The sequence below is a fragment of the Psychrobacillus sp. FSL K6-4046 genome, assembly GCF_038624605.1.
GTDB lineage: Bacteria > Bacillota > Bacilli > Bacillales_A > Planococcaceae > Psychrobacillus.
In genome coordinates this window covers 3,747,161-3,804,831 of the sequence record NZ_CP152020.1, presented here as the reverse complement: position 1 = coordinate 3,804,831, position 57,671 = coordinate 3,747,161, and the positions used below count along the sequence as shown (strand labels likewise).

Annotated in this window: 55 protein-coding genes and 1 other annotated feature (2 of these 56 running past the window's edge); of the genes, 44 read left to right on the top strand and 11 right to left on the bottom strand. The window is 39.0% G+C overall.

The annotated features are described in order from the left end of the window. Positions 1-975, bottom strand: the 5' portion of a protein-coding gene (locus MKY09_RS18805; protein ID WP_342567308.1) for an FAD-binding dehydrogenase. Its footprint begins 684 nt before the window's first position; 975 of the gene's 1,659 nt are visible here — the first part of the coding sequence; the start codon lies at positions 973-975; the stop codon falls past the left edge of the window. 152 nt (positions 976-1,127) lie between these two features. On the opposite strand from MKY09_RS18805, the gene MKY09_RS18800 reads away from it, so the two are divergent. From MKY09_RS18800 to MKY09_RS18790, 3 genes are all read left to right on the top strand, one after another. Next, positions 1,128-2,087: an RNA methyltransferase gene (locus MKY09_RS18800; protein ID WP_342567307.1), complete on the top strand. Its 960-nt coding sequence runs from the start codon at positions 1,128-1,130 to the stop codon at positions 2,085-2,087. An 18-nt stretch (positions 2,088-2,105) separates the two neighbouring features. After that, a complete protein-coding gene (locus tag MKY09_RS18795) occupies positions 2,106-2,750 on the top strand; it encodes a LytTR family DNA-binding domain-containing protein (RefSeq protein WP_169361267.1) in 645 nt (214 codons plus the stop codon). 223 nt (positions 2,751-2,973) lie between these two features. Then, positions 2,974-4,491, top strand: a complete 1,518-nt coding sequence (locus MKY09_RS18790) for an acetyl-CoA hydrolase/transferase family protein (RefSeq protein ID WP_169361266.1) — start codon at positions 2,974-2,976, stop codon at positions 4,489-4,491. A gap of 219 nt (positions 4,492-4,710) precedes the next feature. On the opposite strand, the gene MKY09_RS18785 is transcribed toward MKY09_RS18790, so the two are convergent. Continuing rightward, positions 4,711-5,529: a YitT family protein gene (locus MKY09_RS18785; protein WP_169359436.1), complete on the bottom strand. Its 819-nt coding sequence runs from the start codon at positions 5,527-5,529 to the stop codon at positions 4,711-4,713. Between the two features lie 490 nt (positions 5,530-6,019). Here MKY09_RS18785 and adh point away from each other — a divergent pair, with 490 nt between their 5' ends. The 3 genes from adh (at position 6,020) to MKY09_RS18770 (ending at position 8,850) form a co-directional block, all read left to right on the top strand. Further along, positions 6,020-7,540 carry an aldehyde dehydrogenase gene (adh, locus tag MKY09_RS18780; RefSeq protein ID WP_169359428.1) on the top strand — a complete coding sequence of 507 codons (1,521 nt, stop codon included), beginning with the start codon at positions 6,020-6,022 and terminating at the stop codon, positions 7,538-7,540. Positions 7,541-7,562: 22 nt separating this feature from the next. Further along, positions 7,563-7,925, top strand: coding sequence for a DUF779 domain-containing protein (locus MKY09_RS18775; RefSeq protein ID WP_342560079.1), 363 nt, complete (start codon positions 7,563-7,565; stop codon positions 7,923-7,925). A 193-nt stretch (positions 7,926-8,118) separates the two neighbouring features. Continuing rightward, positions 8,119-8,850 carry an NADPH-dependent oxidoreductase gene (locus MKY09_RS18770; protein ID WP_298474014.1) on the top strand — a complete coding sequence of 244 codons (732 nt, stop codon included), beginning with the start codon at positions 8,119-8,121 and terminating at the stop codon, positions 8,848-8,850. 54 nt (positions 8,851-8,904) lie between these two features. On the opposite strand, the gene MKY09_RS18765 is transcribed toward MKY09_RS18770, so the two are convergent. From MKY09_RS18765 to MKY09_RS18750, 4 genes are all read right to left on the bottom strand, one after another. After that, on the bottom strand, positions 8,905-9,987 hold the full coding sequence (locus MKY09_RS18765) for a CAP-associated domain-containing protein (RefSeq protein ID WP_342567306.1): 1,083 nt from the start codon (positions 9,985-9,987) through the stop codon (positions 8,905-8,907). A 17-nt stretch (positions 9,988-10,004) separates the two neighbouring features. Further along, positions 10,005-10,541, bottom strand: coding sequence for a superoxide dismutase family protein (locus MKY09_RS18760; RefSeq protein ID WP_251555631.1), 537 nt, complete (start codon positions 10,539-10,541; stop codon positions 10,005-10,007). Positions 10,542-10,714: 173 nt separating this feature from the next. Next, the gene (locus MKY09_RS18755) at positions 10,715-11,890 is read right to left on the bottom strand and encodes an MFS transporter (RefSeq protein WP_169359425.1); all 1,176 of its coding nucleotides are present in this window, start codon (positions 11,888-11,890) and stop codon (positions 10,715-10,717) included. A 6-nt stretch (positions 11,891-11,896) separates the two neighbouring features. Further along, positions 11,897-12,301 carry a MarR family transcriptional regulator gene (locus tag MKY09_RS18750; RefSeq protein ID WP_340881313.1) on the bottom strand — a complete coding sequence of 135 codons (405 nt, stop codon included), beginning with the start codon at positions 12,299-12,301 and terminating at the stop codon, positions 11,897-11,899. 381 nt (positions 12,302-12,682) lie between these two features. On the opposite strand from MKY09_RS18750, the gene MKY09_RS18745 reads away from it, so the two are divergent. Continuing rightward, positions 12,683-12,934 carry a hypothetical protein gene (locus MKY09_RS18745; protein WP_340881315.1) on the top strand — a complete coding sequence of 84 codons (252 nt, stop codon included), beginning with the start codon at positions 12,683-12,685 and terminating at the stop codon, positions 12,932-12,934. Between the two features lie 74 nt (positions 12,935-13,008). Here the strand turns inward: MKY09_RS18745 and MKY09_RS18740 are convergent, their stop codons facing one another. Continuing rightward, entirely contained in the window at positions 13,009-14,181 is a 1,173-nt protein-coding gene (locus tag MKY09_RS18740) for a DHHA1 domain-containing protein (RefSeq protein WP_342567305.1), read from the bottom strand. 226 nt (positions 14,182-14,407) lie between these two features. Here MKY09_RS18740 and MKY09_RS18735 point away from each other — a divergent pair, with 226 nt between their 5' ends. The 6 genes from MKY09_RS18735 to murE all read left to right on the top strand — a co-directional run bounded on the left by MKY09_RS18735 (position 14,408) and on the right by murE (position 21,782). Continuing rightward, on the top strand, positions 14,408-14,851 hold the full coding sequence (locus MKY09_RS18735; RefSeq protein ID WP_342567304.1) for an ASCH domain-containing protein: 444 nt from the start codon (positions 14,408-14,410) through the stop codon (positions 14,849-14,851). A gap of 14 nt (positions 14,852-14,865) precedes the next feature. Continuing rightward, the gene (locus tag MKY09_RS18730) at positions 14,866-15,528 is read left to right on the top strand and encodes a glyoxalase (RefSeq protein WP_342567303.1); all 663 of its coding nucleotides are present in this window, start codon (positions 14,866-14,868) and stop codon (positions 15,526-15,528) included. Positions 15,529-15,666: 138 nt separating this feature from the next. Next, the gene (locus MKY09_RS18725) at positions 15,667-18,282 is read left to right on the top strand and encodes a calcium-translocating P-type ATPase, PMCA-type (protein WP_342567302.1); all 2,616 of its coding nucleotides are present in this window, start codon (positions 15,667-15,669) and stop codon (positions 18,280-18,282) included. 33 nt (positions 18,283-18,315) lie between these two features. Continuing rightward, a complete protein-coding gene (locus MKY09_RS18720) occupies positions 18,316-19,326 on the top strand; it encodes a serine hydrolase (RefSeq protein ID WP_342568269.1) in 1,011 nt (336 codons plus the stop codon). Between the two features lie 284 nt (positions 19,327-19,610). Next, entirely contained in the window at positions 19,611-19,904 is a 294-nt protein-coding gene (locus tag MKY09_RS18715) for a DUF6509 family protein (protein ID WP_342567301.1), read from the top strand. 339 nt (positions 19,905-20,243) lie between these two features. Continuing rightward, the gene (gene murE, locus MKY09_RS18710) at positions 20,244-21,782 is read left to right on the top strand and encodes a UDP-N-acetylmuramyl-tripeptide synthetase (RefSeq protein WP_342567300.1); all 1,539 of its coding nucleotides are present in this window, start codon (positions 20,244-20,246) and stop codon (positions 21,780-21,782) included. A gap of 47 nt (positions 21,783-21,829) precedes the next feature. Here murE and rluF read toward each other — a convergent pair whose 3' ends face one another. Beyond that, positions 21,830-22,534 carry a 23S rRNA pseudouridine(2604) synthase RluF gene (rluF, locus tag MKY09_RS18705; protein ID WP_342568268.1) on the bottom strand — a complete coding sequence of 235 codons (705 nt, stop codon included), beginning with the start codon at positions 22,532-22,534 and terminating at the stop codon, positions 21,830-21,832. A gap of 94 nt (positions 22,535-22,628) precedes the next feature. Between rluF and MKY09_RS18700 the strand changes: the two genes are divergently transcribed. The 4 genes from MKY09_RS18700 to MKY09_RS18685 all read left to right on the top strand — a co-directional run bounded on the left by MKY09_RS18700 (position 22,629) and on the right by MKY09_RS18685 (position 25,435). Next, entirely contained in the window at positions 22,629-23,591 is a 963-nt protein-coding gene (locus MKY09_RS18700) for a DUF4003 family protein (protein ID WP_342567299.1), read from the top strand. Positions 23,592-23,684: 93 nt separating this feature from the next. Further along, entirely contained in the window at positions 23,685-24,143 is a 459-nt protein-coding gene (locus tag MKY09_RS18695) for an acyl-CoA thioesterase (protein ID WP_342568267.1), read from the top strand. Positions 24,144-24,159: 16 nt separating this feature from the next. Then, positions 24,160-24,534 (top strand): hypothetical protein, encoded by a 375-nt coding sequence (locus MKY09_RS18690; RefSeq protein ID WP_342560066.1) that lies wholly within the window; start codon positions 24,160-24,162, stop codon positions 24,532-24,534. 91 nt (positions 24,535-24,625) lie between these two features. Beyond that, on the top strand, positions 24,626-25,435 hold the full coding sequence (locus MKY09_RS18685; protein WP_342567298.1) for a hypothetical protein: 810 nt from the start codon (positions 24,626-24,628) through the stop codon (positions 25,433-25,435). A gap of 60 nt (positions 25,436-25,495) precedes the next feature. Here the strand turns inward: MKY09_RS18685 and MKY09_RS18680 are convergent, their stop codons facing one another. The 3 genes from MKY09_RS18680 to MKY09_RS18670 form a co-directional block, all read right to left on the bottom strand. Continuing rightward, positions 25,496-26,590: an RtcB family protein gene (locus MKY09_RS18680; protein ID WP_342567297.1), complete on the bottom strand. Its 1,095-nt coding sequence runs from the start codon at positions 26,588-26,590 to the stop codon at positions 25,496-25,498. A gap of 20 nt (positions 26,591-26,610) precedes the next feature. Next, on the bottom strand, positions 26,611-27,573 hold the full coding sequence (gene corA / locus MKY09_RS18675) for a magnesium/cobalt transporter CorA (protein ID WP_169359412.1): 963 nt from the start codon (positions 27,571-27,573) through the stop codon (positions 26,611-26,613). 102 nt (positions 27,574-27,675) lie between these two features. Next, the gene (locus MKY09_RS18670; protein WP_169359411.1) at positions 27,676-29,166 is read right to left on the bottom strand and encodes a BCCT family transporter; all 1,491 of its coding nucleotides are present in this window, start codon (positions 29,164-29,166) and stop codon (positions 27,676-27,678) included. 469 nt (positions 29,167-29,635) lie between these two features. On the opposite strand from MKY09_RS18670, the gene MKY09_RS18665 reads away from it, so the two are divergent. The 27 genes from MKY09_RS18665 to rlmB all read left to right on the top strand — a co-directional run. Next, complete coding sequence (locus MKY09_RS18665) at positions 29,636-29,956, top strand: hypothetical protein (RefSeq protein WP_169359337.1); 321 nt, start codon at positions 29,636-29,638, stop codon at positions 29,954-29,956. A 240-nt stretch (positions 29,957-30,196) separates the two neighbouring features. Beyond that, complete coding sequence (locus MKY09_RS18660; protein WP_169359410.1) at positions 30,197-31,021, top strand: M55 family metallopeptidase; 825 nt, start codon at positions 30,197-30,199, stop codon at positions 31,019-31,021. Between the two features lie 13 nt (positions 31,022-31,034). After that, positions 31,035-31,970, top strand: a complete 936-nt coding sequence (locus MKY09_RS18655; protein WP_169359409.1) for an ABC transporter permease — start codon at positions 31,035-31,037, stop codon at positions 31,968-31,970. Beyond that, the gene (locus MKY09_RS18650; RefSeq protein ID WP_169359408.1) at positions 31,970-32,917 is read left to right on the top strand and encodes an ABC transporter permease; all 948 of its coding nucleotides are present in this window, start codon (positions 31,970-31,972) and stop codon (positions 32,915-32,917) included. Before MKY09_RS18655 ends, MKY09_RS18650 begins: the two co-directional genes overlap by 1 nt. Positions 32,918-32,923: 6 nt before the next feature. After that, positions 32,924-34,048: an ABC transporter ATP-binding protein gene (locus tag MKY09_RS18645; RefSeq protein WP_169359407.1), complete on the top strand. Its 1,125-nt coding sequence runs from the start codon at positions 32,924-32,926 to the stop codon at positions 34,046-34,048. Between the two features lie 56 nt (positions 34,049-34,104). After that, positions 34,105-35,763 (top strand): peptide ABC transporter substrate-binding protein, encoded by a 1,659-nt coding sequence (locus tag MKY09_RS18640; RefSeq protein ID WP_169359406.1) that lies wholly within the window; start codon positions 34,105-34,107, stop codon positions 35,761-35,763. Between the two features lie 79 nt (positions 35,764-35,842). After that, a complete protein-coding gene (locus MKY09_RS18635; RefSeq protein WP_169359405.1) occupies positions 35,843-36,766 on the top strand; it encodes an LD-carboxypeptidase in 924 nt (307 codons plus the stop codon). Between the two features lie 12 nt (positions 36,767-36,778). Beyond that, positions 36,779-37,873 (top strand): dipeptide epimerase, encoded by a 1,095-nt coding sequence (locus MKY09_RS18630; RefSeq protein WP_342567296.1) that lies wholly within the window; start codon positions 36,779-36,781, stop codon positions 37,871-37,873. Further along, entirely contained in the window at positions 37,870-38,793 is a 924-nt protein-coding gene (locus tag MKY09_RS18625; RefSeq protein ID WP_342567295.1) for a C40 family peptidase, read from the top strand. The genes MKY09_RS18630 and MKY09_RS18625 overlap by 4 nt, the downstream gene beginning before the upstream one ends. An 11-nt stretch (positions 38,794-38,804) precedes the next feature. Further along, positions 38,805-39,767, top strand: a complete 963-nt coding sequence (locus MKY09_RS18620; RefSeq protein WP_342567294.1) for an oligopeptide/dipeptide ABC transporter ATP-binding protein — start codon at positions 38,805-38,807, stop codon at positions 39,765-39,767. 163 nt (positions 39,768-39,930) lie between these two features. Continuing rightward, positions 39,931-40,854 carry an ABC transporter ATP-binding protein gene (locus MKY09_RS18615; RefSeq protein ID WP_342567293.1) on the top strand — a complete coding sequence of 308 codons (924 nt, stop codon included), beginning with the start codon at positions 39,931-39,933 and terminating at the stop codon, positions 40,852-40,854. Then, complete coding sequence (locus MKY09_RS18610; protein WP_342567292.1) at positions 40,832-41,734, top strand: ABC transporter permease; 903 nt, start codon at positions 40,832-40,834, stop codon at positions 41,732-41,734. The genes MKY09_RS18615 and MKY09_RS18610 overlap by 23 nt, the downstream gene beginning before the upstream one ends. A 327-nt stretch (positions 41,735-42,061) precedes the next feature. Then, a complete protein-coding gene (gene rsgA / locus MKY09_RS18605; protein ID WP_342567291.1) occupies positions 42,062-43,123 on the top strand; it encodes a ribosome small subunit-dependent GTPase A in 1,062 nt (353 codons plus the stop codon). Positions 43,124-43,134: 11 nt separating this feature from the next. Further along, positions 43,135-43,593 (top strand): GNAT family N-acetyltransferase, encoded by a 459-nt coding sequence (locus tag MKY09_RS18600; RefSeq protein WP_342567290.1) that lies wholly within the window; start codon positions 43,135-43,137, stop codon positions 43,591-43,593. A 166-nt stretch (positions 43,594-43,759) separates the two neighbouring features. Next, the gene (locus MKY09_RS18595; RefSeq protein WP_169359399.1) at positions 43,760-44,233 is read left to right on the top strand and encodes a CtsR family transcriptional regulator; all 474 of its coding nucleotides are present in this window, start codon (positions 43,760-43,762) and stop codon (positions 44,231-44,233) included. A gap of 16 nt (positions 44,234-44,249) precedes the next feature. Beyond that, positions 44,250-44,789: a UvrB/UvrC motif-containing protein gene (locus MKY09_RS18590; protein ID WP_169359398.1), complete on the top strand. Its 540-nt coding sequence runs from the start codon at positions 44,250-44,252 to the stop codon at positions 44,787-44,789. Then, positions 44,779-45,873: a protein arginine kinase gene (locus MKY09_RS18585; protein ID WP_298474074.1), complete on the top strand. Its 1,095-nt coding sequence runs from the start codon at positions 44,779-44,781 to the stop codon at positions 45,871-45,873. The genes MKY09_RS18590 and MKY09_RS18585 overlap by 11 nt, the downstream gene beginning before the upstream one ends. Then, positions 45,870-48,320, top strand: a complete 2,451-nt coding sequence (locus tag MKY09_RS18580) for an ATP-dependent Clp protease ATP-binding subunit (protein ID WP_169359396.1) — start codon at positions 45,870-45,872, stop codon at positions 48,318-48,320. Before MKY09_RS18585 ends, MKY09_RS18580 begins: the two co-directional genes overlap by 4 nt. A 153-nt stretch (positions 48,321-48,473) precedes the next feature. Continuing rightward, a complete protein-coding gene (gene radA, locus MKY09_RS18575; RefSeq protein WP_169359395.1) occupies positions 48,474-49,844 on the top strand; it encodes a DNA repair protein RadA in 1,371 nt (456 codons plus the stop codon). A 229-nt stretch (positions 49,845-50,073) separates the two neighbouring features. After that, positions 50,074-51,165: a PIN/TRAM domain-containing protein gene (locus tag MKY09_RS18570; RefSeq protein WP_342567289.1), complete on the top strand. Its 1,092-nt coding sequence runs from the start codon at positions 50,074-50,076 to the stop codon at positions 51,163-51,165. Positions 51,166-51,231: 66 nt separating this feature from the next. Beyond that, entirely contained in the window at positions 51,232-51,924 is a 693-nt protein-coding gene (ispD, locus tag MKY09_RS18565) for a 2-C-methyl-D-erythritol 4-phosphate cytidylyltransferase (RefSeq protein ID WP_342567288.1), read from the top strand. A gap of 1 nt (position 51,925) precedes the next feature. Then, positions 51,926-52,405: a 2-C-methyl-D-erythritol 2,4-cyclodiphosphate synthase gene (gene ispF, locus MKY09_RS18560; protein ID WP_342560053.1), complete on the top strand. Its 480-nt coding sequence runs from the start codon at positions 51,926-51,928 to the stop codon at positions 52,403-52,405. Between the two features lie 146 nt (positions 52,406-52,551). Beyond that, positions 52,552-54,015, top strand: coding sequence for a glutamate--tRNA ligase (gene gltX, locus MKY09_RS18555; protein ID WP_169359391.1), 1,464 nt, complete (start codon positions 52,552-52,554; stop codon positions 54,013-54,015). Between the two features lie 54 nt (positions 54,016-54,069). Then, positions 54,070-54,287: a binding site (T-box leader), on the top strand. Positions 54,288-54,502: 215 nt separating this feature from the next. Then, complete coding sequence (gene cysE, locus MKY09_RS18550; RefSeq protein ID WP_169359390.1) at positions 54,503-55,177, top strand: serine O-acetyltransferase; 675 nt, start codon at positions 54,503-54,505, stop codon at positions 55,175-55,177. Further along, positions 55,158-56,558, top strand: coding sequence for a cysteine--tRNA ligase (gene cysS / locus MKY09_RS18545; RefSeq protein ID WP_342567287.1), 1,401 nt, complete (start codon positions 55,158-55,160; stop codon positions 56,556-56,558). Before cysE ends, cysS begins: the two co-directional genes overlap by 20 nt. Next, complete coding sequence (locus MKY09_RS18540) at positions 56,543-56,980, top strand: Mini-ribonuclease 3 (RefSeq protein WP_342567286.1); 438 nt, start codon at positions 56,543-56,545, stop codon at positions 56,978-56,980. Before cysS ends, MKY09_RS18540 begins: the two co-directional genes overlap by 16 nt. Continuing rightward, a protein-coding gene (gene rlmB, locus MKY09_RS18535; RefSeq protein WP_342567285.1) for a 23S rRNA (guanosine(2251)-2'-O)-methyltransferase RlmB crosses the window boundary here: on the top strand, positions 56,980-57,671 show its 5' portion. Its footprint extends 70 nt past the window's final position; only the first 692 of its 762 coding nucleotides appear in the window; it begins with the start codon at positions 56,980-56,982; its stop codon lies off the right edge, out of view. The genes MKY09_RS18540 and rlmB overlap by 1 nt, the downstream gene beginning before the upstream one ends.

The window sequence follows — 57,671 nt, the reverse complement described above, 5'->3', positions numbered from 1 at the left end:
CAATGTATCGAAGCCTGGGAAGTTTGGAGCGGGAAAACGATTACCCTCTGCATCTAGCCAAATGGATGATGGACCAGGCAAGATACGAATTCCGTGTTCCTTCCATATTGGATTCCAATTCTTAATACCTTCAGTATAGTGCCACATTCGGTCCTTATTGACTATACGGCCACCTGCTTTTTCAGTGATTCCCATCATTCTTCCGTCTACATACTCTGGAACCCCGGAAATCATGTTTTTAGGAGGGGAGCCGAGACGTGCTGGCCAATTTTGACGTACTAGTTCAAGGTTAGCTCCAATGCCTCCACTTGTGACTACTACCGATTTGGAGACATATTCGAACTTTTCCATAACCTCTCTAGAACTTGGTTGTCCGCGTTCAACGTCACTTTCTACTAAAATGGATCCGGCAACACCTGTCACACGACCATTATTAGTTAACAATCGGTCCACTTGATGACGTGGCTTATAAGTAACCAATCCCTCGGATACTGCTCCTTGTACCTGTTTTTTAAACGGGGTAACAATTGCTGGGCCTGTACCCCATACAATATGGAAGCGAGGAACTGAATTGCCATGTCCTTGTGCTAAATATCCACCACGTTCTGCCCATCCAACTACAGGAAAGAAACGAATACCTTTTTCATGCAGCCAGTCTCTTTTTTCTTCATGGGCAAACTGTACATAAGCCTCTGCCCATTTTTTTGCCCAGTATTCTTCCTCGTTATCTCCATCAAACCCCGCTGTCCCTAGCCAGTCCTGCCATGCAAGTTCGTAGGAGTCCTTAATACCCATCCTTCTTTGCTCCGGAGAATCTACAAGAAATAACCCTCCAAACGACCACCAGGCTTGCCCACCTAGGGAACTTTCCGGTTCTTGATCCAATAACAAAACTCGCTTTCTAGCATCTACTAACTCAGCTGTTGCCACGAGCCCTGCTAAGCCGGCTCCTACAACGATTACATCAAATTCCATTCGCTTATCCCCTTTTTAAATATCTAATAGTTCTGAAAATTACTGTCAATCCTTATTATACTTCCTTTTTATGCTAATTAACTATTGGGTTATGATAACGGACTTTAAAAAGTACCACATGTTATAATGAAAATATTATTGGAGGTAATACGTTGAAAAATTTAAACGATCATCCGTCATTTATTTATACATTTGCTTATAACGATGCAGAACGCTCTCTTTGTCATCTAGAGATGCGCTCTTTTTTTGGGTACGATACAGACATGAAAATACTTAAAAGTGATACAAAGATAGATCCTAGTAGAAGCCCATTCATGAAGGGAAGAATGGATATCTTAGCGGAGGGGGACACTGTAGAAGAAATTATTGCTGCTGCCCATTTATTTGGTGAAGAAGGAGAGACCAACAAAGTGATCTTTCTTAAAATAAATGATAGGCAAGGTGAGGATAAGATTGAAAACAAGGAGCGTCTCCACATTGAACGAGCTATTGGATCAGAGATGAAGGGAGATTTTGACCTTCATAATCCAGAACAATTCTTTGCAATAGCTCCATACCAACAGCGATGGTATTTTGGTACTTATACAAAGAGTGAACCTATTTGGTTTAATCATATAAAAAAACCAAAAGAATATTCTACTGCCCTAAGTACGAGAGTAGCTAGAGCTGTAGCTAATATAGCCGTTCCTCATCCTTCCGGCGTACGAGCAATCGACCCGTGCTGTGGAATTGGAACTGTCCTAGTAGAAGCGAGATCTATGGATATCGATATTGTAGGAAGAGATATTAATCCCTTAGTTTGTATAGGATCTAGAGAAAATCTGGCTTATTTTGGGCTAACTGGACAGGTAGAGAAGGGGGCTATTCAAGACATAGAGGAAGCCTATGACGTAGCAATTATCGATTTACCTTATAATTTATATACTCATGCCTCATGGGAGGAGCAACTGACCATATTAAAGCATGCGAAAAGAATTGCTAGGCGGGTAATCATTGTCACAATCGAATCTATGGATGATCGGTTAGAATCGATTGGTCTTCATATAAAGGATCGCTGTATTACAACGAAACAACAGTTTGAGCGAGAGATTTTAGTTTGTGAATCAAAGTAGTGAAAGGGGGAGAAAAGGGTGCATGAGCTCTCTTTAGGTGGACTTTTAGATGTAGTTGGCCAGTTATTTTCGGACGAAATATCCATAGCCGTTTCAGACAAAGAAAAGTATATATACTATAGACCAAGCACACGCATTGATTTAAAGATAAAACCAGGGGACCCTATAAAGGAAGGAACTTTAGCGTATAAAGCGCTGCATAGTAACCAAAAGGTCTCTGAGTTTATCAATCGAGAAATGTTTGGGATTCCTTATCATGGGATGGCTGTACCCTTGCAGCACAACGGTGAGGTAGAAGGAACTGTTTTAGCCATCTATCCTGCTCTGACAGATGGAAAATCAGTTATTACAGTCAAAACACTAGACGGCTGGATGCCTGTTCCTTTTTCAGATGTTATCTATTTAGAAGCAAGAGATCGAAAAACGAGAATCGTGACTAAAAATTTTACTGGTACACATGCTGGTTCACTCCAGGATTTTGAATATAGACTACCAAGAGAATCCTTTATACGGTGTCACCGTTCTTTTATCGTCAATGTGCATCAGATTAAAGAAATATACCCGGATACACATTCTACCTTTGTATTAGCTATGCAAACCGGAGAAAAGGTATCTGTTAGCCAGTCGTATTCTAGCTATTTTAGGAAATTATTAGGTTTTTAAAAAGAAGGCATGGATAAGGGGTTAATCTCTTTTTATTCAAGCTTTTTTTATTTATTCCTTTTTTTGATATAGCAAAATATGAATTTTTTTAAAATCCATTCTGTTTTAGTCATTATTTTTTCTGCTTCATTCATTTTATAAGTGTCTTTGACTGTTTTTATCAAATTTGTGACGATACGAAGTAAAATAATTAGACAAGGCAACTAATGAGGGGGATGTCTGTATGTTAAAAGAACTTAATCGTATAAAAAATACTAAATTACATAGCTTAATAGTAAGCGCAGAAGAAGCGGCTTCCTGGATTCAAGACGGAATGACTTTAGGATTAAGCGGATTTACACGTGCGGGTGATGCGAAAGCGGTGCCATTAGCATTAGTAGATAGAGCTAAGAAAGATACTTTTAAAGTTAACGTATTTACAGGAGCTTCAGTAGGCTCTGACATAGATAAGCTTCTATCAGAAGCAGGAATCATTAATAAACGTTTACCATTCCAGGCGGATGCAACTATGAGAAAGCATATTAATGCAGGTGATCATCTATTTGTTGACCAACACTTATCTCATACATCCGAATTAATTCGTAACGGGGTTTTACCTACAATTGACTTCGCTATTGTGGAAGCGGTTTCAATCACAGAGGATGGAATGATTATACCAACTACTTCAGTTGGTAACTCTGCAACCTTTGTTACTCATGCAAATAACATTATTATTGAAATAAACTTAGCGCAACTTGAGGAGTTCGAAGGCTTACATGATGTTTATGAGCCAGTCGCACAAGGAGACAATAGACAACCAATCCCTGTAACCTCCGTAGGTGAACGAATTGGTACCATTGGTATCCCTTTTGATGCATCTAAGGTTAAAGGAATCGTTTTTACTAAGTATTTGGATTCTCCATCTACAATTGTTCCTCCGGATGAGGAAACAAAGGAAATGGCAGATCACTTAATCACTTTCCTTCGTGAGGAAGTAAAGGCTGGAAGATTAACAGAGAAGCTAGCGCCTATTCAAGCTGGTATAGGCTCTGTCGCTAATGCCGTATTACACGGAATGATTGATTCGGAATTTGAGAACCTTGAGGTTTACTCCGAAGTATTGCAAGACTCTGTTTTTGATTTGATCGATGCAGGAAAGGTCGACTTTGCTTCTGGATGTTCGGTTACACTATCAGAAGAAAAGATGAACCAGGTATTCGGTAGCTTCGATCAATATCGTGAAAAGCTTGTGCTAAGACCACAGGAGATTACAAATCATCCAGAAATAATCCGTCGTCTTGGACTAATCTCTATTAATACAGCGTTAGAGTTTGATATATACGGAAATGTAAACTCTACACACGTATGTGGTACAAAGATGATGAATGGTATCGGAGGTTCCGGAGACTTTGCACGCAATGCCAAACTGGCTATATTTGTAACCAAATCTATTGCTAAGGGTGGAAATATCTCTAGTATCGTTCCATTTGTATCTCATGTCGATCATACCGAGCATGACGTAGATGTAGTAGTGACAGAGCAAGGCTATGCTGATTTACGCGGTTTAGCTCCTCGAGAGCGTGCATCTTTAATTATTAATAATTGTGTGCATCCAATGTATAGAGACCAGTTAAGCAGTTATTTCGTGGAGGCCCTAACTAGAGGCGGACAAACTCCTCATGTATTAGAGAAAGCATTCTCTTTCCACACGAAATTTGCTGAAACTGGAACTATGTTAGATAAAGAAGAATCATTAGCTTAAAACCAATAAAACCCCGTATCCTTCTACAAGGTACGGGGTTTTAAATATGCAAAATAAAAAGTAGTGGTAAAAACAGGCGGTTGCGCTTTTCTCGATGTCTAGCTCCACCGCCTTGCCCCTCGGGGTCAAATGGAGAAAAGCTCCGGTGGCTGAGGAACTGCCTCCTCGCATTTCCCCATTTGCCTGTCGGGGCAGACATAGGCGGTTGCGCTTTTCTTGTTAATGAATGTCTTTTTTCTTAAATCTGCCGCCTTGTACCTCGGCTATGTTGCCTACTGCTAAAAAGGCATGGGAATCTATTTCTTCCACAATAGATTTTAACTTGGCTTCCTCTAATCGAGTAACTACTGTAAAGATTACCTTCTTACTATCCCCTGTATAGGCACCTTCCCCATGAAGATATGTTACTCCCCGACCAAGACGGTCCATGACAGTGTCTCCAATAATCTCTACTTTCTCACTAATAATAAAGACGGATTTAGATTCATCTAAACCTTGAATAACGATATCAATAGTTTTAAATGCTACAAAGTAGGCTAAAAAGGAATACATGGCTTGCTCCCAAGTGAAGACGAAACCGGCAACAGAGAATATGACTAGATTTATTATCATAATAATCTCGCCAACTGAAAAAGGTAATGCTTTATTAAAAAGAATAGCTAAAATTTCAGAGCCATCCAAGGAACCTCCATGACGAATAACTAATCCTACTCCGACTCCAAGAACGATGCCTCCAAATACAGTTGATAGCAGTAAATCTTTTGTAAAAGCATCAATATGGTGTAAATAAGATGTACAGAGTGACAGTATAGTAATACCAAAAAGAGTGGATAGTGCAAAGGTTTTTCCGATTTGCTTGTATCCTAAGAAAAAGAATGGAATGTTTAGTATGAAGATAAAAACTCCTAATCTTACTCCCGTTAAATGTGAAATAATGATAGAAACTCCTACTACTCCACCATCGAGAATTTGATTGGGAACTAAGAAAAGTTCTAGACCGACCGCCATCAGGATAGCTCCAATTGCTATCATGATCATGCGCCCAGCAACAACTTTTTTGGGGGTTTTTCTGTGAGGTATTTTAACTTTTGCCAGCTCAATCGCTATATCACTCAATTTAATCTCCTCTTTTCTAAAAAATAGCCATTCTTCTATTTTATAAAAAATTCAAAAAATTAAAAGAGTGTTTTCTATATATTAATAAAATTATCCAAAAAATGTTATAAGCATTTTTAATCTATCTATTTAAATTTATGTAGTCCTTTCTGAAAAGAATAATGAAGGCTTTAATATTGCACGTGGCTGATAGAGAAATTATGAAAATAACAGAGCCCATCTTTAAATAAGTTTATCAAATTATATAGTTTGAATATTCATTTTAATCTGTTAATATTATTATAAGATTGATATTATTGGAGGAGGGATATAAGATTCATCTCATGGAAAGTAATTAAAAATGTAAGCGCATACATAATTATTCTTTTGCATATTATTTAAATGCGCAAAAAAATGTGGGGGAGGAATAGGGATGGTTTATGCATTTCCTAATACTGAAGGGGCAAAGGTTTCCTTTAAGGACAAGTATGATAATTATATCAACGGAGAGTGGACACCACCGGTTAATGGGCAGTACTTTGAGAATGTCACACCTGTGACAGGAAAGGTATTTACAATGGTTGCTCGTTCCACATCGGAGGATATCGAATTGGCTTTAGATGCAGCTCATGCGGCCAAGGAAGCTTGGGGATTGACATCGGTAACTGAGCGATCAAATATTTTAAACAAAATTGCTAACCGTTTAGAAGAAAATTTAGAGATGTTAGCTATTGCAGAGACTTGGGACAACGGTAAAGCGGTACGAGAGACTTTAAATGCTGATTTACCTTTAGCTATTGACCACTTTCGTTATTTTGCTGGTGCCATTAGAGCACAAGAAGGTCGGCTTAGCCAAATAGACAATGATACAGTTGCATATCATTTCCATGAACCTCTTGGTGTAGTGGGACAAATTATTCCTTGGAATTTCCCTATCCTAATGGCAGTATGGAAGCTAGCCCCGGCCTTAGCAGCTGGTAACTGTGTCGTGCTAAAACCAGCAGAGCAAACGCCAGCCTCTATATTAGTACTAATGGAGCTGATTGAGGATTTACTTCCCGCTGGCGTGGTGAATATCGTAAATGGATTTGGCTTAGAAGCTGGTAAACCTTTAGCCTCTAGTCCTAGAATCAGTAAAATTGCCTTTACCGGAGAAACTACCACTGGCCGTTTAATCATGCAGTATGCTTCTCAAAACCTTATTCCAGTAACACTAGAGCTTGGTGGGAAATCACCAAATATCTTCTTTGAGGACATAATGGATGAAGATGATGCATTTTTAGACAAAGCAATAGAGGGCTTTGTATTGTTCGCTTTAAATCAAGGAGAAGTGTGTACATGTCCTTCAAGGGTGCTTATTCAAGAGTCTATTTACGATAAATTTATGGAACGAGTAATTGCTCGAGTAGAGTCTATTAACATAGGAAATCCTTTAGACCCTGATGTAATGATGGGAGCACAGGCTTCCACAGAGCAAATGGAGAAAATTCTATCCTACTTGGATATTGGAAAACAAGAGGGAGCAGAGTGCCTGATCGGTGGCGAACGGAATACATTAGAAGGTGAATTGGCAGAGGGCTATTACATTAAGCCGACAGTCTTTAAGGGTCATAACAAAATGCGTATATTCCAGGAAGAAATTTTTGGTCCAGTGGTGTCGGTTACCACATTTAAGACGAAAGAAGAAGCTCTGGAAATTGCTAATGACACGTTATACGGCTTAGGTTCTGGAATATGGACACGCAATATGAATACAGCATATCGTTTTGGACGTGCTATTCAAGCAGGACGTGTATGGACAAATTGTTATCATCAATACCCGGCCCATGCTGCTTTCGGAGGCTACAAAATGTCTGGAATAGGCCGAGAAAATCATTTGATGATGCTCAGTCACTATCAACAAACCAAAAATCTATTAGTGAGCTATAGTGAAAATAAATTAGGATTCTTTTAAGCAACAGAGAGGATGAATGTAGATGGTCGAAAGGGTCATCGCAACAGATACTTCACTAGAGCTAATCGAGCAATTGAAAAGTAAGCACGGTCCCTTAATGTTTCATCAATCAGGAGGGTGCTGTGACGGGTCCTCTCCTATGTGCTATCCCAATGGGGAGCTAATTATCGGAGATCAGGATATACTCTTAGGACATATTGGGGATGTTCCGTTTTACATGCACAAGAATCAGTTTGAATACTGGAAGCATACCCAGCTAATCATTGATGTGGTAGAGGGAAGAGGAGGAATGTTTTCTTTAGAAGGAGTAGAGGGCAAACGATTCCTAACAAGATCCCGGGCATTTACCTCTGACGAGAACACTCAGCTTAGTAGTTATGAATAATGGAAATAAGCACAGTAATGGTATCCCCTTCCTGTGCTTATTTGTAATTGACTCAACAAGCACTGCAGAGCCCATAGCTTGTTACTTGCCGTCTTTAATAGCCATTCCGTTTCCTTAGAGTGTGATTTGTTTCATTCTTAAAATAAATTAAGCTATACTTACTTTAGAAAAAACAACGAAAGAAGGAATACGAATGGTTAAAGAACTGTTACGAGCGCATGCTTCTGTGAGAAAATATAAAGACTATAAGTTGCCGAGAGAAGAAGTAGTAGAGCTTATAGAAACTGCTCAACATGCAGCCAGCTCCCACTTCGTACAAGCCTATAGCGTGATATGGGTTTCCGATGAGGAGAAAAAAGAAGAACTAGGTAGACTATCCAAAAACCCTACTCAATTTGCTACTGCAGGAGCAGCTCTTCTAATGTGTGCAGACTTCAATCGCTTACAAGCGGCTGGCAAAATTCAAGAAAAAGAAATAACGATTGATACGGTTGAAAATGTAATTGTCGGAACAGTAGACGTAGCCCTGTTCGCGCAAAATCTTGTTATTGCTGCCGAAGACAAAGGCTATGGCATCTGCTACATAGGTGGGGTAAGAAATGCATTAGATGAAATTAGTACTTTGTTTAATCTGCCAGAAGGGGTATTTCCACTCTTTGCAATTACACTAGGTGTGCCTGACCAACAAAATGAGGTGAAGCCACGTCTACCAGTGGAGGCCATTCTCCACGAAAATGATTATAATTCTGGTAAATACGGAGAGCTTCTGAAAGAGTATGATGAAACGATGAAGGAATATTACTTGAGTCGTGGATCTAACCAAAAAGTATCTACTTGGACAAGTCAAATGGCAGACTTCCTAGAAAGTCCTCGCAGACCCCATGTGAGAGATTTCTTAGCAAGTAAAGGATTTAACTTAAAGTAAGTGAAATTTAGAAGAGAGGATCCCGACATTAGTCGTGATCCTCTCTATAGCTTTTCACTGTGTAAAAAAGTTTTCAGTGTAGTAGGGTGTGGCAGTATCATTAAAAGCAGTTCCGACTCCTAAATTCCTATAATTTGGACTTAGAATATTTTTACGGTGACCAAGTGAGTTCATCAATCCCTCATGGGCAAATATACTGCTGCTTTGTCCGTATGCTAAATTTTCACCAGCATAGGTAAAGCTAAGACCATCCTGCTCCATTCGGTCAAAAGGAGTTAGCCCCTGTAAGTTGTCATGACTAAAATAATTATGGATAGCCATATCCTCACTATGCTTCCGAGCGGTGTCACTTACTGATTCATCGTACGCAAGGATAGGTAAACCACGAATCGCACGAGCAGCATTTGTTAAATCGAAAAGCTGATATTCAAATCCTTTTTTCAATTCCTCAGAAGGCTCACCAAATGTTTTTTTATGATTTTTTTCCACGGATTCCTCTACAATTTGTATTGCTGTAATAGTACTGCTCTCATGTATATCATAAAAAAAAGTAACATAGTTGTTATTGACCAAAAACAAATCATATTCCCCCGAGTCTGGGAGTATATAGACGATGTTACCCTTTTTTAAACGTTTGATAGGTTCTCCTAAAGCAGCAAGCACCTGCTCTCTATTACTATCCATAGTCATCCCTAAAAACATGGAGTTAGAGGGCTGATTAGTGAACATGGCATTTACCTTATTTTGAGAATCATAAGAAACCATCATGAAATTTTGATAGTTTTCATGGTGAGTATGCCAAACTAACCCGTATTCGTTTAGACTAACTCTTTGAGCTTTTCCATATACCGTTTCAATCTCGCTTTTTTTCATACCCATCTTAATCTGATCTAGCTCAATGCCTGCATCAGAAAGAGGAATGCTCGTTTTAGTTGGGGAGGAAGTAGGATTAGATTTCATCTCTTGCCAGTAAGCCTTCGCTTCATTTAGATACTGACCAACCTCCATAGACTCTATCCATTCATCTACAGGCTGAAGAAAAGAAAGATCAACATATTCAGTTGTATATTCCTCCCACAAAGGTCTGGAGAAGAAAATGGCTACTAACAAAAGAAGAAACCAGCCTACTTTTCTCATGTGTTTCACACTCCAACTTATTTCTTAATTTCTCCGCATACAATTCTTTTGCCAGAATTACCTGCAGGATCGGTTTTATAGTCATCAGCACTTTCATGAATAACAATAGCACTACCATCAGCATCTAACAAAGAATTACTTTTCCCTTGTGTTAACACTACAGCAGGTGAAATAGTTTCTAACTCAACAGTTCCATCCTTGTCTATTTCAATATTGGGTAGATCTCCGGCATGATACCCCTTATGATTTTGAAATCCATGCTCTTTTCCAGTAGGATTAAAATGACCTCCGGCGGATTCAAACGTTGGTTTTTCACAGCTAGCCTTCTCATGAAAATGGATGGCCTTAATTCCAGGAGCTAACCCCTCTGCTTTTAATAAAATGTGGGTACCCTTGGAGGTTTCTGAAAGCGTTGCAGTTCCTACTTGTTTACCTTCTGAATTCATCAATGAAACATCCACCATCTCACCTTTATCTGCATCAACTGAAGAAAAGCTACACCCTGCCAATAAAACGCTAGTAATTACTAAAGTAACTGTAATATGTTTATACACTTATGTCCCTCCTAATTTTACATTTTTAAGTCCACATAAGTCTTACCAAATATAGGGTTTATATACATCTATTTAAATAAAAAGCACAATGCAGTCGACTTCTGCATTGTGCTTTTTATAATATAAACGGATTAACTCGGAACAAAGCGTTTGTCCCTCAAAAGGCATTAAGCTTAGCGATTAAGGTTTGCTCTCAATCGCTTCATTTGCATTAAGAATACAATCAAGGTCAAGGCAACAATTCCGCTAGATAGCAGGTAAAGCCCTTGATACCCAAGTTTCGATGCAACAATTCCGAGGATGAAAGAACCTATAGCAATACCAGTATCGAACAATGTAAAGAAGGTAGCTGTTGCATAGCCACTTCTCTCATGAGTAGTCGATTGTATAGCTAGTGTTTGGAAGCTAGGCACAATCGCTCCATATCCTAAACCAATAAAAGCGCCAGACAATAAGAATGTAAAGGGACTATCCATATATGCTAATAAAATAAGTCCAAACATAAAGAAGACTAATCCCGGTATTATTATGTATCTTGGTCCTTTTTCATCAAAAATTCTTCCGGTAAATGGTCTACTTACAAGCATCACAATAGCAAAAACTGCAAAGAAGCTACTAGTTAGATACAACAAATCTTTTTGTTGGGAGTATATAGAAAGATAAGATAGAATGCTTGCGTATGAAAAAGCGACTAAGCTCCCGATTAATGCGATTGGTAAAGATTTCTTTTCAAAAAGATCGTTTAAAGTCATTTTTGCTCTGACAGGTGGCACGGCTGGCTGTTTCTCAGGTGGAATGGATAATGCCGTTAAAGCACCAATTAATAAAAGTAGGCTCATAGCTATAAAGAAAATATCATATGAGAAGTACTGAACAATCGTCAAAGCGATGAAGGGACCTACTACAACAGCTAAATTTGTAGACATAGTAAAGTATCCTAATCCTGCACCACGTCTAGATGGTGGAATATTGTCTGCAGCAAGGGAGCCACTGGCGGTTGTAGCGATACTAAACCAAATACCTTGGACAAAGCGCAAAATAAGCAAGATACTAAAGGGTTCTATGAAGTAATACATAACTGTGCAAATCAAGTATAAAAATAAACTGATCCATAGCATCTTTCTCTTACCAGCTAAATCTAAAAGCTTACCGGTAAACGGACGCATAATAATTGCAGAAATTAAAAAAATGGTCATTAGTAAACCGGCATCTTCATCCGAACGCTCTAATACATCTGTAGCGTAAAGAGGAAGAACAGTTACTAAGCCATAGAAGATGATAAATATGGAGAAGTTTGTACTGAACAAACTGATAAAAGGTTTAGTCCATATTGGTTCCTTGTTAGTCAAAAAACATTACTCCTTATTAATTTTTTTTAACAACTCCATTAAAAGCTGTTGGTCTTCTTTAGACAGGGCAGAAATCATTTCGTTTTCGAAAGCATTCATAGAGTTTTCAATAGTAGGAAAGGTTTCTAGCGCTTTGGTTGAAAGTCTTACTATTTTTTCACGACGGTCTTTTCCAGCCTTTATGTCTAGCCAACCTAAAACAGCCAATCGATTGACTGTACGAGTGATCGTAGGGGCTTCCACATTTAAATACTTCCAAATTTGAGTCAGTGTCATTTCATTATGTCGATAGACGCAATTCAAGACAGACCATTGAGATGAATAAAGATTATAATCCTTTAGCGTTTTGTTTACCTCATACGATAAATAACGAGTCTTTTGGAAAAGCTCATGAATAAGTGGATTTGTCATCTTCTAGCTCCTTGTCTGGAAAATTATTTAACTAGCTAAGTTTTATTTTAATCCTCATTATACACTTTGTAAAGTGGGAGAAAACTGGAGAAATAAGAAAAAGCCGAGAAGACTCGGCTTTTTAAAAGCATTGAAAAGATGTTATTCTTCCTAGGTCTGTACCGTAGAAGGTCCAACGAAAACCATTCCAGCGAAAACCAGAAACTGAATTTCTACCTACATAGGTTGGGTAGATCCAAAAGCCTCTTCCGTTATTTAACCAAATATAAGTGTTCCGGAACAAGCAATTTCTAATAGCGCCAGGGTCAACCGCAAACACGCCTACATCCTGTCTTTGTTGAGGAATAAACGAGGGCGGAGGGCTAGTAGGTGGCCCTCCTTGTGTATTTTGTCCTGGAGGCCTACCTGGTGTACCTGGAGTCTGCCCGCCACCTGGCGGTCTATTTGGAAATCCAGGCATCCCTGGCGAGCCCGGAAAACCCGGAGACCCTGGAAAACCTGGCGAACCCGGTGATCCTGGAAAACCTGGTATACCCGGAAAGCCACCTGGCCCTCCTGGCGGTCTTCCTGTGCTTCCAGGTCCACCAGGTGGTCTTCCCGGAAATCCGCCGGGAAATAAACCCGGAAAATTAAATTGATTCGTCAAAATAATATCCTCCTTCTACTTAGTCAAGTTAGTATATGTAGAAGGAGCTTTTATGGCACGGCTACTTAATGTAAGTTAAAGCCTTATTTAAGAGCTCTGTACTAGAGAGCGCTGCTTCGCCTCCACCTTGGGCAAGTGTATCGTTTCCTCCACCCTTACCATTAATTAGAGGAAGTAGCTGTAGAAGCAATGCTTTCATACTCTCTTCTCTATTTGTACCACGGGCAGTTACGATTTGAAGCTTTTCTTCATTATGTGAAACTAATACACATAGGGAGGAAGGGGATTCCTCTACAAGGAAGCGAGCAAGCCTTTGTAGATCCTGAATAGTTCTATTTTCAAAAGTAACACCTACTATATCGTTAATAGATTGTTTTAATAACTCCTTGGCTTCGAACTTTAAAAGCTCCTGTTTGTGCTCATTTAATAGCTTTTCTAAATTTTTGTTAGTATGCAATAGGTTATTTGCAGCATCGACTAGCTTTTCCTCCGGTGAACTCAGCTTGCTAATTAGGCTAAGTAATACATCCTGCTTACGGTCAAGTTGTGTTAACACTCTTTTACCGCAGACAAATTCCACTCGAATATGCCGTTTTTGTTTCTCTGTCTGTAGGATTTTAATGGAACCTACTTGTCCAGTCGAAGATGGATGAGTGCCGCCGCAAGCGTTGTAATCGAAATCAGGAATGATGACTAATCGGATATCTTCCTTAATACTAGTTGCTTTACGTAATTTGTATTGAGTAAGCTCATCTTCTGTCACCCACTTTGTTTCAATAGCGCGGTTTTCAAGAATTATTTGATTAGCTAATTCTTCTACTTTTTTCAATTGCTCCGCAGTAACTTCGGTTGTATCTAAATCAATTGTTGCAGTTTCTTTACCAAGGTGGAAGCTTACTGTTTGCATTTGGAAAAGCTCCGCAAAGGCTGCAGATAAGATGTGCTGACCGGCATGCTGTTGCATATGGTCGAAACGTCTCCTCCAGTTAATACTCCCCTTCACTTCTATGGACTGAGAATCTAATGGCTCAGCTAGAAAATGTCTTAGTTCTCCATCTATAATCTCTACGTTGATTACGGAAATACCATTTAGGCTACCTGTATCACATGGTTGCCCGCCTCCAGTAGGATAGAAAGCTGTTTCTGAAATTATTACATATTCAGGTTCTTTTTTTATGATAGAGGCAGTAAAAGTAGTTAGGTAAGGATCTTCGTAATATAATTTTTTAGTCATTTCATTAGCTCCCTTATGTAGGATGTCCCGATGGCTTCATTAGCGATTGCATCCCTGTATGATTGTTCTTCTTGTCTTACTGTATACACTAATATCTTATAAATCCTCCATTACTTCTAGTTAGTTCTGGTAACCTTGAAAGAAATAGTGAAAATATCAATAGTATTTTGAAAAATCCTTCTCTATACTAAAATTAACGAAATATTAAATAAAAGAGGTAATCCATATGAATGTAGCTGCTAGAGAATACTGGAACAGTTTTTGGAAAGACAAAGAGTATGAGCCCAAGGTCTCCGCTTGGCAATTTGGAGAAGATGCGGACACTTTGGCACAACTAGTTGTAAACAGAATAAAAACTGCTACTTGTTCCGCTCATATTCTATATGAAAAAGAAAATGAGCCACTTCCACAGGTTGGTGAGTATAATATTATCTTAAATACCAAGGATGAACCAGTTTGTATTATAAAAACAAAGGATGTCACCATTAAACCGATGAATAGAATTTCTGAAGAATTTGCGCATGCAGAGGGCGAAGGAGACAGAAGTTATGATTATTGGAAAAAAACGCACATAAATTTTTTCACAAATGAATTAGACAAAGTTGGGTTGAAGTTTGAAGAAGATTTATTGTTAGTCTGTGAACGATTTGAAGTAATTGATGTTAAATAAAAAGGGGTGCGAGTATGTTTAAAACAGTAACCATGTATACAAATAAGTTACAGGAGCTGCGAGGATTTTATGGGAATGTGCTAGAGCTCAATGTTACAGCAGCAGATGACCATTACTTTCAAGTAGAAATTGGCGATTCAACCCTTGTCTTTCAAGAAACAGAACATGCTTCGTTGTATCATTTTGCGATTAATATTCCAGGCAATCAATACACACTTGCTAAACTTTGGGCAAAGGAAAGAGTTGTGCTAAATAGAGAGGATGGGTTAGACGATATATACTATAGTCGGTTTGACGCAGACGCATTCTATTTTGAGGACCCGGCTGGTAATGTAATCGAGTTTATCGCTAGAAGACATGTAGATAAATGGAGTGACTTCAGTATTGAATCCTTACTGAATATAAGTGAGGTAAGTATAACAACTCCTTTTGTAAAACAGGTAGGAGAACAGCTTCAAAATCTAGGTATTGCTGTGTCAGGTCATGTTCGGATCGAGCCTGAGGTGCTAAACTTTATAGGTAGAAAAGATACATTTATATTACTCGTCCCTCCACAACGCAGATGGTATTTCTCTAGAAAGATGAGTGTTACCTCTCCAATAGACATTCATTTTACGAATGGTAAAAGAGTTGCAATTAATGAAAAAGGCGAGTTATCAGAGGATGAGAGCGACTAGGTAACACTTCTAGTGTTACAGTCGCTTTTTTTAGAATGTCGCTTTTTTAGACCCTAAAGTACAACTGATATTTAAAATTATTTACATTAAAATTTTTTCTAGGGGAAAGATATACATAAAAAGGAGGCATGAAAACTTATGTGGTATAACAAAAGGGCCGAAGAGATAGCAACAGAGTTACAGGTTAATCTACAAGAAGGTCTAACCACTGATGAAGCACGGCAGAGATTAGAAAAAAATGGACCTAACCGACTGGCAGCTGCCAAAAAGAAATCATGGTTTGAAAGAATATTTGCTCAAATTAACAATGTGCTTATTTATGTACTTATAGTTGCTGCAGCGGTTTCAGCTTTTGTAGGAGAAGTGGCAGACGCAATTATTATTGGGATAGTAGTTATTATCAATGCAGTTGTAGGTGTCGTTCAAGAGTCAAAAGCAGAGGAAGCATTAGAAGCACTAAAAAATATGTCCACTCCAAAGGCTGTAGTCAAAAGGGATGGTCAATCTAAAGAGATAGATTCGATTGAGGTAGTAACGGGTGACATTATTGTGGTAGGTGCGGGATCGTATATTCCATGTGATATTAGGTTAATTGAATCCGCCAACCTCAAAGTAGAGGAAGCAGCTTTAACTGGAGAATCTGTTCCCGTTGAAAAGGATGCACATGTAAAGCTTAAAACAGAGGAAAAGACAATTCCTCTAGGTGATCAAAAAAATATGTTATTCATGTCCACCCTAGTCACAGCTGGTAGAGGAACAGGCATAGCAGTAGGAACAGGTATGAACACCCAAATTGGTAAAATAGCAGGCATGCTACATACGGGGGATGAGCAAACTCCATTACAAAAAAGCCTTGCTCAAGTAGGTAAGTATTTAGGTTTTGCAGCAATGGGGATTTCTTTGCTGATTTTCTTAATCGGAATGTTTCAAGGAAGAGATTTACTAGAAATGTTCATGATTGCGATCAGTCTTGCAGTTGCTGCTATTCCTGAAGGTATGCCAGCTATAGTCTCTATTGTGTTGGCAATTGGTGTACAAAGAATGATTAAACAACATGTAATCATTCGTAAGCTCCCAGCGGTTGAGGCTTTAGGATCCGTAAATGTAATCTGTTCTGATAAGACCGGCACACTTACGCAAAACAAAATGACTGTAACAAAGTTTTTCTTAAATGGAGAGACTCAGGAAATAGCAAATCTAAAAAAGGCTAGTACTGGCCATGAACGTTTAATGAGAATTTTTGTTTTATGTAATGATGCTACCTATACGAGAGGTGCTGAAACAGGTGATCCAACTGAAATTGCATTAATCGCTGCAGGAGCGAGCCATGGGATAGACAAAAATGTCCTAGAAGCGGAGTTAAAAAGAGTCGCAGAGATTCCATTTGATTCGGAACGAAAGTTAATGACGACGATCCACGAGTCTGAAGACGGCTATTACTATATGACCAAAGGGGCAATAGATCGATTACTTGGTCGATGTAATAGAATTTGGAGTAATGGAGAAGTTAAACCATTAACGGAAGAGGATAAAGTAATCATTTTAAATGCATCTCACTCGATGTCTAACGAGGCACTGCGAGTGTTAGCTGCGGCATATAAGGTGGATGCAGAGATAGAGCTGGAGCAGGCTGAAAATGACCTTATTTTCGTTGGATTCGTTGGAATGATTGACCCTCCTAGATTAGAAGTTAAAGACTCTATTTCACTATGTAAGAGTGCTGGTATTCGTACGGTAATGATAACGGGAGATCACAAGGATACTGCATTTGCTATTGCCAAGGATCTTGGAATTGCTTCTTCTGATGCGGAGGTTATGGAGGGCGTTGAATTAGACTCCTTAGACCAAGCGCAATTGGTTAAGACATGTCAAAACATCAATGTGTTTGCTCGTGTTTCTCCTGAGCACAAGGTGAAAATTGTCCAAGCCATGAAGGCCGCTGGTAATACGGTTTCGATGACAGGAGATGGAGTGAACGATGCACCATCCTTAAAAGAGGCAGATATAGGAGTTGCTATGGGTATAACCGGAACGGATGTAGCAAAAGGTGCCTCAGACATGGTACTTACGGATGATAATTTTTCTTCCATTGTAAAAGCAGTTGAAGAAGGTCGAAATATTTATAAAAACATAAAAAAGTCTATTATCTTCCTTTTGTCTTGCAATCTTGGAGAAATCATAGCATTATTTTTCGCAATCATTGCTGGATGGCCGACTCCTTTACGTTCCATTCACATTTTATGGATTAACCTAGTGACCGATACTTTCCCAGCTCTTGCTCTTGGGATGGATCCTGAGGAACCGGGAGTAATGAAGGAAAAGCCAAGACCAAAAAAGGAACAATTATTTCATGGAATGATTCCTTTCTTATTGCTAAACGGTCTACTAATAGGTATTGCAACTTTAGTTGCCTTTTTAATTGGGCTAGAGGGAGTTACAAAGAATGTGTCCGAGGAAGTATTGACACATGCTCAGACGATGGCCTTTATCACTTTAAGCTTTTCTCAGCTAGTTCATTCCTTAAATTTCCGATCTATGAACCAGTCAGTGTTTAAAGCGGGGTTGTTTAAAAATAAGTTATTAATATATTCTATTTTGTTAGGTGTTGTATTGCAGGTGCTCATTGTTTCAATTGGACCAATTGCAGATGTGTTTAGTGTACAGTCGCTACAACTAGAGGACTGGTTAATTGTTATTGGGCTTAGCTTACTACCACTAATCGTAAACGAGGTAGTAAAGATTTTTAGAAAATAGAGATAATCATCAGGGGGAAATGTTATGGGAGAGATGAACAATCAACAAATAGAAGTGGCTCAAAAAGAATCGCAGTTTTCAGGAAGTATTGTATTAAAAAATAAGGAATCCTCGCTAGTAGAATCTAGTTTTGGATATGCTAACCGCTCCGATCTGCTACTTAACACGATAGATACCAGGTTTGGTATTGCATCTGGTTGCAAAATTTTTACAGCGGTTGCCATTAGCCAGCTAGTAGAGGCAGGGAAATTAGCTTATGACCAAAAATTAAAGGATAGTACGTCCATCACTCTTCCTCACTTTGATAATTCAATAACTATTCATCACTTACTGACACATACTTCTGGAGTCCCAGACTATTTTGATGAAGAAGTGATGGATGACTTTGAAGAACTTTGGATTGAAAAGCCGATGTACCATATGCGTAAGTTAGAGGACTTCTTACCATTATTTCAGAATGGTAAGATGAAATTTACGCCAGGAGAACAATTTCATTACAACAACGCAGGTTATATCTTACTTGGTTTAATCGTAGAAGAAACTACAGGGCTTTCGTTTCAACGATATGTAGAAAAAAATATTTTTGAGAAAGCGGGAATGAAGGACTCAGGGTATTTTCCGATGGATGCCTTACCAAATAATACGGCACTAGGTTATATAGACTATGAGGATGGATCATGGAAAACCAATATTTATTCTCTACCCGTCATAGGCGGGTCGGATGGAGGAGCTTTTACAACGGCTCAGGATATGCTTCATTTTTGGGATGCCCTCCTAGACAATAAATTATTAGAAGAGCAAACAACGGCAGCCTTACTCCAACCATACGTAAAAGAACAGGATGATGATTACTATGGATATGGGGTATGGATAAAGAAAGACGGGAACAATATTAGCAAATACCACGTAATGGGATATGACCCTGGAGTTAGCTTTCACTCGGCGTACTATCCTGCTCAACAACTTAAATTAGCTATCTGTTCCAATAAGTCTGAGGGTGCTTTTACTATGATGAAAGTGTTGGAGCAAATGCAATGCCTTTAAATATTATTTGCGCTGCTTTCGCTCCTCGCGTTGTTTACGTAAAAGGGAATAAGCAAGGTAAAGCATCGATAGTCCTAAGAGGAAAGATAGGATAGAATATACGATATTGTTTAGTCCTTCACCGAAAACTAATACGAGAAGAAAAACAGGTACAAGTATATATATTATTTTTTCGGGGTTAAGCATGAGAGATTCTCTCCTTCTTTTTATAATCTCTTTATTATAGCGAACAAAATAAGAAAATGCTCTGTAAAAATGATAAACTATAGACGGAGGTGGACTTTGTGAATATTACATCTTATGAGATTGAAAAGATAAAGGACCCAACAGGAATAATTGCTGGGGATCGATATGAATTTTTATTGGGCTTTGAAGTTCCAGAGGATGACGAGTTATTTGAAGAGGCAAGCTCATTAGATTTGAGAGTTATTTTAGCTGTTTTAGATACGGGGTCAAAAATTGTTCAATATCACATTCTTGATCGCAGTAATGGAAAAGTATTAGATTACGGCTTAGAAGAAAATGAAGAGTCTGTAGTTCTTGCTTTTTGCATGGAACACTATAACGAGGCGGAATAACGCAACTAGCCTCAAATAATGAAAGACGTGAAATCATTAGGATATCACGTTTTTTCATTTTATTTTAGGTGAAGGTAGACAGAATAAAGGCGGGGTGCCTAGACGAAAGGTGTCTCGGTGTGAGTGAAAAACCGATTACTTTCTTCTCACGAAAAGCATATATTTTATGTCGTCATTTTTTCCATGAACGGGCGTGACTTTTTAACAAGAGAAATGATGGAATAGACTCAATTGAAGGACTATTAAGGAAATAGTTTTGTATTTCCTTTTAGTTTCCTTCTTATTTGAATTGATGTAAACTTAACTGAGAAGATTTTACATATAAAGGTGGCTGTTTTGATGGAACTAACAAATTTGATGAATCAACTATCTATAATTGACGTCAAAAATGCTAAAAATATTAATATTACAGGACTTGCTTATAATTCACAGAAGGTGGAGAAGGGCCAAGTATTTGTTTGTATAAAAGGCTTTAAAGCGGACGGGCATAAGTTTGCTGGACAAGCAGTGGAAAATGGTGCTGTAGCACTTGTGGTAGAGGAGTTTATAGATGCTTTAGAAGTTCCACAATATAAAGTTGGGGATGCACGTAAAGCTCTAGCTGCACTTGCTGCTGCTTACTATGATCATCCAACCCATAAGCTTAAAACGATAGGTATTACGGCAACTAATGGAAAGACATCAACCTCCTTTATGACTAATGCGATTTTAGAGAATCATGGTCTTAAAACAGGTCTAATGGGAACTGTCGTAGTTAAAATTGGTGATTATGCAGAGCCTTCTGAACTGACAACACCAGAATCGCTGGATCTACAGCGATTTTACGCTAAGATGGTCGATGAAGGCGTGACTCACGCTACTATGGAGGTTTCATCCTCTGCTTTAGAGTTAAAACGTGTAGGCTGTGTCGATTTTGACATTGTGACGTTAAACAATATAAGTCGAGAACATATCGACTTACATTCATCCTTTGAAAAATATTTTGAACATAAATCTAGTCTTATACGAGACGCTGGAGCAGACAAGGTAGCGATTCTGAATTTAGATGATGCTTATTCTGCCTCTCTAATTAACAAAACAAAGGCTACAGTTATTACTATTGGTGTAGAAGACCAATCGGCAGATGTAATATGTGAAGAATTGGATTTATCAACAGGAAGAGCAAAATTCAATCTAGTTATTCAACGTGATTTAGTTACAAATGATATGATCATACCCAAGCAACAATTTTCAATTGAGCTTTCTACACCGGGTTACCACTCCGTTTACAATTCGATGGTTAGTATTGTAGCCGGCTTGTTATGTGGTGTTCCAGTGGAGACCATCCAAAAAAGCCTATACGAATTTGTAGGGGTAGAAAGACGTTTTGAAATCATCTTTGAGGAAGATTTTAAAATTATAGATGACCACTTTGCAAATAGTGGGAACATAGATATTACACTTGGAACTTTAGAAAAAATGGATTTTAACCGCTTGTCCCTTGTATATGCAATTCGTGGAGATAGAGGGGTAACCGTCAATAGAGAAAATGCAGAAGCTATCGCTAAATGGGCACCAAGATTAGGTATTCATGAGATCACTGCTACCATTAGTAAATCCCACGTTACTAAGAAAGATGTTGTGTCTGAACAAGAGTTACAAGTATTTAAAGAAGTAATGGACGAAGCAGGCATTACGGTTCATTTATATGAAGAACTACCAGAGGCCATTAGCTTTGGCTTGAGTGAGGTGTCTGAAGGCGATCTTGTTCTGCTAGGTGGATGTCAAGGAATGGACTATGGTGCTAAGATTGCTTTAGAACAGCTAGAATCCCTTCGACCAGATGTAGATAAAAAGAAATTATTCCAACCATTAGAGAAACGTGTGGCTGGAAACTAGATAAGACAAAAGCAGTCCACATTTAAAGTGTGGACTGCTTTCTTTTATTATCGTTTAGGATGATAATCTAATTCCATAAATAGTTCTTTTCTTTCTTGCTCAGTTAAATCGCGCCATTCACCAATAGCAAGACCATCAATGGAAATGTTCATAATACGAACTCGTTGTAATCTCTTAACTGTAAATCCTAAGGCAGAACACATCCTACGTATTTGGCGATTTAAGCCTTGAGTTAAAATAATATTAAATGTTTTTGGTCCTATTTTTTTTACTTTACATGGTAAAGTAGTTGTATCAAGAATGTTAACTCCAGACGACATTTTTTCAATAAAAGTGTCTGTGATTTTCTCATTGACAGTTACAATATATTCTTTTTCATGCTTGTTTTCTGCGCGAAGAATTTCATTCACAATATCCCCATCGTTTGTTAGTAATATTAAGCCATCAGAATCTTTGTCTAAGCGACCAATATGGAAGATGCGGAGTGGGTGATTAACAAAGTCCACGATATTTCCTTTAATATTACGCTCTGTTGTGCTAGTTATACCTACTGGCTTATTTAAAGCAAGGTATACTAAAGGCTGCTCCACAGTTACCGGCTTTCCATCTACACGTACATCATCGCCAGCCTCTACTTTACTTCCTAGTTCAGCAACTGAACCATTAATGGTGACCTTGCCCTCTGCTATCCATTTGTCTGCACCACGTCTAGATACAATGCCAGCCTCACTTAAAAACTTATTTATACGCATCATTTAACACCTACTTTTCTTTGTGGTATTAGTATAACAAATTAGTGAAACTTTCATGGGTTTTAAGCAGTAAAAAAGTAAAGGAGTGGGTAAAATGTTGAAGATACAAAAAGTAGAGCATAATTATAATAAGCTCAAAGAGGTTTTAGGATGGTCAGTGGATAAAAGAGTAACGCTGTCCCTTGCTGGCTATTATACTTCCCTAGAAAAAGATGTGGATCCAGTTCGCTTTAACAAGATAAAAGAGATTATGAAGAACAGAGTAAGTGTGTTCTCTCCCTTACGTTCCCACCTACAGCCATTGGTTACTTCCGTTTTGGATGTAAGTGGCCAAGAACCGGAAGAAGCAATCGATCAGTTATTACTGAAGGTAGAGGAATTGAAGAAAAAATCATTTAAGATGAATGATTACACATACGTTGCTGCTCTAATGATGTCGGATGAACCAGATAAGTGGGATTTTGAAATCAGTAGAGCTATGGAGCTTATGTCAGCGATGAAGGTCCATCATCGTTTCTTGACTAACAGTGATGATTATCCATTTGCCATCTTTTTAGGTAAGCTGGAAGGGGATATTACAACGAGGGCAGCGACCATGAATAGATACTATGAAGAGTTAAAAAATCATAAATTTTATTCAGGAAATGAGCTCCAGTGGTTATCTCAAGTGCTTACTTATACAAATCCAGGGTATGATAAGGAAACAGTACCAAGGGTAGTGGTTATTAGGGATGGTTTTAAAAGTGTGAAGATAAAATTCTCTCTTCCGCAGTACCCACTTATTGGTTTCATGGCTGCTCTCAAATTAAACGAGAATCAGCTAATGGATATAGTAGAGACATACAGAGCATTGACTAATATGAAGCTTTTTACCTGGTACAAGGAATCAGCACTTCCTATTGCTCTTGGACTGACGTTGAACTCTTCTAGGGACATACATGAAACTACGGCAATATCAATGACTACCTCCCTTGAAATACTTTTGCAGGCTCAGCAGGCCATGATGATTTCATCTATTGCTGCGACAAGTTTCGCATCTTCTTCCAACTCAAATTAAAGAAGGAGTGCTATACTAAGTAAGTAAGAATATAAGAAAGATCTACACATTGAAGTTAAACATCAAGGAGAGATTTTCGTGAATACAAATCCAATGAGTCAATCTAGAACAATTCAAACCCATTTAATCTTACCTCCAGATACTAATCATCATGAAACTATATTTGGTGGCAAGGTTTTAGCATTTATAGATGAAATCGCAGCCATCACTGCGATGAAACATGCAAAAGGAGCTGTCGTGACTGCTTCTATTGATTCTGTAGACTTTTTATCTTCAGCAAAAGTTGGAGATGTAATTGAATTAGATGCAATTGTATCCTCAACGGGACGCAGTTCAATGGAGGTATACGTTCGCGTAACTTCCATGAATCTACTGACAGGAGAAGAGAAACTTACAACCGAATCTTTCCTGACAATGGTTGCAGTAGATGAAGAGGGGAAACCAGTTCCAGTCCCGGGCATTCATCCAGAAAGTGAGGATGAAAAACGTCTATATGAAACGGGACCAGCAAGAAGGGCCCACCGTAAACAACGTCTAGCGATGAAATACTAAAAACTGAGGTGACTGTATGATAAAGCTAATAGATGAGAATTATAAGTACTTAATGATTTTATTTCTTGGCATCTATTTAATAAATTCTATCTATCTCCATGAGATGACAATTACAATTATGGTTATCCTTTTGGTTATCATTTTAGAATTATTTATACACCGTCATCAAATGAAGCAACTTAGTTATATGCAGATTGCAATAATGGGTATTGTAGTTATTGCTGGAATCGCTGGACTCATCTATTTGCTAGTTACGCTTCAAATCTTCTTAAACCCATTTAATCTACCACACGCAGTAGAGACCATTTTAGTGGTATTATTTCTAGCGTTTGGTCTTTATATTTTGTGGCAATTTTTACGAAAACTGTTTAAGCGAGCATTAGAGCATTAAGGAAGACCCTCCAAAAGAGAAATCTTTAGGAGGGATTTTTTTATGAAACTATTTCCTGAAGCTCTTCGTAAAAAGAATAGGGGGGATGTAAATGAAACATATTTATGAACGGACAGCTAAATATGCTAAAATTGCCTCTATTACTGTATTAATAATTTACATAGCAGTAATTTTGGGCTTTAGGGAGACTTTATTAACGGATTGGGAATTACATATATCTGTAGGATGGACGCTTCTCATTTTCTTTAGTTTGACTTTCTTGTTCCAACAAGCAGCGAACAAGCTACCAGTGGAGCAGAGCACAGTTACAGAACAAACTCCATCTGAGTTTACATTAAAGGAGTTAAATTTCCAAAGTGATGTCTCGATTATTCCGAGGAGTTTTTTAGTATCCCCTACTGGTGAAAGGCTTTATAGCATCAGTCCTACAGTGGAACAGCCGGTCATAAGAAGGCTAAATGCATTTCCACTTATTCGAAAAGGAATGATATTTCCAGTAACTTATGATGTTATAACAATGGATGGTCAAGTGGTTAGTAAGTTTACTATTGCAAACAAATTTAAATTTATGGAGATACAAGTGTTTGATCATAAGCAGGTACACCTTTCAACTGCAGTACTTCCAGTTTTTTCAGTAAAAAATAGAGCACTAGTATTTGACCCAAATCGGGAAAAAACACATCAAATGGAAGCAAAGAGTGCGTACGGTGATATAGACGTAAATGATTTGAAGGGTAAAAGATTAGCAACCTATCGCTTTGGTATGTTTCCGTATGCTACACACCCGGCCTTTGAGCTGCAAGGGATGAATGTTCACGTTTCATTTGCAGAAGGCCTATCATATGTAGAAAAACTAACTTTTACAGCTTTATTTTATTACTGGACTGCTAATCAGTCCTGATTTAAATGGAGATATAAGAAGGAGGCTCATCATAAGAAAATATGATGTGCCTCCTTTATATTAGTGTGCTTTATAATTATAGATGGGCTTAATAACCTCTAATACATCAACCGTGTCATGAATATGAGCAAGTATATTCTCCATAGCCTTGTAGGCAAAAGGAGATTCATCTACTGTGGCAGACACTACGGAAGTACTCCAAATTCCTTCCATTGAAGCTTGAAAGTCCTCTAACGCTACTTGTTTTCTTGCTTGAGAACGGCTCATTAAACGGCCAGCTCCATGAGGGCCAGAATAATTCCATTCAGGATTTCCTTTTCCGCGACAGATAAGTGAGCCATCACGCATATTCATTGGTATAATTACGATTTCATCAGCTTGAGCCGATATTGCTCCCTTGCGTAAAATCATGTTATCTAAGTCAATATAATTATGAATGGTATCAAACTCTGATTGAACACTCCAGTTCATTCCTCTACAAATAACATCAACCATTGTCTTACGATTAAATGCGGCGTACTTTTGGGCAATGGAAAGATCATATAAATAATCCTTCATATTGTCTCCTTCTACATATGCAAGATCTCTTGATACGCTGTTACCTAAAGTATCGGCTGCTACTTGCTGATAATGCTCTGCAATTTGTTTTCCTAAGTTTCTACTTCCAGAGTGAATGACTAGATAGATACTGCCATCTTCCCCTTCATTCAGTTCTATAAAGTGGTTTCCCCCTCCTAGTGAACCTAGGCTTAACCTTGCGCGCTGTTCATTAATAGGAGCAGCTACTTCTTCGAAAGGTATTTCTATTGTATTACGATGTTCTTTTTGGCGAATACGAGTTCCGCTTGGTACATTTTTCTTGATTGTCTTATCAAGCTTGGCAAAATCCACATCTTCTTTTCTAGTATCTAGCTTTGCACAAATCATTCCGCATCCTAAATCGACTCCTACAAAATTAGGGACTACTTTATCAGTAATCGTCATAGTAGTGCCTACCGTACAGCCTTTTCCAGCATGTAAATCTGGCATCATTCTAATTTTGGTGTCCTGAAGAAATGGAAGACTACAAAGCTGTTCTACCTGAGATTTTGCAGTTTCTTCTATTGTATCTGTAAAAACTAATGCATTATTATGTGTTCCTTTAATCTCAATCATATTATCCCCCTAAGTAAATTTTAACTTCTAAACAAATTAAACCAGCCCTTATACTTGAACCAAGCAATCATCCCAGTAGCAATTACTACCATTAAACCAACGACAATAAAGTAGCCATACTTCCACTCTAACTCAGGCATATTAATAAAATTCATGCCGTACACTCCAACGATAAACGTTAACGGGATAAAGACGGTAGAAACCGTGGTCAGTATCATCATAATACGATTCATTCGGCTAGCATTGATTGAATCATAGCTGTCCCTTATATCTGCAGTTAACTCTCGATTAGCTTCTACCATCTCGGTTAACTTCAGAAGATGATCATAAATGTCATCAAAATATGCACGCTCACTCTGGTTTAAGTTAATACGCTCGGAGTACATCACTCGGTATAGCAAGTCTCGCATAGGAATGATAGTTCTTCGTAAACGCAATAAGTCACTTCGTAGGTCAAATACTTGATCCATAGACAAATGATCCATGTCCATCGATAGCCTTTCGTCTACCTCATTCAAATAATCCTCGATGTGGTAAACAATTGGGAAGTAGGTGTCTACTACTTTATCCACGATATTGTACGTAATGAGGATGTTGCCACGATCCCAATTTCTAGGGTTACTTCTAATTCTCTCTCTAGCTTCTTGTAACTCTTGCATAGGGGGAAAGTGGAAACTTACAACAAAATCCTTTCCGACAAAAAGGTTGAGCTCCTCAGCCTCCATTTCTTTCTCATTAAAGGCATGTAAAACAAAAAATTCATAATCACCATAGTGATCTAACTTAGGACGTTGCAACATTTGCAAACAATCCTCGATAGCAAGTGGATGGAAGTGAAAGAAGGAGCTTAAAAGTTGTTCCTCTTCTTTTGTCGGTTCACCAATATCCACCCAATACCATTCCAGTTCGTTTGTTTGTATATATTCTAAAGGAAAATCCATAATGACCTCTTGGTTGACTGTCCTGCCTATTGTACTTATCATAAAGAAACCACACTTTCACCAGATCTTTGTATATTATCTCATAATATCCCAATGAAAAATATTAAAACAAAAATGCCAAGGGGTTTTCCCTGGCATTTTTGTTTATCTTTTCTTTTTTAACTTAGTTTCACCGTTTAATGATTTAAATAATGATATGACCATGAGTATCATAATAAAAGAGAACGGTAGAGCTGCAATGATGATAGTGTTTTGTAAAGCAGTGAGCCCATTGACCGATAGTAATATAAGCGCAATGGTCGACTGGATTACTCCCCACGTAAGCTTGACACTATTAGGTGGGGTAAGTGACCCATTAGTAGACTGCATACCGAGAACAAATGTTGCAGAGTCCGCTGACGTAATAAAGAACGATGCTATTAACAAAATTGCTACCAAAGAAATAATAAAAGAGAATGGCATGGTATTAAACATCTCGAAAATAGTTAGCTCCGTTGAAAGGCTTGCTAAATCTGCCACGCCTCTTTTTTGTATATCAATAGCTGTTGTTCCGAAAGATGAGAACCAAATTGCACCCAAAAGAGTAGGTACTAGTAATACTCCAATCATAAACTCGCGAATGGTTCTACCTTTAGAAACTCGAGCGATGAACATGCTCACAAATGGAGCCCAGGATATCCACCAAGCCCAGTAAAAGATCGTCCACATATCCAACCAATCTCTATTGGTAGAACTTAATGGAGCCGTTCTAAAGCTCATTTGAATAATATTTGCTAAATAACCACCAAATGAATCCGTGAACATATTTAGAATTAGTAAAGTTGGTCCTAGAACAATTACAAAAAGTAAAAGGGCAAGAGCAAGTATTAAGTTTAGATTTGAAAGATACTTAATACCTTTACTCAACCCTGACCATGCAGAGGCCACAAATAAGACAGTAACCACAGAAATAATGATAAATTGTGAAAAGATACCTATTTCAAAACCGAATAAGTAGTTAAGACCTGCGTTAATTTGAACAGCGCCGAAGCCAAGGGAAGTAGCAACTCCAAATGCTGTTGCAAAGACAGCTAGCACATCGACAAGGACACCCCAAGGACCTTCCATTTTTTTGCCAAAGATTGGCTTCAGTGTTGCCGAAATTAACCCCGGTTCCCCTTTACGGAACTGGAAGTAAGCAAGTGTTAAAGCAATTACTCCATACATTGCCCAAACGTGTAATCCCCAATGAAAAAAGGATTGTCGTAATCCTTCTTTAAATGCAGCATCCGTATTAGGTTCTTCAGTAGCAGGACTAGTTGCGAAGTGAGATAGAGGTTCAGCGGCACCATAAAAGACAAGACCGATTCCCATTCCTGCTGAGAATAGCATGGCTAACCAGGAAATTAAACTGAAATCTGGTCGATCAGTATCCTTACCTAATCGTATCTTCCCGTACGGACTGAAGATAAAAAATATACTAACTAACAACATCACTGACATGAGTAGCATGTAATACCAACCAAATGATGTTGAAACAAACGACTTACCTCGTGTAGTAAGCGCCTCAAAACTTTCCGGAGCTAGTGCTCCATAACCGACCGCTATAATAATAAGGCCGATCGTGATATAAAATACTTTTGAAATATTCTTCATGTTTCCTCCTTTTAAAATCAACTAAGTTAAGTCTATTACTATACTAAGATAAAGTTGTTTAATCAACCCATATGCCCAGAATAACCGTTTTTCAATCAACTTAAACGCTTTTTTTAGGTATTTTATACGATAAAATCTATGAGTATTAATTTGATAAACATATATTATCCATATTAAACATTATTTGGTAATAATTTTAATGAGTACTAGCATGACCAGACCGAATTGTAGGGGCCGATTCGATTATGTTTGCGATAGTGTCTCTTAAAGTATGGTCCGTACCAAATGAAGCTATTCATAAGCTGCCCATAGCTAAGGAATATTAAATAAGGATCAAGTCTGTCTTGGTTTTATCTTGCATAATGGCTTACATAAAATTATTCTTTTTTTTTTGGTGATTGAGGTGTTTGTCTATTCCTCTTATGATTTCTTGCATTTATTACTATAAGTGCAAGAGGAGGTGAAAAATATGAGTAATCATCATATGTGCCATTCATGCGGGAAGAATATGAGTTGGGGCCAACAATGTGGGTGCAATAGACAGCTACCAGCAGCTGAGCCAATTATTTGCCCACCGCAATATCGCGTTTGTGATTCTTTCATACCAAGAGTTCAGCCAGTCATTCAACCAATTGTAAATGTTAATAGAGAGCATATCGTAAATGTTCCGCAATATTACGTTACAGAATCGAATGAAACAGTGGTAGTACCTGAAGCACAAAATGCTTACCCTGTTAACAATCAGTTTTCAGGTGGATCCCATCGTGGATTTTTCTCTAGATTTCGTTAATTTTTGAACTATAGCGTCGACTTAACCAAGTTTTGTCTATCTTTATCGAATATTGCAAATGCCCTTTATAAAAGGTGCATTTGCTTTTTTATTTTCTCGGTAAAGGAAGAAATGAATTTATTAATTTTTTTTTAATATACTAAACATGTAGCAAAAACGAGATATTGTAATTTTCCGTAAATTTTGATAAAGTTGGTCTTACTAATAGAAAAATAGAGTTAGAATTTGGGGGAGAATGTATTGAAGCTATTTCTTTCGGTTGATATGGAAGGCATAACAGGTCTGCCGGATTACACATTTGTGGAGTCGAACAAGCATAACTATGAAAGAGCAAGACGCATCATGACGCAAGAAGCCAATGCAATTATAGAAGGGGCACTATCTACAGGAGTTAACGAGGTCCTAGTTAATGACAGCCATTCAAAAATGAATAATCTTTTAGTGGAGGAATTACATCCAGAAGCCTCTTTAATAACAGGAGACCTTAAGCCTTATTCGATGGTACAGTCTTTAGACGAAAGTTACATAGGAGCAGTATTTGCGGGATATCATTCTAGAGCAGGACAACCTGGGGTTATGAGCCATTCCATGATTTTTGGAGTTCGTAATATGTACATCAATGACGTAGAGATAGGCGAGCTTGGACTTAATGCATACGTGGCTGGCTATTACGGAGTTCCTGTCATTATGGTTGCTGGAGATGACGGAGCTTGTCGAGAGGCAGAAGCTCTTATACCTGGCATTGTAACAGCTGCTGTAAAGCAGTCTATATCTAGGTCTGCTGTAAAAACATTACATCCTCAAAAATCACAAGCCCTTCTTAAAGAAAAAGTAGCAGAGGCTATTAAAAAAAGAAATCATATTCCACCACTGACACCTCCCGAGCACCCAATATTAAAAATTGAATTTACAAACTACGGACAAGCTGAGTGGGCAGCACTTATGCCTGGCTGTGAAATAATAGAAGGAACAACTATCGTAAAATTTGAAGCAAAAGATATTCTTGAAGCGTATCGTGCGATGCTTGTCATGGTAGAGCTAGCAATGCAAACCAAATTCTGTTAGGAGGAAGCCTGCCGTGACGAAGTATATTATTAAGCGTTTTATGATGATGATAGCAACAATCCTCATCATCGCGACTCTCACATTTGCATTAATGCACACCATACCGGGTTCTCCTTTTGATGGTGAAAGAACTTCGAATCCTACTATTCAAGCAAACTTAGAAAAGTTTTATAAGCTAGACCAGCCTATGTACGTCCAATATTTGAACTATTTGAAGTCAATTGTTACATTCGATTTTGGTCCATCGATTAAAAAACCAAATGAATCAGTCAATGAACTGTTAGCAAGGGGATTTCCAATTTCCTTTGAGTTAGGGATGGCAACTATCCTAGTTGCTTTATTGTCTGGGGTTCTTTTAGGTACATTGGCAGCTCTCCGGCATAACGGTGTTATTGATTATTTGGCTATGACTTTTGCGGTAATTGGTATATCAGTTCCTAACTTTGTTTTAGCTACTTTACTGATTCAGCAAGTGGCAGTAACGTGGGAGTTATTACCGCCAGCCACTTGGAGTAGTCCGTTGCATATGATTCTTCCAACCCTAGCATTGGCCACGGGACCTACGGCAATAATCGCTCGTTTGACTAGATCCAGCATGCTAGAAGTATTGACACAGGATTATATCAAAATGGCAAGAGCTAAAGGACTTTCTCCAGTTAGAATTGTTTTTCGTCATGCCTTAAGAAATGCCTTAATGCCAGTAGTAACCATTATGGGTACGATGTTAGCAGGTATTCTAACAGGTACCTTCGTAATAGAACGCATTTTTGCCATTCCAGGAATGGGAAAATACTTTGTAGAAAGCATTAATAATCGTGATTATCCAGTTATCATGGGAACGACGGTCTTTTATAGTGCATTCTTAGTATTTATGCTGTTCTTAGTAGACATTGTCTATGGCATATTAGATCCACGTATCAAATTACATCGTAAAGAGGGGGATGCTTAATGGTTAAAACACAAGAGACTGTATCCCCAGTAGAAATAAAGGATGAATGGTTTCGTCCAAAAGTAAAAGAAGAGGGAGAAGCCGAATCTGTTGTAAGACCTTCTTTGTCCTATTGGAAGGATGCATGGAGAAGACTAAAGAAAAATAAGCTTGCAATGGGAGGACTGCTCTTTTTAGTTCTTCTCACCCTGTTTGCTATATTTGGTCCGATCTTTTCACCCTATGATATGGATGAAGTAAATTATCCAATGCAAAATCAAGGTCCATCAGCTGAGCATTGGTTCGGTACGGACGAGGCAGGTCGAGATGTTTTTACAAGAACATGGTACGGTGCTAGGGTTTCGTTATTTGTAGGGGTAATGGCTGCATTAATTGATTTCTTTATTGGAATTATTTATGGAGGCTTTAGTGGTTACAAAGGCGGCAGAGCAGATGCGATCATGATGCGTATTATTGAAGTACTTTATGGTCTACCGCATTTACTGGTAGTTATTTTATTGATGGTTGTAATGGGTCCAAGTCTAACAACCATTATAGTGGCGTTAACGGTAACTGGCTGGGTAGGTATGGCTAGGATTGTACGGGGCCAGGTATTACAGATTAAAAATTATGAATTTGTAACTGCATCCAAATCCTTTGGTGCCAAAAGCTCAAGAATCATACGGAAAAACTTATTGCCTAATACGATGGGTCCTATTATTGTCCAAATGACTCTTACTGTACCGAGTGCGATATTTGCAGAGGCATTTCTTAGTTTTTTAGGACTAGGAGTATCTGCACCCGCTGCCAGCTGGGGTGTAATGGCAAATGATGCCTTGCCAGTAATTTTATCTGGCCATTGGTGGAGGTTGTTTTTCCCTGCATTCTTTATCTCTGTGACAATGTTTGCATTTAATGTATTAGGAGATGGCTTACAGGATGCACTTGATCCAAAGCTTAGGAGGTAAGAATGGATGAATGAACATCAATTAGATCATGCAAAGGAACTTGCTCGAGGGAAAGTAGATGAAGTAGCTGCATCCTTACAATCGGGTGACTCTTTAGCTAGGCCTAACGGTAAGAAAGCAAGAAAGAAGATAACGGATGAAAAAATATTACAGGTTAATAACCTACAAGTTTCATTTAAAACGTATGGGGGAGAGGTAGAAGCAGTCAGGGGAGTCAACTTTGATTTATATAAAGGTGAAACATTAGCAATCGTTGGTGAATCTGGCTGTGGTAAGAGTGTGACCTCTAATGCCATCATGGGATTGATACCGGAGCCAGCAGGCAAGATTAAGAATGGAAGTATCTTATTTAAAAACAAAGAGCTTACGAAGCTAAGTAAATCAGAACTCAGAAAGATCCAAGGTATTGATGTATCCATGATTTTTCAAGACCCTATGACAGCCTTAAATCCTACGCTTACTATAGGGGAGCAGTTAACGGAAGGTTTGAGGACACATAAGAAGGTTGGAAAACAAGAGGCTAGGCTAAAGGCAATCGAAATGCTAAACCTGGTAGGCATCCCGAATCCTTCGGAAAGATTAAAACAGTATCCTCACCAATTCTCTGGTGGGATGAGACAGCGTATCGTAATCGCCATTGCTTTAATCTGTGATCCAGAACTGCTTATAGCAGATGAACCTACCACTGCCTTAGACGTAACGATACAAGCACAAATATTGGAGCTCTTTGAAGAAATTCAAAGGAAAACCGATATTTCAATTATTTTAATTACTCATGATTTAGGGGTAGTAGCAAAGATAGCTGATCGCATAGCGGTGATGTATGCAGGTAAAATTGTGGAGATAGGGGATAAAAGAGAAATTTTTTACACTCCACAGCATCCTTATACTCAAGGGCTTCTAAACTCAGTTCCACGTTTGGATTTAATGGATGAGGAGTTGCAGCCAATTGATGGAACACCACCTGACCTTTTCTCACCTCCTACTGGCTGTCCGTTTACTGCACGATGCAAGTTTGCCATGGAAGTATGTGATCATGTGTATCCATTTACAAGTAAGCTATCAGATGCCCATAAGGTAGATTGCTGGCTCCAGGATGACAGAGCAAAGGTTTTACAATTACAAAAGTAAAAAGGATGAGAGCGCGCAAGTGCATTCACATATACAATACAGAGGGGGAAACTAGGATGAAAAAATGGCTTTCATTATTAATTGTGGCTTTGTTTGTTCTTGTGTTAAGCGCGTGTACAGCCAATGAAGAGGCTGGGAAGACACCGACCGAGACTGAGCCGACGACAACAAAGACGGACGAGGGTAAAGAGGAACCTGCTCCAGAGGCAGAAAAAGTACTTAAGCTAAATAATGGCAATGAGCCAACGTCATTTGATCCATCGGTAGGGTTTGATGCAGTATCATGGAGCGCGTTAAACAACCTTATGGAGGGTCTAGTAAGATTAAACAAAGACCATCAAGCTGAAGAGGCTACGGCGGAGAAGATTGATATATCAGAGGATGGGCTAACGTATACATTTACGATTCGTGAAAATGCAAAATGGTCTAATGGAGACCCTGTTGTAGCAGGAGATTTTGTTTATGGATGGTTGCATATGTTAAATCCTGAAACTGCTTCTCCAGCAGCGTTCTTGGCCTATTTTATTGAAGGGGCAGAGGCTTATAACAATGGAGAAGGAGCAGCTGATGCAGTAGCGATTAAAGCTGTTAGTGAGAAAGTATTTGAAGTTAAACTTGCTGCTCCAACTGAAGCATTTTTAAATATTATCACGAACCCAAGCTTCTTCCCGGTCAACGAGAAGGTAGCTACAGAAAATCCTGAATGGTTTACAGAAGCAGAATCATTTGTTGGGAATGGTCCTTTTAAATTGGCTAGTTGGGATCATGATGTAAGCTTCACTTTTGAGAAAAACGAAAGCTATTGGGATGCTGAAACTGTGAAGCTAGACAAAGTCGAGTGGGCAATGATTGATGATTCGAATACAGAATATCAAATGTACTCAACAGGTGATTTAGATGTCTCTGGTGTTCCAGCAGAGCTTGCAGACCAATTAAAAGATGATCCGGAGTTAAAAAACGAAGACCAAGCCGGTCTGTATTTCTTCCGCTATAACGTTTCAATGGAACCATTTACAAACAAAAAAATTCGCCAAGCATTTGGTATGGCTGTTGACCAACAAGAAATCGTAGAATTCGTTACGAAAAATGGCGAGAAACCTGCTGAGGGATTTGTACCATACGGATTTAAAGGTCCTGATGGCAAGGAATTTAGAGAGACTGCTGGAAAGCTAATACAGCATGATGCGGAAAAAGCAAAAGCACTTTTAGCAGAAGGTATGAAAGAGGAAGGTTACACAGAATTACCTCAAGTAACGTTAACTTATTCTACAAGTGATACACACAAGAAAATTGCAGAGGCACTTCAAAGTAAATTTAAGGAAGTTCTAGGAGTAGAAGTAGCACTACAAAATGTAGAGGCTAGCGTATTTGCTTCAGAGCAAAAAGAGTTCAAATACATGTTATCACGCTCTTCCTTCTTATTTGACTATGCTGATCCTGTAAACGCATTAGAAAGCTTCATTACTGGTTCTTCTATGAATCGTACTACTTGGTCTAGCCCAGAGTTCGATAAAATGATTGCTGATATTAAAAATGAAACAGATGAGCAAAAACGTTGGGATATGCTAATAGAGGCTGACAAATTCTTAATGGAAGAAATGCCTGTTATTCCAATCCACTATTACAACCAAGTAACACTAGAGAAATCGAATGTTAAAGGTATTGTAAGACATCCAGTTGGATACATGGATTTAAAATGGGCAGATAAGGAATAAAAGTATTTATTCCCAAACAAAAGATGCGGCACTTTTGCAAGTGCCGCCCTTTTCTTTAAAAACAAAGGAGATTATACATATGAAAATAAAGCCAAATAGATTGAAAAAAGGGGATACAATTGGAATTATTGCTCCAGCTAGTCCTCCTAACTTAGATCAACTGAAACGCTCCCTATCGTTTTTAGAGGAATTAGGATTATCTTATAGAATGGGAAAAAGTGTAGAGCAAGTTAACGGGTATTTAGCGGGCACAGACGAAGAGCGACTAGAGGATTTACATGAGATGTTCGCAGACCCTAACATCAATGGAATAATTTGTGCTGGCGGAGGATACGGTACTGCAAGGTATGCAGACCAAATCGATTATCAATTAATGAATGAAAATCCGAAAATTTTTTGGGGTTATTCAGACATCACTTATTTACATAGTGCAATGAATTTATATTCGGATATTGTCACATTCCATGGTCCCATGTTAGCTTCAGACGTGGGTAAAAGTACATTTAATGAGCTATCCAAAAAAATGTTTTATCAGCTGTTTCAGCCAATAGAGTTACATTACACAGAGGATATATCTCCTTTATCCATAGTTGCTCCTGGGGTAGCCAGAGGGGAGCTGGTTGGTGGAAATCTCTCTCTTCTTGCAAGCGGAATTGGGACCAAATATGAAGTGGATACCAATCGTAAGCTTCTGCTAATAGAGGACATTGGAGAAGAGCCATATAAGGTAGACGGAATGCTAAATCAGCTACGTTTAGCTGGCAAGCTAGATGCAGCTGCTGGATTCGTCATTGGAGACTTCTGTGACGCGGAGCCAAGGAGAGGTAAAAAATCTCTTACAATGGATGAGGTTTTTGACCATTACTTAGGGAACTTAGGTAAACCAGCAATAAAAGGTTTTCTTATCGGACACTGTCAGCCTCACTTTGCGATTCCATTAGGAGTAGACGGCATGTTAAATACAGAGAACCTAACGTTATCTATATTACCAGGAGTAGAGTAGGAGGAATTTAGGGTGAAAATACAAGCTATTGAAACGTTTTATGTTGCTGTTCCACTGACTAAACCTTTCAAAACAGCATTGCGTACAGTTACCACTGCTTTTTCCGTTGTCGTGAAGGTAACCTCTGATGAAGGAAAAGTAGGTTACGGAGAGGCACCACCTACTCATGTAATCACTGGTGAGTCATTAGAAAGTATCCAATACGCTATAAATGAAATTATTTCTCCGCAGCTAATCGGACTTTCTTTACTAGAAAAGGAGATAATTTTTCAGAAGCTCCATAAAGTACTTGTCAGAAATACGAGTGCGAAAGCTGCAGTTGACATGGCAATCTTTGACCTTTTGGGCCAATATGCTGAGCTACCACTTTATCAATATTTAGGAGGCTATCGAAATAGCCTTACAACCGATTTTACTGTGAGTGTCAATGAACCAGCTGAGATGGCAGAGGATGCTGAGCGCTACGTAAGAGAAGGGTTTCAAATACTCAAAGTAAAGGTTGGAATAGGTACGATACAAGAGGATATTGAACGTATTGAGGCTATTAGGAGGCGAGTAGGAAAAGATATTAAAATAAGGCTCGATGCCAATCAGGGATGGAGTGCAAAAGAAGCCGTACGCGCTATAGGTACTATGGAAGACACTGGGCTTAATATTGAGTTTGTCGAGCAGCCAGTTCCTGCAGAGGATCTAGAAGGCTTAAAATACGTAACTGAACGAACGGCAACCCCTATTATGGCAGATGAGAGTGTTTTCTCGATTTATGATGCTAAGCGTGTATTAGAAATGCGGGCTGCAGACTTAATTAATATTAAATTAATGAAATCTGGTGGCATTTATCAGGCATTAAAGATTAATACATTGGCAGAGGCAAATGATATCACATGTATGGTAGGGAGTATGATTGAAACTAAAATAGGAATAACAGCAGCAGCTCATTTGGCAGCGAGTCAGCCTAATATCCTTTTTTATGATTTTGATGCCCCTTTAATGCTGGCGGAGGACATTGTTACAGGCGGTGTCGTCTACCAAGCTAGCACGATGACCTTTTCGAAATCCTATGGGCTAGGCATTGCGAGCGTTAAAATAGGGGAGGGACAAAAATGACAGTAGAAAAAAGTTATTGGGCCTGTGCAGTAAAGGTTGCGACGGTCTGGACAGAGCCGGCTTCCGCTCGGGAAGTAGATGCTCCAGGAATATCCAATCCTGTACAGCTTGTTGAATGGCTAGAAGCTTTGCCATACAAGGAGCGACTAGCCCTTTGTGATGAGAACCGTGTTCAAACTCAGCTTCTTTATGGAGAGCCAGTTATTGTGGATGAGATAAAGGACGATTGGGCTAAAATAATCGCAGTCTGGCAGCCCTCTAAAAAAGACGAAAGAGGCTATCCGGGTTGGGTGCCGTTGGCTCAATTGAAAGAAATAGTAGAGGCTGGCAACAAAGGAATTGTTCGAGTAAAGAGTACAAGAAGCCAGTTATGGGATCCGGAAGAAAAACCATTACTGATTCTACCTTTTAATACAATTCTACCTGTTCTATCGGAAACAGATGATTTCTATAAGGTTCGAGCGCCACATGGAGAGGGGCTGCTCCGAAAAGAAAATGTGCAATATGCTGCATCTAAGGAACAATTACCAAAACTCCCACTAGAGGAAACTGTGAGGCTGGGGGAAGCCTACTTAGACTTACCATATCTATGGGGAGGGATGTCTCCATATGGCTTTGATTGCTCAGGATTTTCATACAACATGTTAAAGGCGTGTGGCTATTTTATCCCACGCGATGCAAGTGATCAGGCGAGAGAAGGTATAGAGGTCTCTAAGGATGAACCTTCTTCATGGAAAAAGGGAGACTTGCTATTTTTTGCAAATGACGAAGGCACAGGCTCAGTTCGTCATGTTGGATTTTACTATGGGAATGGTCAATTATTACATTCACCTTCAACAGGGAAGTCAGTGGAAATTTTAGTATTAGAAGGCTCCAAGCTACAAAAAGAGATATGTGCTGTGAGAAGATATGCCGTTTAGGGGGGAAAGATATGACGGAGAATGTACTATTATCTGTAAAGGATTTAAAGAGACATTTTGATATTGGTCAAGGCAGCACTTTAAAGGCAGTGGATGGGATTAGCTTTGACATACTCAAGGGAGAAACATTTGGCTTAGTTGGGGAATCGGGCTGTGGTAAATCTACCGCTGGACGTACTATCCTAGGTCTGTATAACCGGACTGAGGGAGATGTGCTATTCGAACAAAAGAATGTACATGAAATGAATGATAAAGAACGCAAAAATTATTTGAAGAAAATGCAAATGATTTTCCAAGATCCCTACGCATCTCTAAATCCTAGGTCCACAGTCCTCGAAATTATTGCAGAGCCTATCGAAATTCATAAATTATATAGCTCTAAAAAAGAGGTTAGAGATAGAGTTTACGAGCTGTTAGAAGATGTCGGACTAAATCGAGATCATGCTAATAGGTACCCACATGAATTCTCAGGCGGACAAAGACAACGTATAGGAATTGCGCGAGCCCTGGCATTAGATCCGGAATTTATCATAGCAGATGAGCCAATATCAGCGTTGGACGTTTCTGTACAAGCTCAAGTAGTAAAATTGTTACAGCGTCTTCAAAAGGAAAAAGGGTTAACCTATTTATTTATCGCTCATGATCTATCTATGGTTAAATATATTTCTGATCGTATTGGTGTAATGTATTTAGGGCATATGGTTGAACTAACAACAAGTAGTCAGCTTTATGAAAGCCCATTACATCCATATACGCAGGCATTGTTGTCGGCAATTCCAATTCCAGACCCTGATATTGAGGAATCCCGTCAACGGATTATCCTACAAGGCGAGCTACCAAGTCCGATCAATCCACCTTCGGGTTGTGTATTCAGGACAAGATGTCCTCATGCGATGTCTATATGTGCAGAGAAAAAGCCGATTTGGAAAGAGCAGGAACCAGGCCATTTTGTTGCCTGTCATCTTTATAATTAATATGGGATTACACCAGTCTGATTGAAATGGATTGGTGTTTTTTTATTTTGATTTATAGCTATGTAGAAGGAAAACGAATTAATTTAGAATATTATAGAACTTATTCAAATTTGAGACGTATAAGTTAATGGAGATCAAATTAGTGATAAGGAAGGTGAGTTAATTGGAACAAAAAACAATAGTACGGTTACAAAATCTTTCTAAAGTAATCGGGACAAAGAAAATTATCGACGACCTGACATTAGACTTGTATTCTGGGCAAATAACAGGATTCTTAGGGCCGAATGGAGCAGGGAAAACAACAACTATACGGATGATGACTGGTCTTATGAAGCCAACATCAGGAGAGGTGTTTATAGAAGGCAAGCCTTTGTCCGAGGATTTTGAGGGGTCCATGAGCAAGGTAGGGGTAATTGTAGAGAACCCTGAAATGTATAAGTTTATGAGCGGATATAAAAATCTCGTTCATTTTGCTCGAATGAATAAGAACATCACCAAAGAACGTATTGATGAAGTAATTGCTCAGGTGGGACTTCAAAAGCGTATTCACGAAAAGGTATCCACCTATTCTTTAGGAATGAGACAGCGTCTTGGCCTAGCACAGGCTATCCTACATAAGCCTAAATTTCTTATTTTAGACGAGCCCACAAACGGGTTAGATCCTGCAGGGATTCGGGAATTCCGCACATACTTAAAAAAGATCGCAGTAGAAGATGGTGTTGCTATCTTTGTTTCAAGTCATTTGCTCGCAGAGATAGAATTAATGTGTGATAGAATTGCTGTTATTCAAAATGGGAAGCTCTTATCTATTCAAGAGGTAAATGAACAGCAAAAATCTTATTATTACATCGAAGCATCTGAACTAGAAAAAGTAGTAGATTTCTTTAAACATAAAGAGATTACAATGGAGGCTCAAGGAAGTGGTTTTATAATTCCACTTAATAAAGAGGAAGTGCCTGCATTAGTTGCAGAGATGATTGCGAATGGCCTACAAATCTATTCCATCACTCCAAATAGAAAAACATTAGAAGATCAATTCTTAGAAATTACAGGAGGTGGACAAATTGCTGAATCTCGTGCGAAATGAGTGGTTAAAACTATGGAGTAAAAAAGCAACCTGGATTATGGCTATACTGCTCGTATTAGTAATGCTTGGTTCTGCTGGCTTTGTGAAATGGATGAATTCCTTGGAAGTAGGACAGGACGAATCAGGAGAAGCTATTACAGTTAGTCAGATGGCTGCTAGCTCAGAGGATCCAGAAATAACTAAATATAGATTGGATAATGAACTGCCACCACCAATTATAGATGATAGTGCACAAGGCTTTTTCACTGGCCTTCCTGGTATGATGTCAGTTGTTACATTACTTACAGTAGTTGTTGCAGGTGGTATAGTCGCTTCTGAATTTTCTCAAGGAACGATTAAAATGTTATTAACAAGACCAGTGAAACGTTGGAAAATTCTAACGTCTAAACTTTTAACGGTTGGTTTATTTGCAGTAGCAATGACTGGTATTCTTCTTATTTCAGGTATCATTTTTGGATATATATTCTTTGATAATGTACCAGGAACCCAATTAGAGTTAGTAGACGGTGCTGTAGTTGAAGTTTCATTCTGGGGTAGATTGTTACTGTTAACTGCTTTATCGCTAATCAATGTATTAGTGATTGGAACGTTGGCCTTTATGATTGGCTCTGTTTTCCGTTCGAGCTCATTGGCAATAGGAATATCTATTTTCTTGATGTTTACAGGAGTACAAGTAACCGGTGTTCTCGCGATGTTGGAAATAGAATTTTCAAAGTACATTTTATTTGCTAATACAAATTTAAGTCAATTTATCGGAACAAAAGAGCCGCTACTTGAAAGTATGTCTATGGGCTTCTCTATTGTCGTAATTGCTGTGTACCTAGTGATATTCCTTGTGACAAGCTACTGGTCATTTACAAAACGTGATGTCACGGCATAATTGCCTATTGCATATTTCAAAAACTTGTAGTATTCTGAATTTAACTTAAAGAAAGAGGTGAAGCATTATGGCTATTGTATATAATTCGATTCGAATCAGTAAGCTCATGATGTCTCACCCTGTTATTTTCTAAAATGTAGGCGGAATAGGTATTAGTTTGATTGTATACAGACAATCGAGCTTATTTCTTCATACTTTTTGAAATTTCTTTACTAATGAACGGGAGACCATGATTGCTGATTCGAGCAATCATGGTTTTTTTGTTGCCCAGTAATTCGCTTAATATAATGGCGATTCAAATATTTTAATGGGAAAATTAGGAGGAAATTGAAATTGAATTTAATCGAACAGTATGGATGGAATAGTAAATGGGAAGAAAAGATGTCGAACAAAGGATTAGTAGGTCGAGTTTTACTCGAACATAAGCATTCTTATCGAGTAATTACGAATGAAGGTGAGTGGCTTTGCTCTCTTTCGGGTAGATTTAAGTTTGATCACAACCGTGAAGCCTACCCAGCCGTAGGAGATTGGGTGGTTTTAGAGCAGATGCCCGGAGAAGATAAAGGTATTATTCAACAGGTTTTACCGAGACAATCCCAATTCTCGAGAAAAGTGGCAGGTACAACAACAGAAATCCAATTGGTAGCAGTGAATGTAGACTATGTATTTTTAGTGATGTCACTCAACCATGATTTTAATATAAGAAGGTTAGAGCGCTATCTACTTGCAGCTTGGGATTCTGGTGCTACACCTGTCGTGGTACTAACGAAAAAAGACGCTTGTGAACAGGTGGATTATTTCATCAGTGAAGTCGAAATGATTGCATTTGGCGTAAATGTATTCGCTGTATCTAGTGTCACGGGAGAGGGAATAGATGACTTAGCCGCTCTCCTAGTCAACGGTAAAACGGGGGCCTTACTAGGTTCTTCAGGCGTAGGGAAATCCTCTTTGATCAATGCTCTATCTGGTGAGGATGTAATGGAGGTTAGCGATATTCGAACGGATGACAGTAAAGGACGTCATACAACCACTCATAGAGAGCTTTCCTTATTACCTGGTGGGGGACTATTAATTGATACCCCGGGAATGAGAGAGTTCCAGCTCTGGGATTCTAGCGAAGGTATTAGCAACAGTTTTCAGGATATCGAAGAACTTGCTATCGAATGCAGATTTAGAGACTGCCAGCATAAAAAAGAGCCGGGCTGCGCCATTCAAGAAGCCATTCAAACTGGTTTACTAAAAGAGGATAGATATGTAAGCTATGTAAAATTATTGCGTGAGCTTGCTCATATCGAGCGTAAAAACAACTTAGCTGCTCAAAAAACAGAACGTGATAAATGGAAGCAAGTATCGAAGATCCAAAAAACCAATAAGAGAAGAAAAGTTTAATAGAGGTGCATATGATTCGATTAATTGATCACCAAAAGCATTCTATAGCAGAGGAAATGCTCGAAATACAGCTTCCGGCTTACCGCAAGGAAGCAGAGATTATCGGTTTTGAAGGCATACCACAGCTTAAGGAAACAATCGAGGATATTAAAGTATCTAAAGAGATTTTTATAGGAAAGTATCATATGGAGAAGCTACTTGGTTTTATCTCCTATGAATATGAGGGAGACGTAGTAAGTATTTGTAGGTTAGTTGTCCACCCAAATTATTTTAGAAAAGGGATAGCTTCTGAGTTGCTCCAGCATGTTTTGAGCACTACTTCAAAAGCTGTAAGTATAATAGTTTCTACCGGCGCAAAAAATTTACCAGCTCTTGCTTTGTATGAAAGACATCACTTTTTCAAAGTACAAAATATTGAGGTAGAGCCAACAATTTTTATTACGCAGCTTAAATACAATTCACAAATATAAGAATATAAGTTTTCATTTTGATACACCCTAAAACTACTGACAATAAATGTTGGTAGTTTTTTTGTTTCTTTTATGCTAGGCAAATGAATTGCACAACCAAAAAATTCATTATATAATATAGTCAAAGATAGTCAAAGTCAGTTTTTGTGAGAAGAGGTGAGAGAAGATGAAAAATATATCTGACATTATTGAAGGTTATTTGAAGGCAATTATCGAACAAGAAAGTAGAGGGCAAATTGAAATCAAAAGAAGCGAGATCGCAGAAAAATTTCAATGTGTACCTTCACAAATAAATTATGTAATAAACACCCGATTCACACTGGATCGTGGATATTTGGTGGAAAGTAAACGTGGTGGTGGTGGGTATATTCGAATTCTCCGCGTTCGAGCCCACACAAAAGCTGAATTAATTGAGCATATAATACAAAGTCTGGAAGCAGGAGCATCTGCATCCACTACAGAGGATATTGTTTTTCGTTTATTGGATGAAGAGGTTATTACGAAAAGAGAGGCGAAGATAATTTTAGCAGCTCTAGACAGAACAACTTTAGCCATCCCACTACCAGCAAGAGATGAGCTACGAGCACGTATACTATGTGCCATGCTTTTAACACTAAAATATGAAAAAAGTGAAAATTGAACGGGGTGTTGATAAGGTGATTTGTGAAAATTGTAAACAACGGCCAGCTAAAGTGACGGTTACACAAGTGCATAACGGAGAACACTTTGAAAGACATTATTGTGAGGTCTGTGCCAATAGCCTCCACCCGTTTTATGTTGAATACAAACAAGACCCATTATCTCTTCATCAGCTTCTATCTAATTGGTTTAACCAAGCAGATCAGATAGTTCAACAAAAACAACAAAAAACACTTGAATGTGATGAATGTGGCTGGTCTATTGAGAGATTTCTAGAAGAGGGTAAGTTTGGATGTGCATCATGCTACGAAAGCTTCCGTCCTCATTTACCTCAAGCCCTAAAACGTCTACACAATGGTAACACTACACATATTGGAAAAGCACCAGGGCGACTTGGTGAAAAAATAGCTTTAAAGAAACGAATTGAAGCAATTAGGGCTCAAATGAAGCAGGCAGTTGAGCAAGAGCAATTTGAAGATGCCGCGAAGTTAAGAGACGAAGTTAAAGACCTTGAAAAACAACTTGCCGGAGGAGGTGACGATTCACATGTCGATTGAGAACTTTTTAGATAATTCCAGATCTAGTTGGATGGAAGGGGAAGGAGAGCATTCTGACATCGTGATGAGCACCAGAATTCGCTTGGCGAGAAACCTTAATGGTTTTCGCTTCCCTCTAGCATTTACAGAGGACGAAGCGCATAAAATTGACCAATCTGTATCCTCCACACTGTTAGATGCAGATGAAGAATTACAGAAAAATTTTACATCTGTGCATATTAAAGATGTATCTGAGCTAGGGCGTCAAGTCTTGGTTGAAAAACATTTAATAAGTCCTAAGCTCGCAAATTCACCAAATACGGGATCTGTCCTTTTATCAGAAGATGAGTCTGTTAGTGTCATGGTGAATGAAGAGGACCATATTCGAATTCAATGCCTATTTCCAGGACTCCAAATCCAACAAGCTTACGAACGGGCAGATACAATAGATCGTTTATTAGAAAAGGAATTACCATATGCATTTGACGAACAGTTTGGTTATTTGACAAGCTGCCCTACAAACACTGGAACAGGACTTAGAGCATCTGTCATGATGCACTTACCTGCTTTAACAAAAACAAAGCAAATGAATCGAATCGTAACCATTATTTCTCGGCTTGGTATGGTCGTAAGAGGAATATATGGAGAGGGTAGTGAAGCGCTCGGCAATGTTTATCAGGTATCAAATCAAACGACACTTGGTAAGACTGAGGAAGATATACTTGCTGATCTTCAAAGTATAGCAGAACAAATTATTCAAAAAGAAAGAGAAGCAAGAGACGCACTTTTACAGCACTCCCCAAATACATTGGAGGATCGTCTTTACCGTTCACTAGGAACCTTATCCTATGCTCGTCTAATGACCACAGAGGAGGCGGCAAGATGTCTGTCTGATGTGCGTTTAGGAATAGATATTGGACTTATTAAGGATATAGATATGTCCATCCTAAATGAATGTATGATCTTTATGCAGCCTGGTTTTTTACAAAAGTACGCTGGCACTACTTTAAATGCCACGGAGCGTGACATGTTTCGAGCTAAGCTGTTAAGGGAACGTTTGCAAAAAGGAGAAAAAGATAATACAAAAGGAGAGGAACCTGCATGATGTTTAATCGATTTACGCAAAGATCGCAAAAAGTTTTACAATTAGCTCAAGAAGAGGCTATTCGTTTAAAGCATGAATCTATTGGAACAGAACATATTTTACTCGGTCTTATCCGTGAAGGTAGCGGAATTGCCGCAAAAGCATTAGAAGCAATCGAAGTAGATCCAAAAGTGATAGAGGCAGGGATCGAGGAGCTGGTTGGAACTGGAGCAGAGGAAGTTGGTCCGATTGTTCACTATACGCCTCGTGCTAAGAAAGTCATTGAGCTGTCAGTAGATGAATCAAGAAAACTAGGTCACTCATACATTGGAACAGAACATTTACTTCTTGCTTTAATTCGTGAAGGAGAAGGAGTAGCAGCAAGAGTATTGAACAATGCAGGTGTAAGCTTGAACAAGGCGCGTCAGCAAGTGCTTCAATTATTAGGAAGTTCCGATCAATCTCATAGCAATAGTAATAACAACGGAGTCGCTCCTGCTAGTACACCGACATTAGACGGGTTAGCACGCGATTTAACACAAATTGCAAGAGAAGGTACGCTAGATCCTGTAATAGGGCGTAGCAAGGAAATCACACGTGTTATTGAAATATTAGCTCGTCGTACGAAAAATAATCCGGTCCTAATTGGGGAGCCAGGTGTAGGTAAGACTGCTATTGCAGAAGGTCTTGCACAACAAATCGTACAAAATGAGGTTCCTGAAATTTTAAGAGATAAACGTGTAATGACTTTAGATATGGGTACTGTTGTAGCGGGTACTAAATATCGTGGTGAATTTGAAGACCGTCTGAAAAAAGTGATGGATGAAATTCGCCAAGCAGGAAATGTTATTCTTTTCATTGATGAACTTCATACGTTAATCGGTGCAGGTGGAGCAGAGGGGGCAATTGATGCTTCTAATATCTTGAAACCAGCACTGGCTCGAGGAGAAATTCAATGTATCGGTGCTACTACATTAGACGAATATCGCAAATACATTGAAAAAGATGCTGCGCTTGAACGTCGCTTCCAACCAATCCAAGTTGATGAGCCTTCTTCTGAGGAAGCTGTACAAATTATTTATGGGTTACGCGATCGTTATGAAGCACATCACCGTGTGAAAATTACGGATGAAGCAGTAGAAGCGGCAGTTAAAATGTCTGATCGTTACATTTCAGATCGTTTCTTGCCTGATAAAGCAATAGATTTAATTGATGAGGCAGGTTCTAAGGTTCGCCTTCGTTCCTATACAACTCCTCCTAATTTAAAAGAATTAGAAACGAAGCTAGAGGCTGTTCGCTCTGAGAAAAATGCAGCTGTGCAAAGCCAGGAATTTGAGAAGGCAGCTTCTTTCCGAGATAAAGAACAAAAGATTAAAGATAAATTAGAAACTATGAAAAATACTTGGAAAGAAAAACAAGGAAAAGAAGAGTCAGAGGTTACAGTCGAGGATATCGCTGCTGTCGTTTCGATGTGGACTGGAATTCCTGTTTCCAAGTTAGCTCAAACAGAGTCCGAGAAGTTGTTAAAGCTGGAGGATAAATTACATGAACGTGTAATCGGACAAAAAGAAGCGGTAGATGCTATTTCTCGTGCTATCCGACGAGCTCGAGCGGGCTTAAAAGATCCGAAGCGACCAATTGGTTCATTTATCTTCTTAGGACCTACAGGAGTAGGTAAAACGGAGTTAGCTCGTGCTTTAGCAGAGGTAATGTTTGGAGACGAGGACGCGATGATCCGAGTAGACATGTCTGAGTACATGGAAAAACATTCTACTTCTCGTTTAGTAGGTTCACCTCCGGGGTATGTTGGCTTTGATGATGGTGGTCAGTTGACTGAAAAAGTTCGCCGTAAACCGTATTCTGTAATTTTATTAGATGAAATTGAAAAAGCACATCCAGACGTATTCAATATACTTTTACAAGTATTAGAGGATGGTCGATTAACTGATTCGAAAGGTCGCACAGTCGACTTCCGCAATACAGTAGTGATTATGACATCTAATGTTGGAGCAGATGCACTTAAGTATAATAAACATGTAGGGTTTAACTTACAAGAAGCAGGAAAAACGGATTATAAAGATATGAAAGGAAAAATGCTGGAAGAATTGAAAAAAGCATTCCGTCCTGAATTCTTAAACCGTTTAGATGAAATGATTGTATTCCACTCATTAGAGAAGGAACACTTAAAACAAATTGTGACATTAATGACAGAGCAGCTAGCGAAGCGTTTAAAAGAACAAGGAATAGAGCTAGTACTTACTGAAGCTGCTCAAGATAAAATTACTACAGAAGGCTACGATCCAACATATGGAGCACGTCCGTTGCGCCGTGCATTACAAAAGCATGTGGAAGATCGTCTTTCAGAGGAACTGTTAAAAGGTGAAGTCTTAACGGGTCAGCGTGTAGTATTTGATGTAGAAAATGACGAATTTGTTGTTCGAACAACAGAGCCTGTCACAGAAAGTTAATATTATAGGCATTCCGAGATCACCGGAATGCCTTTTTTTACATAGTGCAACTAAGAGTATGTGAGGTGGCTGAGGAACTGCCTCCTCGCATTTCTCCATTTGCCTGTCGGGGCAGAACAGGCACTTGCGCTTTTCTTATTATAGGAGGATTATATGGCAAAAAAGAAAACGAAATTTATGTGTAACTCATGTGGCTATGAGGCTGCCAAATGGATGGGTAGATGTCCAGGGTGTGGAGAATGGAACACGATGGTCGAAGAGGTAGAGGTTGTTTCTAAGGGGCCTAGACATTCTTTTCAGCATTCCTCTGGAGTCACTCAAAAAGCAACGCCCATTATATCTATTGAAACGATCGATGAGCCTCGTGTACAGACGGATTTAGTAGAATTGAATCGGGTCTTAGGTGGAGGAATTGTGCCAGGCTCCCTAGTTTTAATTGGGGGAGATCCAGGTATAGGTAAATCAACGCTTCTTTTACAAGTTTCTGCACTTCTTGCGAATAAGGGAGAAAGAGTCCTCTACATTTCCGGAGAAGAATCCATCCGCCAGACGAAACTCCGAGCAGAACGTCTAGGAGTTACTTCAAACGAACTTTATATCTATTCGGAAACTAATCTAGAGCTGATAAATGAAACAATCGATCAAGTAAGTCCGCGTTTTGTAATCGTGGATTCTATACAAACTGTGCATCACCCAGAAGTAACGAGTGCACCAGGTAGCGTGTCTCAAGTACGTGAAAGTACTGCTGAGCTGATGCGTATCGCGAAGACTAAAAATATTGCGATCTTTTTAGTTGGTCATGTAACTAAAGAAGGCCAAATCGCCGGACCAAGGATCCTTGAGCATATGGTAGATACGGTTTTATATTTTGAGGGTGAGCGTCATCACAATCATCGTATATTGCGTTCACAAAAAAATAGATTTGGTTCGACTAATGAGATTGCTATTTTTGAAATGGTACAACAGGGTCTAAAGGAAGTACTGAATCCTTCTGAGTTATTTTTGCAGGAGCGTTCTCATGGAGCAGCAGGCTCTGCAATCGTCGCGTCTATGGAAGGGACAAGACCGATTTTAGTAGAGATTCAAGCGCTAGTCACACAGTCGAGCTTTAACTACCCTAAAAGAATGGCTACAGGGATTGACCAAAATAGAATTTCCTTGTTAATGGCAGTGCTAGAAAAACGCATGGGACTGCTACTTCAAACACAAGACGCCTATATAAAAGTTGCCGGTGGAGTAAAATTAGACGAACCTGCCATCGATTTAGCCGTCCTAGTAAGTATTGTCTCTAGTTTTAGAGATATAGGTGTTGCTTCAACTGACTGTTTTATAGGAGAAGTCGGATTAACTGGTGAGGTAAGAAGAGTTTCGAGGATTGAACAAAGAGTGCAAGAGGCTGCAAAGCTCGGCTTTAAACGAGCAATCATCCCAGCATCGAATATGGGAGGCTGGGACTATCCAAAGGGACTTCAGGTCATTGGTGTAGAATCAGTAAATGAAGTGATGAAGGAAGCTTTTTCTTAACTGACTAGTAGGACAAACTACTCGAGGTAATAATAGAGAAGATACGGTGGTGGGGAACTGCCACCTGCTTTCTAAAATACGTATACTTCTGAGTGGTAATGTAAACTATGTATAAGTAAACTTTTGATACTAGTATTGTATTGCTGCATTGGTTAGCCTTACTCATACGTCAAAATAGGCATAGAGCCATAAAAGGAAGTATAATAAAATTTAAACGGAGGTGGAATATTTGTTAAAGTGGATTATTCAAATTGCTTTTGTATTAATAGGTGGTACATTAGGGTTGCTATTCTTACCGCACTTATATGAACTGATTAATTTATCCAACAACTCTTTTATTAACAATGTATATGTTTCTGTATTAATCGGAGCAATCATGCTGTATGTAGCTGCGCTATTTTTAACAGATTATTTAATTCATTTCATTAAATGGATGGAGGAAAGACTATTAAAGGCACCCATTGGTGATTTGTTGTTTGGGACGTTAGGGATGGTCATCGGTTTAATCGTAGCCTTCTTTTTAGGGTCAGCGGTATCGAGTATTGAATTTCCAGTCATTCGGTCTGTTGCTCCAGTTCTATTGACCATCATTTTAGGGTATTTAGGATTCCAGGTAGGTTATAAAAAAAGAGATGAATTGCTACACGTGTTTACTCCATCTTCTAAGCTTCCTACGTTGAAGAAAAAAACAGCAGAGGAAGAAGAACAGGCTCTACCATTGGGGACTTACAAGCTCTTGGACACAAGTGTGATCATTGATGGAAGAATAGCTGATATTTCTGAAACCGGCTTTATGGAAGGGGTACTTGTTGTCCCTCAATTTGTGCTAACGGAGCTTCAGCATATTGCAGATTCTTCTGATACACTTAAACGGACAAGAGGTCGCCGAGGCTTAGACGTTCTAAACAAACTAAAGGATGAAAGAAGTACGGCAGTTTTAATAGTGGAAGAAGACTTTGAGGATGTCCAAGAGGTTGATTTAAAATTGATGCGTCTAGCTAAAAAAATGGGTGGCATAGTAGTTACAAATGACTTTAATCTAAACAAGGTATGTGAGCTGCATCAGGTTCGTGTATTGAATATTAATGATTTAGCAAATGCCGTTAAACCGGTAGTTATTCCCGGGGAAATAATGCATGTAGTTGTGATTAAAGATGGTAAAGAGCATAATCAAGGGGTAGCTTATTTAGACGATGGGACGATGATTGTTGTAGAAGGCGGTAAAGCTTATATCGGACAAGCTATTAATGTAGAAGTGACGAGTGTTCTCCAAACATCAGCAGGACGAATGATCTTTGCGAAACCCCAAGAAACTAAATAAGTAGGAGGGGATGTTTCCTTTGTGGAGCATACCCTTTTTCTTTGTAATATAGGAGGTACGTAAATAATGTTGTATACAGTAATCTTACCTGCCGCGGGGAGTGGCAAAAGGATGGGAGCAGGTCACAACAAACTTTTTATCGAATTAAGTAATATACCAGTTTTAATACATACGCTTAGAGTTTTTGAACAAGACCCTGACTGCGCTCATATTGTATTGGCGATAAAAAAAGAAGAAAAATCATATATAGAACAGCTTCTACAGCAATATTCCATCCAAAAGGTGTCAGCCATTGTAGAAGGCGGTTCTGAAAGACAGCATAGTGTATATGCGGGCTTGAAGGCTAGTCCTGCTAAAGGGATTGTATTGGTGCATGATGCTGCTAGACCGTTCATTCAGCAGGAAGTCATTCATCAGCTAGTCCAAGCAGCTGAAAAATTTGGCTCAGCAGTTGCTGCAGTACGGGCAAAGGATACGATGAAAAAGGTTCACAATGGTATAATACAGGAAACGGTTGATCGAGAGAGTCTTTGGATTATCCAAACACCTCAAGCTTTTCAATATGATGTATTGGAGAAAGCCGAAAGACTCGCTGAGCAGGAATCCTTTTTAGGAACAGACGAGGCTATGCTAGTAGAGAAGCAAGGTGGAAATGTTCACATCGTGGAGAGTACCTATGATAACGTAAAGGTAACCACTCAAGAGGACTTATTGTTAGGAGAAGTAATTTTAAATAAACGAAAGCAGGAGGAAAAATAAATTGTTAAGAATAGGACAAGGCTTTGATGTACATGAATTTGCAGATAACCGCCCATTAATCATAGGTGGGATAACGATCCCTTATGAAAGAGGTTTAATCGGTCACTCGGATGCAGATGTGTTACTCCATACCATTACAGATGCAGCGCTAGGAGCAATTGGAGAAGGAGATATCGGAAGACATTTCCCTGATACGGATCCTGACTTTAAAGATGCAGATTCGGCGAAATTGCTCGAGTATATTTGGAAGCTAGTAGATGCAAAAGGCTATAAGCTTGGAAATGTAGATTGCACGATAATAGCTCAGATGCCTAAAATGGCCCCGTACATAGAGCAAATCCGCTCAAAAGTAGCAGAGCTTCTGCAAGCTGATGTCTCTCAGGTCAATGTAAAGGCAACAACTACCGAAAAGCTAGGGTTTACTGGGCGTGGGGAAGGGATTGCTTCGATGGCAACTATCCTTTTAATGAAAAAAGACTAGCTTTAAAAATGCTACACGCAGTGGTAGAATAGATAAAGTTTACTACTTTAGCGAAACAGGCAACAATCACGTTGTCTATCAACGGTTTAATTCCACTTTCCAGATAACGGTTTAATTTAAACGTAAGATAATTAGGAGGATTTATAATGACACAAGAAGTTCGCGTACGCTATGCACCAAGTCCTACAGGAAATCTTCATATTGGAGGAGCACGTACTGCATTATTCAATTATTTATATGCTCGCCACCATAATGGGAAATTTATCGTTCGTATTGAAGACACAGATATTGAGCGAAATATTGAAGGCGGAGAATTATCACAGCTGGATAACTTAAAGTGGCTAGGAATGGAATACGATGAATCAGTAGATATCGGTGGACCTTATGCACCTTATCGCCAAATGGAGCGATTAGATATTTACACGAAATACGCAGAGGAAATGCTAGAAAAAGGCCATGCTTATAAATGTTTCTGTACTTCTGAGGAATTAGAAGCTGACCGTGAGCAACAAAAAGAAAATGGTGTAGCTGCTCCGATGTATAACGGAAAATGCCGACATCTATCCAAAGAAGAAGTACAAGAGAAGGAAGCGGCAGGAACGCCTTATACGATTCGTATGCGTGTGCCTGAAAATGTAACGTATAAGTTCGACGATTTAGTTCGTGGAACTGTGTCCTTTGAATCCAAAGACGTTGGTGACTGGGTTCTTGTCAAAGCAAATGGCATTCCAACCTATAACTACGCAGTAGTATTAGATGATCACTTAATGGAGATTACGCATGTATTCCGAGGTGAAGAGCATTTATCCAATACTCCAAAACAATTAATGGTATTTGACGTTTTCGGCTGGGAATATCCTAAATACGGGCACATGACGTTAATCATCAACGAAAGCCGTAAAAAATTATCTAAACGTGATGAATCAATCATACAATTTGTAGCACAATATAAAGACCTAGGGTATCTTCCAGAAGCAATGTTCAACTTCTTTGCTTTATTAGGCTGGTCTCCTGAAGGAGAAGAAGAAATCTTCTCTAAAGAGGAATTCATTAAACAATTTGATGTAGCTCGTCTTTCCAAATCACCGTCAATGTTCGATAAGCAAAAACTAACTTGGATGAACAATCAATACATTAAGCAACTTCCACTAGAAAAAGTAGTAGAGCTTGCGTTGCCACATCTACAAAAAGAAGGGCTTCTTCCAGAGGAATTATCTGAGGAGCAACAAGTATGGGCTACAAATTTAATAGGGCTTTACCATGATCAAATGAGCTTTGGAGCAGAAATTATTGAGTTGTCATCATTGTTCTTTAACGACGATGTTGCATATAATGAAGAAGCTCTTGAAGTATTGACTGGTGAACAAGTACCAGAGGTTATGGCTGCCTTTAAAGCACAGTTAGAGGCTCTAGAAACATTTGAACCAGCAGAAATTAAAGCATCGATTAAAGCAGTGCAAAAGGAAACGGGTCATAAGGGGAAAAACCTATTTATGCCTATCCGTGTCGTAACTACTGGCCAAACACATGGTCCGGAATTAGCGGATGCAATTAGCTTAATCGGTAAAGAAAAAGTAATTGCAAGAGTTTCCAAATACGCTAAACAATAAAATTGACTTTTCCACTACAAGGTGTGAAAATGAGTGTAATTCATGAACGAAGTAAAGAAAGCTAAGAAGAGGAGAAGTACGTAACGCAAGTTCCTTAGAGAGGACCATCACCGGCTGAAAGTGGTCTGAACCTATGAGTTATGGAAATGCACCTCGGAGCGCCAAGCCGAACGATTAGTAGGCTGGACGTATCATCTGCGTTAAAGATGTGAAGCGGGAAAGGTGTATATCTTTCCAATCAGAGTGGAACCGCGCAAAACAGCGTCTCTGTCTATATTTATAGACAGAGACTTTTTTTATTGTTTAGGAAATTATAAAATTCTGAACTTGTGGATAAATAGATGTCTAGCTTCAGCGCCTTGCCCCTCGGGGTCAAATGGATAAAAGCTGCGGTGGCTGAGGAACTGCCTCCTCGCTTTTCTCCATTTGCCTGTCGGGGCAAACATAGGCGCTTGCGCTTTTCTTATGGAAAAAAGGAGTGATTATCGTGTTTGAGCGGATGAAAGAAGATATAGAGGTAGTGTTTGAACAGGATCCCGCTGCTACTAGTAAGTTGGAGGTTATATTAACCTATGCAGGCTTACATGCAGTTTGGAGCCATAGGTTAGCACATGTCTTTTATAAAAGGAAATGGTTTTTCCTTGCAAGGCTAATCTCCCAAATCAGCAGGTTCTTTACAGGTATAGAAATCCATCCTGGAGCGGTGATAGGCAGACGCTTCTTCATCGACCATGGTTCAGGGGTGGTTATTGGAGAAACCTGTGAGATAGGAGACGATTGTACGATCTATCAAGGCGTTACCTTAGGGGGAACTGGTAAAGAAAAAGGAAAGCGTCACCCTACTCTTAAGAATAATGTCTTAGTAGCTACTGGAGCTAAGGTGTTGGGGTCTATCACAATCGGTGACAACAGTAAGGTAGGAGCAGGCTCCGTCGTCCTAAAGGATGTACCAGAAGATTCTACGGTAGTTGGCATACCTGGTGTAGTCGTTATTCAAAATGGTAAAAAGGTAAAAAGAAACTTAGATCATCAAGATCTTCCTGATCCATTTGCAGATCGGTGCAAGGAAATGGAAGATAAGATTAAGCAACTACAGGAAGAAATAGTTCGATTGCTAGAGGAAAAGGAGAGAGCCAAACGCCATGACAATTCAAATCTTTAATTCACTGAAACGTGAGAAGGAACCATTTGTGCCAATAGAAGAAGGAAAGGTAAAAATGTATGTATGCGGTCCAACGGTATACAATTACATCCATATCGGTAACGCACGACCGGTTATCGTATATGACACGGTCCGAAAGTATTTGCAATATCGTGGATACGATGTGACATTCGTAAGTAACTTTACTGATGTAGACGACAAGATTATTAAAGCGGCCAACGAACTCGGTGAAGATGTATCAGAGCTTACGGATCGCTTTATTAAAGCTTATTATGCGGACGTAGAGGCACTAGGGTGCACAAAGGCAGACTCTCATCCTCGTGTAACGGAACATATGGATGAAATTATAGATTTTATTAAAGTGCTAGTAGAAAAAGGCTATGCTTATGAATCACAAGGTGACGTTTACTACCGTACGAGAAAGTTTGAAGGGTACGGAAAGCTTTCTCATCAGTCCGTAGACGACTTAAAGGTAGGAGCACGCATTGAGCGTGGAGAGAAGAAAGAAGACGCATTAGACTTCGCTCTATGGAAAGCTGCAAAGCCGGGTGAGATATTCTGGGAAAGTCCATGGGGGCAAGGTCGACCAGGTTGGCATATTGAGTGCTCTGTTATGGCACGTGAGATTTTGGGAGACACAATTGATATACACGCTGGTGGTCAGGATTTAACTTTCCCTCACCATGAAAACGAGATTGCTCAATCTGAGGCTAGGACTGGAAAAACCTTTGCTAGGTATTGGATGCATAACGGTTATATCAATATAGACAATGAAAAAATGTCGAAGTCACTTGGTAACTTTGTATTGGTGAATGACATTCGCAAGCAAATTAACCCGCAAGTGCTCCGATTCTTTATGCTAAGCGTTCATTACCGTAACCCAATTAACTATTCTCAAGAGCTTGTAGAGCAGGCAGAGGCAGGATTAGAACGTATTCGTACTTCATATGAAAATGTACTTCACCGTTTGAATACAACAGCGGATTTAGGTGACCAGCATGATATATGGCTGCACAAAATACAAGAGGTTAAGCAACAATTTGAAACGGCAATGGATGATGATTTTAATACTGCCAATGGGATAGCTGCATTATTTGAATTATCTAAGCTAGCGAATACTTATCTATTAGAAAAGCAAACATCTGAAGAAGTATTAAAACAATTTATTTCCATTTTGGATTTATTAACTGCAGTTCTTGGAATTACTCTTTCAAAGGAGCAAGAGGTGTTGGATGAAGAAATTGATGCGCTTATCGAAGAACGTAACCAAGCGAGAAAAGATCGAAATTTTGCTCGTGCTGATGAAATTAGAGATCAGCTGAAGGAAATGAATATTATTTTAGAAGATACTGCCCAAGGTATCCGATGGAAGCGTGGGTGACCCTCGTGGAATTTAAATTATCTGATGTAAAGCAACTTAACTCTTTAGCCTTAGCTTATTTGGGTGATGCGGTGTTCGAACAAGTAGTTCGAGAACACCTCATCCGCTCAGGGCGGGTTAGACCAAACATCCTTCACAAAGAAGCAACAAAATACGTGTCTGCCAAGGCACAAGCAACAATCGTTAAAGAAATGTTAAACACTAATTTCTTAACTGAGGAAGAAGAGGCTGTCTTAAGAAGAGGAAGAAACGCCAAATCTGGAACGGTTCCTAAAAATACAGACGTGTTGACGTATCATTACAGTACAGCGTTTGAAGCTGTTATTGGTAGCTTATACTTAAGTGAGCAAGCAGATCGTTTGCAAGAGGTGCTGCGATTTTCCATTGAATTTATCGATGGGCAAAAGGGAGAGAAAAAATAATGATAGAGAAATCCGAACAAACTGGTAAAATTATTGCTGGTAAAAATCCAGTCGTAGAAGCACTGCGCTCTGGAAGAGACATGAATAAGGTCTGGATAGCTGAAGGTATTCAAAAAAGTGGTGTTACAGAAATCATACAATTGGCGAAGGAAGCAGGAATTATCGTTCAGTTTGTCCCAAAGAAAAAGCTGGATAATCTAACCGATGCAAATCATCAAGGGATTGTAGCTTCAGTTGCTGCTTACAAATATGCAGAATTAGATGATTTATTTAATCTAGCTGCAAGTAAAAAAGAGGATCCACTTTTTATCATTTTAGATGAAATTGAGGACCCACATAACCTAGGTTCTATTATGCGTACTGCGGATGCAGTAGGAGCACATGGTATTATCATTCCGAAGAGAAGAGCTGTTGGGTTAACAGCAGTAGTAGCCAAAGCATCTACAGGTGCAATTGAGCATGTGCCAGTTTATCGTGCCGGGAACTTGGCTCAAACAGTGGACGAGCTTAAAGAACGCGGAGTGTGGATTGCAGGAACAGATGCTGCGAAGTCAACAGATTATAGAAACATGGATGCTACCCTCCCGTTAGCACTCATTATTGGAAGTGAAGGAAAAGGGATGAGTCGATTATTAAAAGATAAATGCGACTTTCTTTACCATTTGCCGATGGTTGGTCATGTAACTAGCTT

Excerpts from the sequence above, each read along its gene's own strand:
- MKY09_RS18790 (WP_169361266.1), top strand. The coding sequence starts at position 2,974 with ATGTTAAAAGAACTTAATCGTATAAAAAATACTAAATTACATAGCTTA.
- MKY09_RS18785 (WP_169359436.1), bottom strand. The coding sequence starts at position 5,529 with ATGATCATGATAGCAATTGGAGCTATCCTGATGGCGGTCGGTCTAGAA.
- adh (WP_169359428.1), top strand. The coding sequence starts at position 6,020 with ATGGTTTATGCATTTCCTAATACTGAAGGGGCAAAGGTTTCCTTTAAG.
- MKY09_RS18775 (WP_342560079.1), top strand. The coding sequence starts at position 7,563 with ATGGTCGAAAGGGTCATCGCAACAGATACTTCACTAGAGCTAATCGAG.
- MKY09_RS18770 (WP_298474014.1), top strand. The coding sequence starts at position 8,119 with ATGGTTAAAGAACTGTTACGAGCGCATGCTTCTGTGAGAAAATATAAA.
- MKY09_RS18765 (WP_342567306.1), bottom strand. The coding sequence starts at position 9,987 with ATGAGAAAAGTAGGCTGGTTTCTTCTTTTGTTAGTAGCCATTTTCTTC.
- MKY09_RS18750 (WP_340881313.1), bottom strand. The coding sequence starts at position 12,301 with ATGACAAATCCACTTATTCATGAGCTTTTCCAAAAGACTCGTTATTTA.
- MKY09_RS18740 (WP_342567305.1), bottom strand. The coding sequence starts at position 14,181 with ATGACTAAAAAATTATATTACGAAGATCCTTACCTAACTACTTTTACT.
- MKY09_RS18735 (WP_342567304.1), top strand. The coding sequence starts at position 14,408 with ATGAATGTAGCTGCTAGAGAATACTGGAACAGTTTTTGGAAAGACAAA.
- MKY09_RS18730 (WP_342567303.1), top strand. The coding sequence starts at position 14,866 with ATGTTTAAAACAGTAACCATGTATACAAATAAGTTACAGGAGCTGCGA.
- MKY09_RS18725 (WP_342567302.1), top strand. The coding sequence starts at position 15,667 with ATGTGGTATAACAAAAGGGCCGAAGAGATAGCAACAGAGTTACAGGTT.
- MKY09_RS18720 (WP_342568269.1), top strand. The coding sequence starts at position 18,316 with ATGAACAATCAACAAATAGAAGTGGCTCAAAAAGAATCGCAGTTTTCA.
- murE (WP_342567300.1), top strand. The coding sequence starts at position 20,244 with ATGGAACTAACAAATTTGATGAATCAACTATCTATAATTGACGTCAAA.
- rluF (WP_342568268.1), bottom strand. The coding sequence starts at position 22,534 with ATGCGTATAAATAAGTTTTTAAGTGAGGCTGGCATTGTATCTAGACGT.
- MKY09_RS18700 (WP_342567299.1), top strand. The coding sequence starts at position 22,629 with ATGTTGAAGATACAAAAAGTAGAGCATAATTATAATAAGCTCAAAGAG.
- MKY09_RS18695 (WP_342568267.1), top strand. The coding sequence starts at position 23,685 with ATGAGTCAATCTAGAACAATTCAAACCCATTTAATCTTACCTCCAGAT.
- MKY09_RS18690 (WP_342560066.1), top strand. The coding sequence starts at position 24,160 with ATGATAAAGCTAATAGATGAGAATTATAAGTACTTAATGATTTTATTT.
- MKY09_RS18685 (WP_342567298.1), top strand. The coding sequence starts at position 24,626 with ATGAAACATATTTATGAACGGACAGCTAAATATGCTAAAATTGCCTCT.
- MKY09_RS18680 (WP_342567297.1), bottom strand. The coding sequence starts at position 26,590 with ATGATTGAGATTAAAGGAACACATAATAATGCATTAGTTTTTACAGAT.
- corA (WP_169359412.1), bottom strand. The coding sequence starts at position 27,573 with ATGATAAGTACAATAGGCAGGACAGTCAACCAAGAGGTCATTATGGAT.
- MKY09_RS18670 (WP_169359411.1), bottom strand. The coding sequence starts at position 29,166 with ATGAAGAATATTTCAAAAGTATTTTATATCACGATCGGCCTTATTATT.
- MKY09_RS18665 (WP_169359337.1), top strand. The coding sequence starts at position 29,636 with ATGAGTAATCATCATATGTGCCATTCATGCGGGAAGAATATGAGTTGG.
- MKY09_RS18650 (WP_169359408.1), top strand. The coding sequence starts at position 31,970 with ATGGTTAAAACACAAGAGACTGTATCCCCAGTAGAAATAAAGGATGAA.
- MKY09_RS18645 (WP_169359407.1), top strand. The coding sequence starts at position 32,924 with ATGAATGAACATCAATTAGATCATGCAAAGGAACTTGCTCGAGGGAAA.
- MKY09_RS18640 (WP_169359406.1), top strand. The coding sequence starts at position 34,105 with ATGAAAAAATGGCTTTCATTATTAATTGTGGCTTTGTTTGTTCTTGTG.
- MKY09_RS18635 (WP_169359405.1), top strand. The coding sequence starts at position 35,843 with ATGAAAATAAAGCCAAATAGATTGAAAAAAGGGGATACAATTGGAATT.
- MKY09_RS18625 (WP_342567295.1), top strand. The coding sequence starts at position 37,870 with ATGACAGTAGAAAAAAGTTATTGGGCCTGTGCAGTAAAGGTTGCGACG.
- MKY09_RS18620 (WP_342567294.1), top strand. The coding sequence starts at position 38,805 with ATGACGGAGAATGTACTATTATCTGTAAAGGATTTAAAGAGACATTTT.
- MKY09_RS18600 (WP_342567290.1), top strand. The coding sequence starts at position 43,135 with ATGATTCGATTAATTGATCACCAAAAGCATTCTATAGCAGAGGAAATG.
- MKY09_RS18595 (WP_169359399.1), top strand. The coding sequence starts at position 43,760 with ATGAAAAATATATCTGACATTATTGAAGGTTATTTGAAGGCAATTATC.
- MKY09_RS18585 (WP_298474074.1), top strand. The coding sequence starts at position 44,779 with ATGTCGATTGAGAACTTTTTAGATAATTCCAGATCTAGTTGGATGGAA.
- MKY09_RS18580 (WP_169359396.1), top strand. The coding sequence starts at position 45,870 with ATGATGTTTAATCGATTTACGCAAAGATCGCAAAAAGTTTTACAATTA.
- radA (WP_169359395.1), top strand. The coding sequence starts at position 48,474 with ATGGCAAAAAAGAAAACGAAATTTATGTGTAACTCATGTGGCTATGAG.
- ispD (WP_342567288.1), top strand. The coding sequence starts at position 51,232 with ATGTTGTATACAGTAATCTTACCTGCCGCGGGGAGTGGCAAAAGGATG.
- gltX (WP_169359391.1), top strand. The coding sequence starts at position 52,552 with ATGACACAAGAAGTTCGCGTACGCTATGCACCAAGTCCTACAGGAAAT.
- cysS (WP_342567287.1), top strand. The coding sequence starts at position 55,158 with ATGACAATTCAAATCTTTAATTCACTGAAACGTGAGAAGGAACCATTT.
- MKY09_RS18540 (WP_342567286.1), top strand. The coding sequence starts at position 56,543 with ATGGAAGCGTGGGTGACCCTCGTGGAATTTAAATTATCTGATGTAAAG.